Here is a 57,671-nt window from a genome sequence, read left to right as displayed (position 1 = left end):
GGCGCAGCATTGTCACCAGTCCGCCGACCAGCAGCCCGGCAACAATGCCACCGAGGTAGGACACCACGAACCGGCCGGCCAGGGCGGCCGGTCCAAGCTGGGCGGAGCCCTCGGCGACCGCGACGGTCACGGCGAACAGGACTAGCGCGGTCCCGTCATTGATGAGGCTCTCGCCGCGTAACACGGTCAGGGCCCGGCGCGGCAGTCGTTTGGCCAGACCGGCCACGGCGGCGGCATCGGTGGGGGAGAGCACCGCACCGAGGACCGCGGCGGCGTGGGACTCCATGCCGAGCGCCCGCGCCGTCCACGACACGGCCACCGCGGTCGCGATCACCAGGCCGATGCTGAACATGATGACGATGCGCAGATTCCAGCGAAGTTCGCGGAAACTGGTGTTCAGGCTCTCCCAGTACAGGATCGCGGGCAAGAACAGCAGCAGGACGATCTCGCCGTCGATCTGGACATCTCCGAAACGAGGGACCAGGCCCAGCAGCGCGCCCAGCAGAATGAGCAGCACCGGGGGGCCTACGCGATAGCGGCGTCCCAGGACGGTGCCAATGACCACGGTGGCCACCAGCGCGACGATGACGACAAGCTCAAACACCAGACCATCCTCGCGTACGCACCAGGTGCTCGCTCAGGCGCCGGGCGGGTGATCGCTGTCGGCGCAGCGGTCAGGCGGATTGGCGGGTGGTCGCGCTATGAGCAGTCGCAGCAGTCTCCGCAGTCACAACAGTCTCCGCAGTCGCAGCAATCACCGCAATCACCGCAATCGCAGCAACAGTCGTCGTCGCAGCAGCCCTCGCAGCAATCACAGGTGCAGTCACAGCAGCGGTCTTCGGTGCAGGTGTTCCAGCACCCCCGCTTGGGGCTTTGGTCGGGGTTGGGTGCAGGCTCGCCTGGTAGTCCGGGGTAGGGGCCGGCGCTCATCGGCTGGGCGCCGAAGTTGATCGGTTCCTGCCGACCGTGCGGCGTCGCTTTGTACCCCGGGTATCCGAGCTGGCTGAACGTGCGCGATACGCTGTGGCGCACCTCCCGGGTCAACAGCCGCCGGGCCAGCCTTCCGTCGGTGAAGTCCACGTCGGCCAGCGCGAGTTCGATACCCAGCAGCGCGTCGTCACAAAGGGGGCGGACCGCTGCGATGGATGTTGCGGTCGCGGTCAGCGGATTCCACTTTCCCCGCGCCAGGTCGTCGTGGTAGTCGGCGACGGCGTCCAGCAGGTGTGCGATCCGTCCGAAGAGGCGGCCGATCTCGCGCAGCGGAGCTTGGTTGGCGGGGCGCTGCGCCAACACCGCGGTGTGCTCGAATGCCGCGGCGACCGCCGTCTCGGTGGGCTCGGTCACCAGTAACAGTGAGCTGCCCGCAACGGCGTTGGCCTCCAGATCGGCCTGTCGGTCCATCGCGGCGACCAGCACGTTGGTGTCGAAGCCCAGCGCGTTCCCGGCATCCGTGCCCTGGCGGACCCATCGCTGCGCGATGCGCCGCGCCGTGGGTCGTATCGGTGCCGCACCAACAACGCCGTCTCGGTCCTCGATGTGGTCGCGCACTCGCGCTGCGGCCAGCGCCAACGAGACCACGGCGGCCAGTCGCGCACATTCGCCGGTCGCGACGTCGGCCCGGCGCATCCCGCGCAACGGGCAAGGTCCGGCCGTTCGCCGGGTCGCAGGCGTCATGGACTGCGCTTCGACCAGTACGGATACCACCAACCCGTCGTAGTTGGTGGCGATCCGTGCGGCCTGACCGTAGTCGTCACGCAGCGCCAGGCATAGCCCGCACAACTGGGCGCGCCAGGCGGCCGTGAGTTCTCGGCCTAGCCGATGGCGGCAGGGCCGGATGATGCCAAACACGGATCGAAACTACCGGAGCAGGGGCCGTGCGTCCGGGTAAACGTAGCGCCCGCCGCGCCGGAGTTGGCCGCCCTGGGAAACGGCTGCCGGCCAGCACGAACTCCATCGTGAGAACGCGGGGTGCGATTGGCGGCGCCGGCTGGTGTGCGGTGTTTTCGCCTTGCTGTGAAAGTTGTTTGTGGCCAGTGCAATACACCAAGCAATGTCTGAAACCCCGCTAGCCCAGGTGCCGGTGTCTGTGCCGGAGCCAAAGGGTGGGATCGTGGGCCGATCCTGACTGGCGGCGAAATCGATTCCGGGCGTTGATAGTCCCGCGGTTGATCTTGGAGCACGCCGTTGCCCGCCTCGGCCGATACAAACACTGCGGCGGCGCACGCAGCGTGCTTTCGCCGCACCGGGAGCACCGGGGGACTAAGCTGCGAACCCGGATCGAAGGGTGGTGTAGATGAACTTCAAGCTCATGGTGACCGTTGCGATGCTCATTCTCTCGGTGGTGATGGGCAGCACCGGCTGCTCGCATCGCGGTCGGTCGCCGGCTACCAAGACCATCGACGTTTCGATGGATGAGGTGTTGAAGCAGAGCAGCATCGAGCGTGACATCACGCTCTCGGTCGGCGACACACTCCTGGTGACCCTGGGATCCAACTACACCACGCCCTACCGCTGGACCGAAGACGCGACGATCGGAGATCCCACCGTGCTGAATCAGATCAGTCATCGGTATGTCCGGCCGGATACCGACGTGATCGGAGCGCCTGGAACCGAAGTGTGGACATTCACGGCGCTCAAGCCCGGCACAACCACGATCACCACCGGCTATGCCAGTTTCGTAGGCAGCGACAACACTCCGACGTGTACCTTCACCGCGAAGGTGACCGTGAAGTAGTCGCCGCCGCGGCGCTGCGTTGGTGCGTGCGCGCCTACCCGCACCAATGTGTCCTCGCTAAGCTGGGCAGCAGCGTCGAGTCGCGAACCGCAACCGGTGGCAGGACCCATGGTCGCGAGTTTCCCGCTGGAAAGGTCAAGCGTGATGAACACCGTTGTGGATTTCCACTTTGACCCGATGTGTCCGTTCGCCTACCAGACTTCGGTCTGGATTCGCGATGTCCGGGCGCAGTTGGGAATCACCATCAATTGGCGGTTCTTCAGCTTGGAAGAGATCAACCGGGCAGAAGGCAAGAAGCACCCCTGGGAGCGGGACTGGTCCTACGGCTGGTCGCTGATGCGGATCGGCGCACTGCTGCGCCGATCGGACATGTCGTTGCTGGACCAGTGGTATGAGGCGATCGGGCACGAATTGCACGTGCTCGGTGGTAAGCCACACGATCCCGCGGTGGCGCGACGCCTGCTTGGTGACATCGGCGTGGAGGCGGCGGTTGTCGATGCAGCGCTTGATGATCCGAGCACCCACGACGAGATCCGTGCCGAGCATCAGCGAGTGGTCGACGCCAATGGATACGGCGTGCCGACGCTCTTCATGGACGGGCAATGCTTGTTTGGGCCGGTGCTGGTAGACCCTCCGACCGGCGCTGACGCCCTGAAACTGTGGAATGTGGTCAGCGGGATGGCCGAGCTGCCGCACGTCTACGAACTGCAGCGGCCGAAGTCGGCGGCCGATGCCGAGCTCATCGGGCAGAGTCTGCGCCCGTACCTTGATGGGCGCGATTGGGTCAGCATCAACCGCGGCAAAGTCATCGATGTCGATCGCCTGGCCGGACGCTAGGCCACTCACACCATAGCGACGGGGGAGATCTTGCGCCCGATCGCCAAGGCGCCGGCCAGTTCTCGGCTGACGTCGTAGTCGAAGACGACGTGTCCGCTGATCACGTCAACGTCGCGTTTGGCTCGCTGCAGAGGGTTGTTCAGGAAATGTGCGCTGGCACCCGACGCTTCAAGTAACTCGCCGATCACCGCACGTGATTCGTGCACGATGTGGGCGGCCGCCAGGCGGGCATCGGCGCGGACCGGACGCGGTACCCGGTCTCCGGTCGCGAGGATGTCTTCGATTCGCCCGACGGTGTCGGCCAGCAGACCGTGCAATGCCCGCAGCCGGACCCGGGCTTCGCCCACTCGGACTTGCGCGGCGGGTTTGTCCTGTTGTTTGGCGCCTTCGTAGGCCAGGATCCGCTCGCCCAGCCGCGCGGTGAAGACGTCCGCGACGTGCTCGGCCGCGCCCAGCGCGGGCATGGCAGCGACCAGAGCGAGGGCGGGCACCAACGGCCAACGGTATGCCGGCGCTTCGTGCACCTTCGAGCCTGGCGTGGTGCCAGCGTAGATATCAGTGACCTTGATCAGCCGGTAGGTGGGTACGAAGACGTCCTCGATGACGACGTCGTTGGACCCGGTGGCCCGCATCCCGTCGGTGTGCCACACGTCGATGATCCGAATGTCGTTGGCGGGCAACAGTGCCAGGGCGGGATAGATCGCATCGTCGGAACCGCACAACGTGCCGACGATGATCCAATTGCCGTCCATCACGCCGGTTGCCCATGACCAGCGTCCGCTCAACCGGACGCCCCCGTCGGCGGGTAGGCCGCGGCCGGTGGGCGCCAACGGCGCCGGGGCAAGAAATGGTGTCGTGGTGAAGCCCTCACTTTGTGCCCGCTCGTCGAAGAGGGCCAGCATCCAGTTGTGCAAGGCGTAAAACGCCGCGGTCCAGGCAGTTGAGGCACACCCGTGCGCCATCCGGCGCACCGGGTCGAAAATTGCGCTGAACTCGGCCTGCTGCCCGCCGTAGCGGGCCGGTTTGAGCAAGTCGGGGAACCCGGACGCGGTCAGTTCGGTGACGGTGGCCGCGGGCAAGCGCCGAAGTTTTTCGGCCTCGTGTGCACGCTGTGCGAGGCTGTGCACAAATGTGTCGGTAATGCCGGCCGTCATGAGTCCACCATACCGTTCTATATGGCAATCCAAGGTCGGGGACGGCAATGTCGCGCTGGCAGGAGCTTTCGGGTATCCGGCTAGGCGGTGGTTGTTGCGGTCTCGAGTTCGTCGAACGCCTCGCCGGTGTAGCGCGCCAGTCGTTGCAGATGCGGCAGGGTGTCGCGGCAACCGAGGAATCCGAGCACGACCTTGTCGGTATAGCCGACCAGCGTCACATTGAGGCCGTAGCCATCGCACAGGAACGACATGGGAACGATGACGTCCAGCTTGGCGCCGGAAAGGTACAACGGCTCCTTGGACAGCACCACGTTGGAGACGGTGAAGTTGAACAGGGGCGGGATGATGCCCAGCGCTCCGCTCTTTTGTCCCACCGCGATCGGCAGCAGGCCGAACACGGAGTAGTGCTGCAGGGCGTTGGGTGACAACGCCAGCAGTTCGGCTTTGCCCCGGCTGGTCGATGCCGAAATCGTGGTCAGCCGCTCGATCGGGTCTTCGATCGAGGTGCCTAGCTGGGTGACGAAACCTGACGCGGCATTGACCGTGTCGGCGTCACGTTCGAAGCCCACCGGCGCTGACACCGTGAGGTTGCTCTTCGGCAAGGCGCTCTGATCCCGCAGTTAGTGTCGGCACGCACCGCCGATCGAAGCCAAAACCACGTCGTTGATGGTGGTACCGGTCGCGCTGGACACCGCCTTGAGCCGGGGCAGGCTGAGCACCTGGACCGCCAGCCGGCGATGCCGGTTGATCCGGGTGTTAAACGGTGTGCCCGGGGTACCGAGCTGTTGGCGCCGCGTGCCATGCTGATGATCTTTCCGATCAGCTCGCTGACCGCCGAAACGCCCTCGACCGCACGCTTGGCCGTGGTGGCGGCGAACACGGTGGCCAGATCGTAATCATCGCCGAGCGGTTCCGGCTTGCCCGAACCCGGGGGGCGGTGGGATCGGTGGTTAGCCAGCTCTTGATCAGGTTGACCCCGCCCATGCCGTCGACCGCGCAGTGGTGGGCCTTGAAATAGATGGCGAACTGCTTGCCTTCCAGACCCTCGATGACGTGCAGCTCCCACAGCGGCTTGGTCATGTCCAGTGGCGTCGAGTGCAGTCGCTCCACCAGGGCGCCAAGATCGCGTGCGGTTCCGGGTTGGGGGAGTGCGGACATCCGGACGTGGTAACTCGGGTCGGGCTGCACCTGCTTCCAATAGGCCATGGAGGGGCCGCCGGCGATCACGCTGTCGAACGGAAAGGGGAGAAATGCCAGCTGTGAGACCGCCTCATAGAGGTCACGGATGAAGCCCCGCGGTGCATTCTTGGGCATGTCGAAGATTGCAAACGCCCCGATGTGCATCGGGGTGCGGGGCGCCTCCATCCGTGCGAACATCTGGTCCAGCGGGCTGAGTAGTTTCACGTGGCCCACCCTAGCGATTTCGGCTGCCAGTGGTTCGTGGTTGGCGCGATCGGATTACTGGCTTCGGGAGCTGCCGAAATGGCCGTTGGCCAGGCATCCCGTCCGCCGCGCAGTGGCTGTTCCGTGGTGCCGAATGAGTGAATGAATCCGCTTTTGCACCAGCCGTTTTGCCACGCAGCGTGCGGCTGTTAGCTCGGGCGGCTGCCGACCTCCAAACCTGCCAGCCCGCAGGTGCCGTCGAACACCACCCGGCCGAATTTGCGCACGACGCAATGGAGTCGCCCGGCAAGGTGCTCAAAGTCGGTGTCGACGTTGTGGCGTTGGGCCGGCACTGGCACGGGCAGCGTATGCGGACCGCTGCCGGCGCCTTCGCCCTCCAGCTCGATCTGGTAATGCAGTGAGAAGGCGCGCACCCGCCAGTGTCCGTCGGTGATCTGGGAACGCACTACCGCGGGGGGCGTCACGCGAATCACCTCGTCGCCGAGTCGCACCACCACTCCGGTGACATCCTGGCGGATTGGACCGAACTGAAGAAGGCCCCCAGAGAATGCGACCGAGGCGTCGGCGTTGTCGAAATCGTGCGCTTGACCCCACCACCAGTGTTCGGGAAAGCCGGTGCCCCAATTGCGTTCGCAGTAGAGCCGGGCCGAGTCGAATGACCAGGTTTCGCCATTGAACCCCACTGTGCCACTGGCATTCCCGCCGAGGCGGTAGGGATGCCAGTACTGGTTGAGGAACGGAATGGAAGAAAACAGTCCACCGCCCCCGAACGGCTTGGGCCATTCGACCGGATCACTGAAGTGTAGGTCTAGATGAACGTCGTCAATGTCGATGCGGAGTCGATCGGTGCCGGCCACCACCCGGGCCGTGTCGTCATCGCCGGCATGTACCGAGAACGGGGATGAGTCCGCGTTGGCGTCGTCCAAGGCGACGCTGCGCACAACATCACCGGGGTGCAGCGCCACCGCGACCGTGGCCCAGTCCCCGTCCGGGTGCTGGTTCACGCTGCACAGGGCGACAACCACGCGGCCAGAGGCGCGATCGGTGAGGCGCCAGAACCAGCCCTCCATTTCGCGCCCATGTGATGGCAACGGGTCACCGAAAGGCAGATCGGCGCCGGTGCTCCGATATGCGTCGACCAGTCGCTTGACGGCGCCTTCGGCCACCCAGCGCAGATATGTAGCCGTCATCGTTGTTGGCGTACGTAGGTCTCGGCCAGGAACTGCTCAACCGCAATGGCGGCATGCGCCGCGCGCGGGCCAAAGATGTCGAATGCGTGCTGGGTGAAGGGTAATTCGGCGTAGGCCACCGGCTGGGTGCTGACACCTTGCAGTGCGGTGACGAACGCGCGGGCCTGCTCGACCGGAACCAGTGAGTCGTTGCGGCCGTGCAGCACAAAAAACGGGGGTGCGTCGGCGCTCACATGATTGACCGGCGACGCTGTGATGAATGGCTGCAGGTTGGCCGATGGGCGCTGCTTGACCACCGATCGCACCAGCAGCCCGGGCATCATCGGATGCATCGCGTCGTCGAAACGGGTGAAGTCATAGACGCCGTAGAACGGCACGGCCGCCTGTACTCGGGTGTCGGCTTCCTCGAAGCCGGGCTGGAACTGCGGGTCGTTGGGGGTCAGTGCGGCCAGCGATGACAGATGGCCGCCGGCAGAACCGCCGGTGATGGCGATGAAGTCGGGGTCGCCCCCGTATTCGGCGATGTGCGCCTTGACCCAGGCCAGGGCGCGTTTGACGTCGATGATGTGGTCGGGCCAGGTATTGCGCGGGCTGTGCCGATAGTTGATCGCCACGCAGACCCAGCCCAGCTCGGCGAGATGGCTCATCAACGGATGGGCCTGCCCGCGCTTGTTTCCTGTCGTCCAGGCGCCGCCGGGGATTTGAAAAAGCACTGGCGCCTTGGCGCTGAGATCGAGGTCGGGACGCCGCCAGATGTCGAGATGGTTGGCGCTGCCGTATTCGCCGTAGGAGATGTTGGAGTCGTGCGCGTAGTCGCGATAGATGCGCAACATGCGCAGTGGCCCCGGGGCCTTGGCGGTGCCGGGACCGGCCGGACGGTGCCACAGTCCGGCCGAGCCGGCACGGCGATCGGTCCCCAGGCCACTGTCGAGGGCGTCCTTGAGCGTGATGTCGGCCCGGTGGCCTGCCCGATTGAAGTTCAACAACCCCAATGCCGAGATCCCTGCCACCAGCCACGAGATTGCCCGCACCGGGCGAGTGAGGCGTTGGGCAGTCAACAACAGCCCGCCGACCTGACTGGCCATAGTCTGCAACGGAAACTCCGTGACGACCAGGCCGAACATCCACGACCAAATCGACAGGAATCCCTTGCGTGCCAAGGGTTTATACGCGTTCAGCGTGGACACCGCGGTGACTGCGGCTACTCCCAACGCTCCGAATTGGCGGATGATGTGGATGATCTGTGCGCGCCCCATGTTCCCACAATACTTAGTTCGGCTTCCCACTATCTTGTCAGGCGCTTCCCACTACCTGACGACGTATCGTGTAAGGAAGTTCCTGACGGAGTGGGAGTGTTGTGTTGAGTGCTCACCCAACGCCGGTTGCGCAGATCTGGTGTTCATTCTGCGCAAAGCCCGACACCGAGATCGACATGCTGGTGGCCGGGGCCGGGGTGCAGATCTGCAACGAGTGCGTGGCGACCGCCGCGGCGATCATGGACACGTATCGCGACAGACCGCATGAGGTTCGGCTGCCGATGTGGGAGTCGATGGATGATCAGCAGATGCTCAGTCACATCCCGCGAATTGCGGTGGTAGCTGGTCAGGTCGAGGCGGATTTGCGGGCCTGGGTCGCCGAGCTGCGTCGCCGTGGCGTGACGTGGTCGAGAGTTGGTGAAGCCCTTGGCGTCACCCGGCAGTCCGCGTGGGAGCGATTCTCGGTGCAGCGGTAGCAATACTGTGGGCGGACCGGCCGGCGCGTTGGGGTGTGGCTCGGTGCGACACCCGCGATATCCACGTCCGCGGAGTTCGTCGACGAAGCGCATCGCGCGTTCGGTGGTGGTGCGAACATGCCTTCGAGTACGGTGGCTCTCGGTCGCCGGGCGTTGTCCGTGGCCGACCCTCCGGGGGCTCGCAATGCTCGTCCCGGCCGGGCGGAAATCTCGTCGCGACGATGGAAAAAGTTGGAAAGAAACGGTTTTCACGGTCTTCTTGGTGACTATATGCAATGTCGGCCACGAAGTGCCCGGCCGTTGACCACCCGAGACGTTTCCCAAATCCAGGACAGCGGGTGCGAGGCCGCCCTAGGCTCTGTGATCTACACCGCATCGATTGCCCAGGGTTGTTGGGCTTTGCTCAAGTGTCGGTCGCTGAGAAGGGGTGCAAACGGTGGCGTTCTTGGTTGCGGAGCCGCAGGTCATGGCGACGGCTGCCGGGCAGGTCGAGGAAATCGGGTCGGCGATCGGGGTGGCCAACGAGTTTGCCGCCGGCTCCATCTCGGGCGTTGCGGCCGCTGCCGGTGACGAGGTATCCGCCGCGATAGCCAGCTTCTTTGCGGCCCATGGTCAGGCCTATCAGACGATGGCCGGTCAGGTTGCGGCGTTCCATACCGAGTTCCAGCAGGCCTTGGCTCAAGCCGGAAATGCCTATGTGCAGGCGGAGGCGGCCGGGGCGGCAGCGCTTGCGGGTGCGCTGGGCGTCCCGGTGACATCGGCCGCGGCGCCCACTGCCACGATCCCGCCATTCCCGGCAAATCTTACGACGCTGGTTATGGGGGGCACCGGAATTCCGATACCGGGTCCAGGGTTTATCAATCTCGCCAATGAACTCTACGTGCGTTCGGCCAATGCCCTGTTGGGGCTGAACACGCCCGAGGAACTGTATCCGCTGACCGGTACCAAGAGTCTTACTCTCGACGCCTCGGTAAGCGAGGGGTTGACCATTCTGGATAACGCGATCATGGAGCAGCTTGCGATTCCCGGTAATACCGTCACGGTGTTCGGGGTTTCGCAGAGTGCGGTGATCGCTTCTTTGGAAATGCAGAAACTGGCGGCTCTGGGACCGGCCGCGCCAACCGCGTCTCAGCTGAACTTCGTGCTGTTGGGCAACGAGATGAACCCGAACGGCGGATTGCTGGCCCGGTTCCCGGACCTGTCGATCCCGAGCCTGGGGCTGACCTTCTACGGCGGAACGCCGTCGGACACTATTTACCCGACCGCGAATTACACGCTGGAATACGATGGCTTTGCCGACTTCCCGCGTTATCCGCTAAATTTTATTTCCGATCTCAATGCGGTCATGGACATTGTGTATGTGCATCCAACTTATTTGGATCTCACCCAAGCTCAGGTCGATAATGCGATTCCATTGGCGACCTCCCCAGGCTACTCGGGCGTCACCAGTTACTGCATTCTTCCGACGGAAAACTTGCCACTTCTGGAGCCGCTACGTGCGATCCCGGTCATCGGGAACCCCTTGGCGAACTTGATCCAGCCGGACCTGAAAGTGCTCGTCAACCTCGGCTATGGCGACCCCGCCTACGGTTATTCCACGAGCCCCGCCGACATTACGACGCCGTTCGGCTTGTTCCCCGATGTGCCGCCACACGTCATCGCCGACGCGCTGGTGGCGGGAACGAAGCAGGGCATTAGCGACTTCTCGGCCGATATTCAGCAAATGTTCTCGCAGCCGGCCACGCTGCCATCACCGCCGATGCTGCAAGCGCCGGACCTCATGGCCGCGCTCGCGGCGGCCCCCACTCCGGTAGAGGTCGTCAACACGCTGACCAAGATTGTCTCCGACGACTACGCAACTCTGCTTCCGTTGGCAGACATCGGCACGGCCTTCGTCATCACGATGCCCACTTATGACGCCACCCTCTTTGTCGATCAACTCCTGCAGGGCAACCTCATCAATGCGTTCGGATATCCCATCGCGGCCGACGTGGGACTGACCGCGATCTCGGGTGGAGTAGTCGCCCTGGTCGCCATCGGAACTCTCCAAAGCAACATCAGAGATCTGCAGAGTCTCTTTCCCTAGCTCGATCGGTCTGGCTGGGTGATCGGCGAGGGCGATCGATCTGGAAGTCAGTCGATGACGAGCGGATCCGCAGCCGCGTCCCGTGCGTTGCAATGGTGACCGGCCGGGCCGAGACGTACTTACGGGTCTGGGCTTTGGGAACTCCGCCAGGTGCGTGATGTGGTCGAGAGCTGTTGAGGCGCTTGTCATCACCTGGAATTCCGAGGGCCGCTGATTTCGCTGCAACACAGCGCTACGGTGCCCCTGGGGCGGCGTAGCATCAAAGCCGGCACCCGTGAGCTAGGCATGACATGAGCAAAACCCGGAGCAATACCACCGACATCGACAAGTGGGATCGCGCCCTCATCGCGCATGTCATCGCCCTGACCAGGCCGATTGTCAAGCGCTATTTCCGTTCCGAGGTGCGTGGCCTGGACAACATCCCGCCCGGTGCGTCCCTGCTGGTGTCGAACCATTCCGGTGGCCTGGTTTCGTTTGATCTGTCGGTTTTTGCCGTCGGCTACTACGACCAGTACGGCTACGAGCGCCCGTTGTTCGCGCTTGGCTTTGACACCTTGTTCGCCGGGCCCGCCGCGGAGTTCTTCAACCGCACCGGGGTGATCCGCGCGACGCGGGCCAACGCGGCCGCGGCGTTGGCGTCGGGTGCGGTAGTGCTGGTCTTTCCGGGCGGAGACCTTGACGTGTATCGACCGACCTTGCGCGAGAACGTCATTGACTTCGGCGGTCGGACCGGTTACGCGGCCACCGCTATCGAGGCAAAGGTGCCGATCGTTCCCGCGGTGTCCATCGGCGGGCAGGAAGGCCAGTTGTTCTTGACCCGGGGCAGGCGCGTCGCGCGTGCGCTGCGGCTCACCAGGCTGGAACGCAAGCTGTTTCGCACCAACATCCTGCCGGTCACTTTCGGTATTCCGTTCGGGTTCAGCGTCGTGGCGCCGGTCAACGTGCCGCTGCCCACCAAGATCGTCACCGAGGTGTTGCCGCCGATCGACATCGTCACCGAGTTCGGCGATCACCCCGATGCCTCAGACGTCGACGCGCGGGTGCGTCAAGTTATGCAGCGCGGGCTGGACGCGTCGGCGTCCCAGCGTCACTTCCCGATTCTGGGCTAATGGCTGCGTCAGCGTCGGCGACGTAGCTGCGCCGGGTCCACCAACCCCGACTGAACCAGCGCGGCGTCGACGAACCGTTGAACCGGCTGGGAGCCAAAGAAGCCGGTGTGGCCGCCCTGATACCAATGAATCTCGGGCTTGCCCCAGTGCTCCCAGAGCCGGGCGACCTGGTCGCGAGGGTGAACCAACCGGTCGGCGACACCGGCGTAGATGAACCGGCCCGATTGCGGGGTACGTGGAGTCAGCGCCAACGGTGAGATCATCCGGCCGATGGGCTTGGCCGTGTTCATCGTCTGACGGAGCCGGCGATGCCCACTGATTCCGGCATGACCGCCAATCAGATCAACCACATCGACGGCCGGCACTCCCAGGATCGCGCACGTGAGCCCGTCGTCGAGGCTGGCGACCAGCGCGCTGAGCAGACCTCCGAGGGAAATCCCATTGAGCCCGATCATCGGGCCGGCCTGCTGTGAGCGAATCCAGGACAGCAGACGCCGCAAGTCCCACACGGCTTGGGCGGCGCCATGGACTGCATCGAGCACGTTCTCACTTGGGAACGCGGCGCCCTTGGGCCGACCCCGCGCCCGGGGGCCATGCAGCGGCAGCACCGGCAACACGACGTTAAGACCCAGATCCGAGTACAGGTGCCAGGCGTGAAACAGCATCAGATCGAGCGCGGCACGCCCCATCTCTGCGCCGTGCACGCAGATCAGCCAGGGACGGGGCCGACGGTGTTGCAGCATCAGGCCGTACACCCGCCGGTTTCCCGGGTAGCTGAGCCATCGCTCGCGGCCCGGTTCGCCGGGGTGGGGCTGGTACTCGCTGTCGAACGAGATGCGCTGGTAGGTGCGTCCCATGCTATGCACGCGTTTGACGGTGACATCGGCGAGCGGCGGGGGAGCCGCGAAGAATGCTTCGGGCCGGTCAAGCCAGCCGTGTTGGCGGTACATCTGCAGCGCCGCGAGCACCTCGCGATCGGTCTGTTCCAGCGTCGTTGTCGTGGGTGTGGGCCGCAGCATGCCGAAGCCGGCCAGCACGATCTCGTCTCGGAATGCCTGGGCGGCCAGTGCGAGTGTGGGTCTTGCCACCGGAAGTTCGCCAGGCTGGCGATCCAGGTACGTGCCCCAAGTTCGGGCGTAGAACCCACCGGTACGGGTGAGTGGGCCCAGCATCTGCTGCAGGGGACTGGCGTTGCCGCGGCTCGGGCGCGGCGAGGCGGCCGTTTGGTCGATGTCCTGCATCTGGCCTCTACTTCGTTGAACACGGCAGGGTACGGGAGTGGATATGGCCAGCCTAGCTGCGTTGACTCGAGTCGGCGCACGGCACAAGCCATGATCGCGCTCGCGCGTCACTTGCACATCGCCCGGGCAGTGCCCGGTCGCAGACATCATTTCCCAGTAACATTCTAGATTGTACGGTGCGTACCGCGCTGTCCGCCTATCCGGTATTCGCACGGCAGGAGGAACTTTGGCTCCGAGGGATGGGCAGTGGATGAGTGGACAACGATTCCCTTGGAGGATTTGCGATGCGATCTGTCGCGGTGGCGCCCCAGGCTCTGATGTCGGCGGCAATGGAACTACAACGAATCGGGTCTGTGCTGGTCGAAGCGAACACGGCGGCGGCGCCCACCACCGGTGTGCTGGGGGCTGGTGCCGATGAGGTGTCGTCGGCGATCGCGGCGTTGCTGGCCGGCCATGCCCAGGCGTATCAACGGCTAGGTGCTCAGGTCGCGATGTTTCATCAGCAGTTTATCCAGTCTTTGAACGTAGGCGCGGAGCTCTACGCGGCCGCTGAAGCGGCCAACGTTGCGCCTTTGCGGCAACTGGAGCAAGGCGTGCTCAACGTGATTAACACGCCCACCCAATCACTACTGGGGCGGCCATTGATCGGCAATGGCAGCAACGCGACGGCCCCAGGGGGTAGCGGCGGTGACGGCGGGTTGTTGTGGGGCAACGGAGGAAGCGGTGCGGCCGGCGATGCCGCACACCTTGCCGGTGGTGCGGGCGGGGCCGCTGGACTTTTCGGCAATGGCGGTAATGGCGGCTCGGGTGTCGATGGAACCAGCGGCTCGGCTGGCGGGGCCGGCGGGTTGGGGGGCAACGGCGGGCTGCTGTACGGCAACGGAGGGGCAGGGGGTGATGGCGGTACCGCGGGTGCCAATCCCGCCAGCTTTGTGAGTGGGGGTGCCGGCGGGAATGGCGGCGCGGCTGGGATATTCGGCGGGATGGGTGGGCACGGCGGCAATGGCGGAAGAGGTGGGGTTGATCCCGTCGGGGCTTTTGGGGGTGCCGGCGGGAATGGCGGTAATGGCGGTTCCGCCATGTTGTTCGGCGATGGCGGTTTTGGCGGGCACGGGGGCGGCGGTGCCACCAACAACCTCGGCAATGGCGAGTTCGGGGGATTCGGTGGATCTGGTGGCGATGGGGGCAATGGGGGCCTGCTCTGGGGTGGCGGCGGATCCGGGGGCGACGCAGGCAACGCCGGAGATGATGCCAGCTTGAAGGCATTCGGCGGTGCTGGCGGACTCGGTGGAAACGGCGGCGCGCCCGGGCTGTTCGGTGACGGCGGCGCCGGTGGGGCCGGCGGGACTGGTGGAAGTGGCGCCGATGGGGGCGATGCGGGCACCGGTGGCGCCGGAGGTCGTGGGGGGTGGCTGATCGGCAACGGTGCTGGTGGTGGCACTGGGGGGAGCGGAGGGGATGGGACAACAGAGGCTGGCCGCGGTGGAGATGGCGGAAACGGTGGTAGCGCCGGGCTGATCGGGAATGGTGGTGCCGGCGCCGTCGCCGGTGGTGGTGGAACTGGTCCAATCAGCCGGGGCCCCGGTGACCCCGGCGCCGGTGGTAGCGGCGGGCTGCTATTTGGCCGGCCCGGACCGAGCGGGTAACCGGCGCTTTGCCGGGTGCCGACTTGGTCGGGGCCAACCTTGTCGGCGACCATGACGCGCCGGCGGGGCCGGGCCGTTGGCCTGCCGAAATCACTCGAGGCCCACATCTGGCCGACTGGTGGGATGCTTGCCCTGTTGGGCACCTCACAGCAAGAGCAGTGCCAACAGTACGTAGGCTCGAATTCATGGCAGGGCGTAGCACGTCGGGAAATCGCAGGCTTGGGGTAGACGACTGGGTGCAGGCTGGGTTCGAAATATTGGCCGAGGAAGGACTCAGTTCGCTCAAGCTGGATCAGCTTTGCGCCCGCCTAGGCGTAACGAAGGGCAGTTTCTACTGGCATTTCGCCGACATGGAAGGCTACCGGCACGCGCTCGTTGAGGCGTGGGCGCAGTTCCGCGACGAAGATCGCGACGAAATCGAAGGTCTGAGTGAGGTCGAGCCGCGGGAACGGTTGGCGCTGATGATGGCCCTGCTGGCTAGGCCTCGACTGTGGAAGCTCGAACGTGCCATGCGCGAGTGGGCCCGGTCCGACAAGACCGTTGCGGCCGCGGTCCTTTCGGCCGACCGCCGGATGGTGCGAGCCGTGCAGCAGGCGTTCTGCGACTACGGATTTGATGCCGACGAGGCCGAAATGCGTGCCAACACAGCCTTTGCCGCCGGGCTGGGGCTGCTGCACATGTCCGGTTCGGCGCTTAAGGGCTTATTCGGTTCGGCGCTGAAGAAGCAGACGGCGGCGCCGGAACGCAATTGGTTTCTGGAATTCTTGTTGCGGGAGTAGCCGGGCCGTCCTGTCCCTCAGTGTGGCAGTGATTCTCGGCTCTCGGCGCGGGCGGAACGAAAAACTGCCCGGGCGGGTCATACGCGCCGCCCGGGCAGGGCCTGGTGGGTTTGATCCGGGTTGGTGTTACTGGGCCTCCGCCCGGATTTCCAGGCTCTTGACGGCGTCCGGATCGTTCTCGGTGAGACCGACTTTCGCGGCGCCGCCGGGCGAGCCGAGCTCGCTGAAGAAGTCGACGTTGATTTGTGTGTAGCCGCCGTATTCGGCGGGCAGATCGTCTTCGTAGTAGATCGACTCAACCGGGCACACCGGTTCGCAGGCACCACAGTCGACGCACTCATCGGGGTGGATGTAGAGCATCCGGGCGCCTTCGTAAATGCAGTCGACGGGGCATTCCTCGATGCACGCCTTGTCTTTGATGTCGACGCAGGGTTCGGCAATAACATATGTCATAGCGGTTTCCTTCCAGGAGATGTCAGCCGTGGCCAATGCGAAGCAGTTCGGGCAGACTCGCGACCTTGACGCGGGGACGCTGCTGGGACTGGCCGGCTTCGCGCTCAAAGTTGTCGATAGCCTCCCAGTGCGCAGCGGCAATCAGTTGCGGCTGGCAGGAGATCAACCATTGGGCGAGCGCGTCGCCGCGGTTCTGGTCGGCGGCCGGGGTGGCGGGTTGGTGCGCCAGGTCCTCGAGCAGGGTGTCGACGGTGTCCTGGGAGTCTTTCTTGTTCGTTCCGATTACGCCGGTCGGTCCACGCTTGATCCAGCCAACGACGTATTCGTTGCTGCTGCCCGCGACTCGACCGCCACTGTGGGGGATGGTGGCGCTATTGGTGTCAAACGGCAAGCCAGGGGTGGGGATACCGCGATAGCCGACGGCGCGCACCACCAGTTGGGCGGGCAGTTCCTCACGTGCGCCGGTGTCCTTGGCCATCATTCGTCCGCTGGCGTCGCTCACCAAGTCATTTCTGCCGACCACGATGCTTTCCACCTTGCCGTCTCCCTTGATCTCGATGGGAGACGTCAAGAAACGCAGCACGATCCGACGGTGCCCCGGTCGGGCCGGGCGACTGGCGTAATCGCGCAGCACCTTGAGGTTTTGTTTGGCGACTTTGCCTATCGCGGCCGCATCGTCATCGCTGATGCCGTCAAGCTGGGCTGGGTCGACTACGACGTCGACGCCGTCGAGCTCGCCGAGTTCACGCAACTCCAGTGTGGTAAACGCGCTCTGCAAGGGGCCGCGCCGACCGATGATCACCACTTCCTCAACCGTGCGGGCGCGCAACGATTCCAGCGCGTGATCGGCGATGTCGGTGGCGGCCAGTACATCTGGATCGGTCACCAGGATGCGCGCGACGTCGACGGCAACGTTGCCGTTGCCTATGACGACGGCGCGGGCGCCGGACAGATCCGGTGCCATCTGCTCAAAGTGCGGGTGCGCGTTGTACCAGCCGACGAAATCAACCGCGGCAACACTGCCCGGCAGCTGCTCGCCGGCAATGTCGAGTGCACGGTCAGACTGCGCACCGACGGCGTAGATCACCGCGTCGTAGCGCAGGGCCAGGTCGGCCGCTTCGACATGCTCGCCCACCTTGATGTTGCCGAAAAAGCGAAAACGGGGGTCCTGCGCGGTCTTCTCGAACTGCTGGCTTACCGATTTGATCTTGGGGTGATCGGGCGCGACACCGGAACGGACCAGGCCCCAGGGCGTCGGCAACATCTCCAGCATGTCGACCGCGACATCGATCTGATCCGACGCATTGGCGGCTTTGAGCAGGGCCGCCGTCGCAAAAAACCCGGACGGGCCGGAACCCACAATCGCTACGTGGTAGAGACGGGTCATGTCTCTCATGCTCGTCATCCCCCACGCGACCGGGTAGAGGTGTCGATGTTGTGGAGTCACAAGCATTGGTTGTGATTTGATCAAGCATGCCGCTCAGCCCCCGCATGCCCGAACTTGCCTCTTTTGAAATCTTTCTGGCAATCGCCCAGACCGGAAGCCTGGGGGCAGCCGCCCGCGAGCTTGGGCTGACCCAACAAGCGGTGTCCAAGCGGCTCGCGGCCATGGAGGCCCACACCGGCGTGACGTTGGCCGTCCGCACGACGCGCGGCTCACAACTTACCCCAGCCGGCCTGATCGTATCCGAATGGGCAGCCCGCCTGCTTGAAGTGGCACAGGAGATAGATGCGGGCCTTGGATCGCTGCGTAAGGAGGGACGCGAACGGATCCGGGTGGCGGCCAGCCAGACGATTGGCGAACAGCTGATGCCGCATTGGCTGCTGGCATTGCAGGACGCGGCCAAGCGGCGCGGCACCACCGCCCCGCAAGTGATCTTGACCGCCACCAACAGTGACCACGCGATCGCCGCGGTTCGTGACGGCACCGCCGATCTCGGATTCGTCGAGAATCCCGGTCCGCCGACCGGACTGGGCAGTCGTGTGGTGGGCCACGACGACTTGGTGGTGGTCGTCCCGCCCGGGCACAAGTGGACTCGGCGGCCCAGCCCGGTGACCGCCCGCGAGCTGGCCGAGACGCCACTGGTTACCCGCGAACCCCGCTCTGGCATCCGCGATTCGCTGACCGTGGCGCTGCGTCAGGTGCTGGGTGAGGACATGGTTCAAGCATCGCCGGTTCTTGAACTCTCGTCGGCGGCGGCGATGCGCGCCGCGGTCTTGGCCGGTGCGGGGCCCGCGGCGATGAGCCGGTTGGCCATCGCCGATGACCTGGCGGTCGGCCGGTTACGGGCCATCAGCATCCCTGGCCTGGACCTGCGCCGCCAGCTTCGAGCCATCTGGGTCGGTGGGCGTGTTCCGCCCGCCGGGGCAATACGAGAATTGCTGAGCCACATCACGTCCGGCGGTGAGTAGCCGGCGCCCGGCGGACAGGTTCAGGCCGCGGCGTCACCGGCGGCCAGCGCCTGGTCGTAACGTTCGAGCACGGTTTGCGCTACCAGCGGGTGGGCGCCCATCGGACGCGCCATCGCAATGTCGTTGTCGCATGCGTACTTCCACACCCGGTCGGTGATGAGCCCCGGTGCCAGAAACCATGGGGCGATGACGAGACGGCGGGCACCGCTGGCGCGCAACTGTGCGGCGGCGTCGGCCACCGACGGCTTGGGGCCGTTGGCGAACGCCATTGTGGTGCCGGCCCAACGGGTGCCTGCACCGAGCTTGGCCGCCACCCGTGTCGTGCGCGCGTTCACCGGGGCGTGCGATGAACCGACCGCGACCACCAGCACGCCGATGTTGCGATCCCGCGGGGAAACCCCGCGCTCGGCAAGGCGGTCGCGTAACACCGACACCAGCCGATCGTCCTCGCCGAGCACGGCGGCCTCGCGGACACCGAGCGCGCCGGAGCGCGCAATCTGTTCCGGGATGTCGGTGCGGGCGTGGTAGGCGCTCGCCAGTAGCAGAGGAGTGACCACGGCCCGCTGGCTGTCGGGCAGTTCGGCGAGTACGTCGACGAAGTTTGGTGCACAGAGTTCCAGGAAGGCCAGCCGCACATCGAGATTCGGCCGCATGCGGCGTAGCGCAGCGGCGACGGCCCGGGCGTTGTCCGCCGACCGGGGGTCTCTACTGCCGTGCGCGGTGAGCACGAGCGTGCTCATGAGGCGTGCAGCCCGCATTCGGTCTTGGTCCGGCCCCGCCAACGCCCGCTGCGCGGGTCCTCACCGACTGCCGGTTTGGCGGTGCACGGTGCACAACCGATCGACGGGTAGCCCTCGTCGACCAGCGGGTTGACCAGCACGTTGTTGCTCTGGATGTAGTCCTGCACATCCTGGTCGGTCCACACCACCAATGGGTTGATCTTGACCAGCTTGAAGGCCTCATCAAAGCTGATCACCGGGGCGTTGGCGCGAGTGGGGGACTCCACCCGGCGCAGGCCGGTGATCCACGCCGCATACCCACGCAGCGCATTGGTCAGCGGGACGACCTTGCGCAGTCGGCAACACTCGTTGGGGTCGCGCGCGAAGAGGTCCTTGCCCAGCAGCTTGTCCTGTTCTGCCACGGTGTGCTCGGGGCTGATGTTGAGCACTCTGATGTCGTAGACGGCCTCGATTGCGTCGCGGGTACCGATGGTTTCGGCGAAGTGATAGCCGGTGTCGAGGAAGATCACCGGCACCCCGGGCGCACCTTCGATGCCAGGTCGATCAAGACGGCGTCTTGCATATTGGAGGCAACCACGTAATTACACGTCGCCCAGCCGCGGGGTCCGTTGATCCCGCCAAAGTGTTCGTCGGCCCAGCGCAGCAGATCGGTCGCGCTGGCACCCTCCATCTCCGCGGCACCGCGTGCGGCCAGCTCACGCAGCTGCGTCTCGTTGGGCTGATCGCTCATCGTGTTGTCCTCAGCTCGTCGGGAAGCGCTCAGCGCAAGTCGGCTTCGTCGGCGCGCAGCGCCCAATTCGCAAAGCGTTCGCCTTCCTCGCGTTGATCCAGGAACTTTCGGGTCACCTGGTCGATGTAGTCGCCGAGCTCGTCACTGGTCACCTTGTGCTGGCGCAGCTTGCGGCCGAACCCGCTTTGTTCGCCCAGGCCGCCACCGAGGTGGACCTGGAATCCTTCGACCGAGTTGCCCTCACCGTCATCGATCCACTGACCCTTGAACCCGATGTCGGCGACCTGGATGCGGGCGCACGAGTTGGGGCAGCCGTTGATGTGCAGGGTGATCGGCACGTTGATCTTGGATTCGACGTCGGCCATGCGCTCTTCCAGCTCGGGCACCAAAGACTGGGCACGGACCCGGGTTTCGGCGAACGACAGCTTGCAGAACTCGATGCCGGTGCAGGCCATTGTGTTCTTGCGCCACCCGGACGGCTTGGACGGCAGGCCCAGCTTGTCCAGACCGGTGACCAGTTCGTCCACCTTGTCGTCGGGCACATCGAGGATGATCAGCTTCTGGAAGGGGCTGAACCGGGCCCGGTCGGAGCCGACCTTCTCCATCAGGTCGGCCACCGCCTGCAGGGTGGTGCCCGTGACGCGTCCCGCGATAGTGGCGACGCCGACGGCGTTGAGCCCGTTTTTGATCTTCTGCACTCCGACGTGGTCGATCGGGTGCTTGATCGGCTCGGGAGCCGGGCCGTCGATCATCTTGCGCTTGAGGTACTCGGTTTCCATGACCTCACGGAATTTTTCTACGCCCCAGTCCTTGACCAAGAACTTGATCCGGGCCTTGGCACGCAGCCGTCGGTAGCCGTAGTCGCGGAACACCTGGGTGACCGCCTCCCAAACGTCGGGCACCTCGTCCAGCGGGACCCACACGCCGACGCGTTGCGCCATCATCGGGTTGGTCGAAAGGCCGCCACCGACCCACAAGTCCATCCCGGGACCGTGCTCGGGGTGATTGACTCCGACGAACGCGACGTCGTGGGTCTCGTGGGAGACGTCCTGCAGGCCCGAGATCGCGCTCTTGTACTTGCGGGGCAGGTTCGCGTAGTCGGGGTTGCCCAGGAAGCGCCGGATGATCTCGTCGCTCGCCGGCGAGGGATCGAGCACCTCATCGAGCGAGTCGCCGGCCAGTGGTGAACCGTGAATGCCGCGTGGGCAGTCACCGCAGGCCTCCATGCTGGACAGGCCGACGGATTCGAGCCGGCGCCAGATCTCGGGAACGTCCTCGATCCGCAGCCAGTGGAACTGCACGTTCTCCCGGTCGCCGATGTCGGCGGTGTCACGGCCGAATTCGCTGGAAATCTGGCCCAGCACGCGCACTGTCTGCGCCGACATTGGTTTGCCGTCGGAGCGCACCCGCATCATGAAGTACTTGGCTTCGAGCTTGTCGATGTTCTCGTCGCCGGTCCAGCTGCCGTCGTAACCCTGCTCGCGCTGGGTGTACAGACCCATCCATTTGAAGCGCAGCCGCAGATCGGTCTTCTCGATGCTGTCGAAGCCTTCTTTGGCGTACTTGTTGAGGATCCGGTCGCGCACGTTCAGCGGGCCGTCATCGTGCTTGATCTGCTCGGTGTCATTGAGCGGATCAAGCTGTCCCAATGCCCATTGGCCTTCGTTGCGAGTCTTGGCGGGACGGGCTGTCGTCATGCGGCCTACTCCTCTGTCGACAATGCTGACCGGGATTGGCTGCCTGGACCGCACGCTCCGCCGGTTGATGGCCAACCGGCGGACCCCTCGTGTGCGGACATGTGGCTGGCCTGCGACATCGACGGTGATGTTGGTCAGCGGGAGATACCCGAAAGGCGCTTCATCGGACCCCGCGGGTCATGACCCCGATGTTTCGCCGCCCCGGTAGGCGCCGGTAGAGGCCAACACGTTGTGAGATCACAACTACTGGTTGTGATTACGTTTGACGGGTTGTGCCCGTGGCCGGCACCCGTGGTCGCCGTGTCCGCCCGAAGATAGCAAGCGGGATAACTGATTTGGCAATCTCAGACAGCCGAGGTCGGATTCCGGGGCGGAGTCCATGCGCGGACTCGAGATGTCACATGCTCGGGAAATCTCGGTCAGAAAATCGCGCGCAGCGTGACCAGGCCGACCGCGCTCAGGATAGCCGCCGAGGGCAGCGTGATGGCCCACGCCAACGCGATTGGCTTCATCAGTGCCCAGTTGGTGGCCCGGTTGACGATGCCGACGCCGAGGACGGCGCCGATCAGGATGTGAGTGCTGGAGACCGGAAGACCCAGCACGGTTGCGCCCATGACCACTCCCGCCGCCGACAATTCGGCGGCAAAGCCCGAGGCCGGATGCATCGTGGTCAGATTGTGTCCCACGGTTGCGATGACCCGCCGTCCGATGAACCACAGCCCGGCGCACAACGCGACCCCGAACGTGATCATGGCGGCGGCGGGTACCGCCGCCTTGCCTTCAATCGAACCCGAGCGCAGTACATCCAGCACTGCGGCGAATGGGCCGATGGCGTTTGCGATGTCATTGCTGCCGTGGCTGAATGCGAAACCGGAGGCGGTGAATACCTGCATCCAGCTGAACATCAGATAGGTCGAGCGCGAAAGTGATTCACCCCGAAGCGTTTTAGCCAGAATGAAGGTGGCCATTCACACCGCCGCACCCACCATCCCCATGATGAAGAAGTTGTTCATGGTGGTCAGGCCCAAGTGCATGTGCTTGAAGCCCTTGAACAACAGCATGGCGGAAATGATCATCGATCCGGCCGCGGCGACCAGCGGGACCCAGTTCTGCAGCGCCCGGAATGCGTCAACCGACGATCTCTTGGTATCGATCTCGTGGAGTTCGCGGTAGTAGTCGGACTCCAGCTCGTCGGGATCGAAATCCCTGCGGTTGGCCGCGACGGCGTCGCGTGCGATCGCACCGGTGTAGGCGATCTGCTGGATTTCGCTGAGACGCTCGAATGCCGCCTTGTGACGCTCGCGGTGCGCGATGCGTTCCTTCTTGATTTCCAGGAGCTTTCGTTCGGCTTCCTCGTTGTACAACAGGATGTGGCGTTTGATCGCGCCGTAGAGCGCGTAGGACACCAGTTCGCCCAGCAGCGGTGAAAGCACCCATGAGATTGCGATTTGGCCGATCTCGTCCCACTGGACCATCTGGAGAGCGGAGAGGCCCTTTCCGTCAACGATGCCCAGCGTGACCGCGGCGCCGACGATGCCGCCCACGATCGAGTGTGTGCTCGACACCGGGTATCCCATCCGGTTGGCAAACAGCAGCCACAGCGCTGCCGCCAGCAACGCGGCCAGCATGATGTTCATGAAGTCGTTGGGAGCGACCGACACTCCGGACAGGTCGACGATTCAGCTGCGAATTGTCTCGGTGACATCGCCCCGGCAATCACCGCGCCGCTGACCTCAAAAATGGCTGCCACCAGAAGCGCCTGTTTCATGCTCAGCGTGCCCGCACCGACGCTGGTGCCAAAGGAGTTGGCGACGTCATTGCCGCCGACGTTGAAGGCCATGAACATGCCGACAACGGTGGCCAGGACCAAGATGAGCTTGTTGGCGCCGGGGCCGGCGTAGTCGAACGCCCAGAACGAGAACAGCACGAACGATCCGGCCAGCAGCAGGCCGAACGAGAGGTGCCACGCGCGATCTTGGCCGAACAAGCCCCCGTACTGCGGCGTCGGCGTTATGGGATCCTGTAGTCCGCTTGCCACCAGTGCCCGTCCCTGTGTGCTCTCTGTCGCGGCTCACGCCGGCTCGTACCTGGTGATCGAGCGTCAGCAGGTTACGACACGGCAGCGAGCGCCCGGTAAACGTCGAGTGAACAAAGGCCATACGGTCGGGGCGCACCCCGCGCCCAGCTTGATCGAACTCCCGATGGTGGGCGATGGAGGCGCCGCGAGTGACTGCTGGTTCGTCGTGCGGTGGGCATCAGAGTGGTTGCGGCCGTTTGCCCAACGGTTCGCCGACGAGCCCCGGGCCCGAGCATGACGGCTCGGCCGAGATCGGCCAGACGGGGGCGGATCCTCGAGGCGACGGACCATCAAATGACGTCAGACACGAGGCGCTAGCGCGACTGGGAACTCGCCCCGCGGCGGTCAGAGGTGGCATAGCTGTTGGCCGCCACGCGCAGCAATTCCGCATACGCCCGGAGCTGGGCGGAACAAGCATGTCCCAATGCGGCCAGCGCCTCTGTCATGGCAGCGGACTGCCGAAAAAATGACGCCGATGCCGCATCACTGCACACGTTTGTTGGCACCCACGGAAGCACTTCTTGATCGAGGTGTCCTGCCCGTTCGACAAACTCCGGTGCAACTGTGATCAGGACGCTAGGGGCAACGCTCATCGCTAAGTTAATCGGATTAATCGGATGCATGAATTGTTGCTCCTTACGACACGTGCTTTTACAGCGGTATTCACGGTCAATTCGACCGGGTGCATCGATAGTGTTAGCAACCGATACGGTATTTGTCAACGGCGGAAGCCGTTGAGGGCGTGCAAATAATTCACCGTTTGGAGAATATCTGTCTCGTGGTGAATTGCGATGAATTAAACGGACGATTTACTCTTGTTGGCGCGAGAGATTCGGATATTGACGCCAGTAATCGTTTCTGTAAATAATCGGCTTCTGTAAATCCAACGTCGGAGGTGATTAAACCATGGTCAGGACGATCGGCAGACCGGTTGGGGAATACGCTGAACTGATGCTCGACCCCGGTGGGTGGCCTGGATTCGCGCCCACGGAACTTCGCGGATATTCGGTCGAGACCGGCTTTCGCATTTTGGGGGTCGGCGGCACGTTGGCCGGGGTGCACGGTCTGAGCCAAGACCTTTTCGAGACCTGGGCCGGCCCCGCGGCCAGCGCCGCCACCGCCAGGCTCGCCGAGATTATTGCGCACTGCGAGACGCTGGTTGCGTTCCTACAGTCGATCCAGAGATGGTTTCTAACCGTGGCTGCCGATGTTAGGACAATGCAGCTGCTGATTGCTGCCAGCGTCGCTTCTGCCGAGGCTCAGATCCATGCCTTGGAGGCCGCGGGGCCGGAAAACGAAGCGGCCATCCAAGCCAGGGCTCCGGCGTTGTTGATTAGCAGGCTTGTGAGCTGGGTTGATGATCTTTGGTGCCGCGCTATTGGGGCCGGAGTGTAAGCACCAGGGCTCCGGCGTTGTTGATTAGCAGGCTTGTGAGCTGGGTTGATGATCTTTGGTGCCGCGCTATTGGGGCCGGAGTGTAGGCACGGGCTATCTGGAGAACGATCGAGTTGGTTACTGTTCGTCGTTGGTCTGGAGTTGCCCGTGCCTACCGTTTCAGTATTGCGTGTGTCGTCGGTTCCAGAGGTGTTCGACCGCTGGAGTCCTGGTGAGCGCAGCGAGCTCATCGGATCGGAGTTTCTCGATGTGTTGGCCTCGGTGCCAGACCCGAGGGGCCCACGCGGTCGGAGGTATTCGCTGATGGCTTTGTTGGCGATCGCGGTTCTGGCCACTGCCGCGGGGATGCGCGGCTATGCTGGTTTTGCCACATGGGCGGCCACCGCTCCCGATGATGTGTTGGCCCAATTAGGGGTCCGGTTCCGGCGGCCCAGTGAGAAGACCTTCCGCGCTGTTTTGTCTCGGCTAGACCCCGCCGACCTCAACGCCAGGATGGGCAGTTACTTCACTGCACACGTGGCCAGCAGCGACCCCAGTGGATTGGTGCCGATCGCGTTGGACGGCAAGATGCTGCGTGGTGCTTTACGCGCCAAAGCGACAGCCACGCATCTCGTGTCGGTGTTCGCCCACCGTGCCCGATTGGTGCTCGGTCAACTCGCTGTCGCCGAGAAAAGCAATGAAATTCCCTGCGTACGCGCCCTGCTCACGCTGCTGCCGGGTAGCTTGCGGTGGCTGGTCACCGTGGATGCGATGCATACCCAGGTCGTCACCGCGAAGTTGATCTGCGCCACCTTGAAGTCGCACTACCTGATGATCGTCAAGTCCAACCAAGCCAAAATATTTGCGCGTATCACCGCGCTGCCCTGGGCCGAGGTGCCCGCAGCCGCTACCGACGACTCCCGCGGCCACGGCCGTGTCGAGACCCGCACCCTGCAAATCATCACCGCTGCACGAGGAATCGGCTTCCCCTACGCAAAACAAATCATCCGGATCACTCGTGAACGCTTGATCACCGCCACCGACCAGCGCAGCGTGGAGGTGGTCTATGCCATCTGCAGCCTGCCGTTCGAGCACGCCCGCCCTACCGCGATCATGGCCTGGATGCGTCAACACTGGGGAATCGAGAACAGCCTGCACTGGATACGCGACGTCACCTTCGACGAAGACCGTCAAAGGGCACATACCGGAAACGGCGCACAGGTCCTAGCAGCGCTACGCAACACCGCGATCAATCTGCACCGCCTCAACGGCGCCGACAACATCGCCGAAGCCTGCCGGATCACCGCTTTGACCGCCAACCGCCGCCTAGACCTCCTCAATCCACAATTCCCCAGCTCACAAGCCTGCTAATCAACAACGCCGGAGCCCTAGTGTAGGCACGGGCTATCTGGAGAACGATCGAGTTGGTTACTGTTCGTCGTTGGTCTGGAGTTGCCCGTGCCTACCGTTTCAGTATTGCCTGTGTCGTCGGTTCCAGAGGTGTTCGACCGCTGGAGTCCTGGTGAGCGCAGCGAGTTCATCGGATCGGAGTTTCTCGATGTGTTGGCCTCGGTGCCAGACCCGAGGGGCCCACGCGGTCGGAGGTATTCGCTGGTGGCTTTGTTGGCGATCGCGGTTCTGGCCACTGCCGCGGGGATGCGCGGCTATGCTGGTTTTGCCACATGGGCGGCCACCGCTCCCGATGATGTGTTGGCCCAATTAGGGGTCCGGTTCCGGCGGCCCAGTGAGAAGACCTTCCGCGCTGTTTTGTCTCGGCTAGACCCCGCCGACCTCAACGCCAGGATGGGCAGTTACTTCACTGCACACGTGGCCAGCAGCGACCCCAGTGGATTGGTGCCGATCGCGTTGGACGGCAAGATGCTGCGTGGTGCTTTACGCGCCAAAGCGACAGCCACGCATCTCGTGCCGGTGTTCGCCCACCGTGCCCGATTGGTGCTCGGTCAACTCGCTGTCGCCGAGAAAAGCAATGAAATTCCCTGCGTACGTGCCCTGCTCACGCTGCTGCCGGGTAGCTTGCGGTGGCTGGTCACCGTGGATGCGATGCATACCCAGGTCGTCACCGCGAAGTTGATCTGCGCCACCTTGAAGTCGCACTACCTGATGATCGTCAAGTCCAACCAAGCCAAAATATTTGCGCGTATCACCGCGCTGCCCTGGGCCGAGGTGCCCGCAGCCGCTACCGACGACTCCCGCGGCCACGGCCGTGTCGAGACCCGCACCCTGCAAATCATCACCGCTGCACGAGGAATCGGCTTCCCCTACGCAAAACAAATCATCCGGATCACTCGTGAACGCTTGATCACCGCCACCGACCAGCGCAGCGTGGAGGTGGTCTATGCCATCTGCAGCCTGCCGTTCGAGCACGCCCGCCCTACCGCGATCATGACCTGGATGCGTCAACACTGGGGAATCGAGAACAGCCTGCACTGGATACGCGACGTCACCTTCGACGAAGACCGTCAAAGGGCACATACCGGAAACGGCGCACAGGTCCTAGCAACGCTACGCAACACCGCGATCAATCTGCACCGCCTCAACGGCGCCGACAACATCGCCGAAGCCTGCCGGATCACCGCTTTGACCGCCAACCGCCGCCTAGACCTCCTCAATCCACAATTCCCCAGCTCACAAGCCTGCTAATCAACAACGCCGGAGCCCTGCCATCCAAGCAATAGTTGTCCAGCGACACGCCATCCACCTGCAGATGGTTGAATCGCTCGCGGCGCGAATTAATGCCTCAGCCGCGGGAGTATTGGCGGCCGCGCCGGTGTAGTCGTCGGGCCTCCGATGGTGCGTCGCTGATGTGCCCAAGGTGTGTGCCCTGTGGCATCCGGCTCAAGACTGGATGGTTGTGAACAACACGTCGGGGTTGAGGATCCCCGCCGGGTCGAAGCTCTGTTTGATCCGCGACATCAAGGCGATCTTGGCCGGGTCTTCGAGCTCGAGAAAGTATGGGGTTTTCGCGCGGCCAACGCCGTGTTCGCCGGAGATGGCGCCACCTAGTTCCATGGCCAACGCAAAGATGTCGGTCATCAGTTGCTTCTTTTTTGCCGGGTCTTTGCAAATGATGGCCAGGTGCACGTTGCCGTCTCCGGCATGCCCACAACCGATCGCGGTACCGCCGGCAGCGGACGCCAGCCCTTTAGCGGTGCTGAGGAACTTCGGCATCGACGCGCGCGGGACGACGGTAGCGATGAGGTCGTCGGCGCCGGCGGCCTTGGCCGCCCAAAACGCCTTCTCGCGCGCCTCGATCAGCTTGCGCGCCGAGGCGCCTTCGAGCACGGAGGCATCCATCGCTCCCAGTTCGGCCAGCAGCTCACCAGTGGCCTCGACATCCTCGAGCAGTCGATCGGCGGTTCGGTCTTCCAGGGCCACAAGCAGATACGCTTGGCAGTTGTCACGAACCTGATCTGGGATGCCCAGCTCGAGGTTCTGGGTGTAAACCAGCGCGGCCATGGTCATGTTGTCGATGTATTCCAGGATGTAGGGCGCCAGTCCGGTCGCCAGGATCTTGGGCACCGCCGCCATGATTTGATCGAAGTCGGCGAAGGGGGCCAGCACGCTGGCGTTGTGAGTCAGCTGCGGGTGCAGATTGACGATCACCTCGGTGGCCAGGGCCAGGGTGCCTTCGGAGCCGACGATGAGCTGGGTGAGGTCGTAGCCCGTGGAGACCTTGGCGATCTTGCCGCCGGTGCGGATGATCTCGCCGGTGGGCAGCACCGCCTGCAGCCCGAGCACGTTATTGCGCGCTATCCTGTACTTGACGGCTCTCATCCCGCCGGCGTTCGTTCCGACGTTCCCGCCGACGCTGGAGGACAGTTCTCCGGGGTGCACCATGTAGCCCAGTCCGCGATCGTGAGTCGCCTCGTCCAGCTGGCTCAATGTGACGCCGGGCTGGACCACGGCGACCTGGTTGTCGGTGTCGACCTCCAGGACTTGATTCATTCGTTCGAAGGAGATCAGCAATCCGCCCTCGCGGGGGCACGCGGCACCCGACAGGCCACACCCCGAACCGCGCGCTGTCACCGGGACGCGGTATTCGGAGGCCGCCGACAGCAGCCGGGAAACCTCCTCGGCGGTGGCCGGCTTGACGACGTACGCCGGCCGCTGGGGCACCTGAGTCAGCTCTTCGTCGTGGGAATAGTCTTCGGGAATCGCGTCGCCGGTGAGCACATTGTTGTTGCCGACGATTTCCACTAACCGCGCTGTTATGTCGATCATCGAAGGGCCTCACATTTCTGCCGTGAGCGGGACAGCGACTCACTTTATAAGCAGTGTCGGTCGAATTGACATAGCCGCCGGGTCGGGGTGAAACGGCGTGAGTGCCGGTATCGGCGGTACAGTTCATCGAGAAGCGGCCAGTGCTGGCGGGCGGCGAGCGCGAAGGTTTTGTGATGTGAAGTAGCGGAACGGTTTTCAACCACGTCGGACTGTGCGTCACTGACCGGGGCCGGTCCCGGCGCTTCTACCAGGAGTTGTTGGGGTTTGGATTCTGGTGGGAAGCCGACGTGCCCGACGCTGGCGCCGACCAATTGTTGCAGCTGGAACGGCCGGTCGGGCTGCATGTGACCTATCTGATTCGTGATGGGCTGGTGCTGGAGCTGCTCGACTACTCGCAACGCTCCGTTGCCGCCGGGGGTAGGCGTGTCATGGATCAGGTTGGGCTTACTCATATCTCGTTTTCGGTATCTGATCTGGCCGCAGTGCGGGACAACGTGGAGGCTCTCGGCGGATCGGTGCTCGAGCGCACGGTGTCGAGGCATTCGGCGATGATCCGTGATCCCCACGGGCAGCTGCTCGAACTGCTGTCAGACGGCTGGCTGGCGGCGGCACCGCCACATCCCTGACGAAGCGCCGACTTGTCATGCGAATTGGATAGGCACATAACACGCTTCACCGGCGCGAACGGCTGCGCTCGAGGCACACACTAGACTTGCGAGTCGTGAATTCCCCGATAAAGCGAGTCGCGATCAGCACCGGTGGCGGGGACGCGCCGGGACTCAATGCGGTGATCCACGCGGCCACTCTTGCCGCGCGAAACCGCGGCTGGGACGTGGTCGGGATCCGAGACGGCCTCAATGGGCTGTTGCTGCCCGAGGACTATCCCGAGGGCGGCCTGATCGAGCTCACCCGCGACCGGGTTCGCGGGATCATCCACCAGGGCGGCACGATCATCGGCACGACCAATCGGGGCAACCCGACCGCCTACCCGGTGCGGCAGAGCGACGGTAGCTGGGCCGAAGTGGACCGCACCGAAGAGCTACTGGGCCGATTCGCGCAGCACCAGATCGATGCGCTGATCCTGGTGGGCGGCGACGGGTCGATGTCGATCGGCCAGCATCTGCACCAGTCGGGGTTACCGCTGGTCGGCGTACCCAAGACCATCGACAATGACCTGGACAAGACGACGTCCACATTCGGCTTCGACAGCGCGGTCGACTTCGCCTCCGAGTGCATCGACCGGCTCTTCACCACCGCGACCTCCCATGGCCGGATCATCGTGGTGGAGGTGATGGGCCGGTACGCGGGATGGATCGCCCTGAACGCCGGCATGGCCTCGGGGGTGCACGCGATCCTCATCCCCGAGATCCCGTTCAGTCTGGAGCTGGTGGCAGCTGTGATCACCGATCGCGAACAGCGCGGCGCGAAATTCTCGATAGTCTGCGTCGCCGAGGGGGCCAAGCCGATCGGCGGCGAGGTCACCATCCTGGGCAAGTCGGTGGGGCAGGCCGAACGCCTCGGTGGCATCGGCGCCAAGGTGGCCGCCGAGCTGGAACGCATGACCGGCCGCGAAGCACGCACGGTGGTATTGGGTCACCTGCTGCGGGGCGGCTCGCCTACCTCGTTCGACCGGCTACTGGGACTGCGCTTCGGCGCCGCCGCCGTGCGGGCTCTCGATGAGGGGCACTACGGCGTCATGGTGGCGCTGAACCCGCCGACGGTGGACTACGTACCGCTTGCCGACGCCACTCATCGGCAGAAGGTCGTTCCGCTCGATTGCGACTCGATCCTGACCGCGCGCGACATGGGGATCAACTTCGGCGACGAGATGCCCACCCACAGCACCATCGATTAGGCGCTCGCGCCTACTGCAGTGGCACCACCTGCTGCTCGAGGTCGAGGATCTGCCGGGTGGTCTTGACCACCACGTCGGGGTTGAGGCTGACCGAGTCGATGCCGGCGCGGACCAGGAACTCGGCCATGTCCGGATAGTCCGACGGCGCCTGGCCGCACAACCCGGAGTGAATGCCGTTGCGGCGGCAGCCCTCCACCGCCAGGCGAATCATCTCCTTGACGCCGTCGTCGCGTTCGTCGTAGTCGAAGCCCACGATTTCGCTGTCGCGGTCGACTCCCAGGGTCAGCTGAGTCAGGTCATTGGAGCCGATCGAGAAGCCGTCGAAGCGCTTGGCGAACTGGTCGATGAGGATGACGTTGTTGGGGATCTCGCACATCGCATACACCTTGAGTCCGTTCTCGCCCCGCCGGAGGCCGTGTTCGGCCATCGTCTCGAGCACCAGGTCCGCTTCGGCGACCCGGCGCACGAATGGCAGCATGATGACCACGTTGGTGAGCCCCATCTGATCGCGGACCCGCTGCATCGCACGGCATTCCAGCGCGAAGCCCTCGGCGTAGGCGGGGTGGGCGTAGCGCGAGGCGCCGCGAAAGCCGATCATCGGGTTGCTCTCGGTCGGCTCGAAGCCGCTGCCGCCGATCAGGCTGGCGTACTCGTTGCTCTTGAAGTCCGACATCCGCACCACCACGGGTTTGGGCCAGAACGCCGCCGCGATGGTGCCGATGCCTTCGGAGAGTCGCTGCACAAAGAACTCGGCACCATCGGAATAGCCGCGGGTGAGCCGTTCGATGGTGCGGCGTGCCTCGGGGTCGTCCACCTTGTCGGGGTGCAGCAGGGCCAGCGGGTGGACCTTGATGTATTCGCCGACAATAAATTCCATCCGGGCCAGTCCCACCCCATCGTTGGGCAGGAACGAGGTCTTGAACGCGAGGTCGGGGTTGCCGAGGTTGACCATGACCTCGGTGCGCGGCCTCGCCAGGTCGGCCACCTCGGTGCGATCCACGTGGAAGCCCACCTCCCCGCGGTACACCCGCCCGGTGTCGCCCTCCACACACGACACCGTGACAAGTTGGCCGTCCGGCACATTGGTGGTGGCATCCCCGGCGCCGACCACCGCAGGGATACCGAGTTCGCGCGTAATGATCGCGGCGTGGCAGGTGCGGCCACCGCGGTTGGTGACGATCGCGGCGGCGATCTTCATGACCGGCTCCCAGTCCGGCATTGTGGTGTCGGCGACCAGCACCTGGCCGGGCTTGAAGTCCGATAGCCGCTCGAGGTCATCGATGCGTTTGACCACGCCCGAGGCGACCTTTTCGCCGACCGAGCGGCCCTCGGTCAGTATCTCGCGCTGTTCGCCGGAGCCTTCCAGCACATAGGTTTCCACCGTGGTCATGCTGCGCTGCGAGGCGGCCGTCTCCGGGCGGGCCTGGACGATGTAGAGCTTGCCGTCCAAACCGTCCTTGGCCCACTCGATATCCATCGGTCGCCCGTAGTGCTGCTCGATTGCCAGCGCATAGCCCGCCAATTCGAGCACGTCCTCGTCGGTGATGCAGAAATGAGCACGGTCGGCCTTCGGCGTCGGAATGTTGCGCGTCGTCTGCTTGGTTCCGCCCTCGACAAAGACCATCTTCACCGCCTTGTCGCCGATCAGCCGGCGCAGCACGGCGCGGTGACCGGCCTGGTAGGTCGGCTTGTGGACGTAGAACTCGTCGGGGTCGACCGCGCCCTGTACCACGTTCTCGCCCAGGCCGTAGGCGCCCGTCACGAACACGACGTCATTGAAGCCGGACTCGGTGTCGAGGGTGAACATCACGCCCGAGGAGGCGAGGTCGGAACGGACCATCTTCATGATGCCGATCGACAGCGCCACCTTGAAATGGTCGAAGCCCTGATCGACGCGATAGTGGATGGCCCGGTCGGTGAACAGGCTGGCGAAACAGCGGCGGCACGCATCGAGCAGGCTTTCCTCACCCTTGATGTTGAGAAACGTTTCCTGCTGGCCGGCGAAGCTGGCGGTCGGCAGGTCCTCGGCGGTGGCCGAGCTGCGCACCGCCAGGCTGACGTCCTCGCCGTACTCTTCCTGCATTATCCGGTAGGCGGCCACGATCTCGCTGGCCAGGTCCTCGGGCAGCCCTGCGCCATAGACGATTTCACGGGCGCGTTTGCCTTTGCGGGCCAGCGCGGTGACATCGTCGGCGTCCAGATCGTCCAGCTCGGCGTGCAGCGCGTCCCACGCGCCGGCCCGGTCCAGCATGTGCTTGTAGGCATCGGCGGTGGTGGCAAATCCGTGCGGTACGCGCACACCCTGCTGCGACAGCTTCTGGAACATCTCGCCCAGCGAAGCGTTCTTGCCGCCCACCAGTGGCACGTCCTCGATGCCGAACTCTTCGAAGAAGCGAACGTAGGAAAAGCTGCTCATGACCCAATCCTCCATATAGTTACTGCGTCAATACGCGTCGTAGAAGCCGCTGTTAGCCTTGCGCAGCGCCCAAACGTAGTCCGCACGCTCGTGCGCCTCCGACCCTTTGGTGTCCGGAGCCGCCAGCAGCCCGCGCACCTGGTTGAGATCCTGAAATCCTTTGCGGCTCAGCCAGTCCTGCAACTCCCGGAGCAACACGGCCGCATACTCGGGTCCGTGGCGCAGCAGGGCTGACGCGGTTTGCACGACGTCCGCCCCGGCGAGCAGATACTTGGCGACGTCGCTGGCGTGCTCTACTCCGGTGGTCGCGGCCAGCGAGGCTCGCGTCCGGCCGTGCAGCAACGAGATCCAGGTCAGCCCCAGGCGCGTGTCTCCCGGGGTGGACAGCGTGATACCGCGAACCAGGCTGAGGGTCTCGGGGTCGATGTCAGGCTGCAGAAACCGGTTGAACAGCACCAGTCCGTCAGCGCCGGCAGCATCGAGGCGATGTGCCATGTCGGCGGTGGCGCTGAAGTACGGGCTGAGTTTGACCGCGACGGGAACCGTTGTCGCGGTTTTGACCTCATCGAGCACCTCGAGGTGGCGCTGCTCGACGGCATGGGCGTTGAGGCCGGTATCACCGGGAAGGTAGTAGATGTTGAGCTCAATCGCGGCCGCGCCGGCCTCTTGCATGGAATGGGCGTAGCGCGCCCAGTTGCCGGGTGTGGACGCGTTGAGGCTGCCGATGATCGGGATGTCCACCGATGCAGACGCACGTTCGATCAGGCGCAGGTATCGCTGGGCCTGGCTGGCCACGTCGACGGCAGGAGGAAAGTAGCTCAGCGACTCGGGCGAGCTTTCGCTGCCCTGGGCGGCCATCAGTTCGTTCTGCTCGGCTTCGCGACGCAGTTGTTCCTCGAACAGCGAATACAGGACCACCGCGCCGACGCCGGCGTCGGCGAGCGCACGGACGCCGTGCAACGTCTGGCTCAGCGGCGATGCCGAGGCCAGCAGCGGACTGCGCAGGCTGAGTCCGAGGTAGGTAGTCGACAGGTCCATTAGCTCTCCCTCCGGGAATCGGACGGAAACTCTTGTGGCGCGCGAGAGGCCATGTCTTCGTAGACTTCCCAGCGCTGGTCGATTGACTCTTCGGCCAGCACGAGCAGGCGGTCAGCCTCGTCGGGGTCAGAGTTGGCCAGGCTGCGGAAGCGTAGCTCGCGGTCGCGATAGTCAGCAAGCGCCAGCCGGGGACGGTGGGAATCCAGCAGGAATGGCGGGCGGCCGGTGGAGCGCAGCACCGGGTTGTAGCGAATCAGTGGCCAGTGCCCGCTGGCGACCGCGCGGTACTGTTGGTCCAGGCCGTAGCGCAGCTCGAAGCCGTGCGCGATGCAGTGGCTGTAAGCGATCACCAGCGAAGGGCCGTCGTAGGCCTCGGCCTCCCGGAAGGCCAGCAAGGTCTGCTGCGGATCGGCGCCCATAGCGACCCGCGCCACGTAGACGTTGCCATACGAAATAGCCTGCAGCGCTAAGTCTTTCCGTGGAACCGTCTTGCCCCCGGCGGCGAACTTGGCCACCGCGCCCAGCGGTGTGCTCTTCGACATCTGCCCGCCGGTGTTGGAATACACCTCGGTGTCGAGCACCAGCACGTTGACGTTGTGCCCGCTGGCCAGCACGTGGTCCAGCCCGCCGGCGCCGATGTCGTAGGCCCACCCGTCGCCGCCGACGATCCAGACGCTGCGGCGGATCAAGTGATCGATGACGCTGCGCAGCTCGTCGGCTTGCGCCGGCGCCAGACCGTCCAGTTCATCGAGGCGGGCGCGCAATTCGGCGACCCTTTCGCGCTGGGCGCGCAACTCCGACTCACGCTCTTGCGGGGCGGCCAGGATGGCATCGACCAGATCCGCGCCCAGCACGTCGCGCAGTTCGGTCAGCCGGTGCCGGGCCTGGCGCACGTGGGTGTCGGCGGCCAGCCGCATACCCAGGCCGAACTCCGCGTTGTCTTCGAACAGTGAGTTAGACCATGCTGGACCGCGTCCCTCGGCGTTGGTCGCCCACGGTGTGGTGGGTAGGTTGCCGCCATAGATCGACGAGCAGCCGGTGGCATTGGCGACCATTAGCCGGTCACCGAACAACTGGGAAAGCAGTTTGAGGTAGGGGGTCTCCCCACAGCCGGCACACGCGCCGGAAAACTCGAACAGCGGCTGCAGGAACTGGGTGCCGCGCACCGTCCCGAAGTCCACCCTGGATCGGTTGGCCACCGGCAGGGTTTCGAAGAACGCGATGTTCTCGCGGGAGGCGGCGACGAGTGGTTCGCGCGGGGCAAGATTGATCGCCTTGGTCACCGGTTTGCCGGGAACGACAGCGGGGCAGGCCTCCACGCACAGATTGCAGCCGGTGCAATCTTCGGCATAGACCTGCAGGGTGTAGCGGGTGTCGGGGAGACCGACCGCGTCCAGCGGTGCCGAGGCGAAGGTGGCCGGTGCGGCATCGAGCCGGTCGCGCGGGTAGAGCGTGGTGCGAATGACACTGTGCGGGCAGACAAACGAGCAGTTGCCGCACTGGATGCAGGTGTCGGGGTCCCACACCGCAACCAGATCCGAGATATTGCGCTTTTCGTAGGCGGCGGTGCCGCTGGGGTAGCTGCCGTCGGCCGGTAGTGCGCTGACCGGCAGCTCATCTCCGCGCCCGGCGATCATCTCCGCGGTAACCGTGCGCACGAACTCCGGGGCGTGTTGGGGAACCGGTGGTTCCAACTGTCTGGTGGAGCTGACGGTGTCGGGCACTTGGACCGGGTGCAGGCCGGCGAGCGCGTGATCGACGGCGTTGACTTCACGGGCCACCACGTCGGCGCCGTGGGCGGCATAGGTCTTGGCAACGCTGGCCTTGATCTTGGCGATCGCCTGATCCACCGGCAGCACACCGGCGATCGCGAAAAAACAGGTCTGCAGGACGATGTTGATCCGGCCGGCCAGACCGACCTCGCGCGCGATCTTGCCCGCGTCGACCACGTAGAGCCGGATGCGCTTGTCGATGATCTGTTGCTGCACCGGGGCGGGCAGGCTGTCCCACACCCGCTCGGGTGGGCGCGCGCTGTTGAGTAACAGTGCGGCACCGTGGGCGGCCCGGCCCAGCACGTCCACCTTGTTCAGGAACCGCTGGTGGTGGCAGCCGACGAAGCTCGCCTGTTGCACCAGGTACGGCGCCCGAATCGGTTGCGGGCCAAACCGCAGATGCGAGACGGTTTGTGAGCCGGATTTCTTGGAGTCGTAGACGAAATACCCTTGGGCGTAAATATCTTCCTCGCCACCGAGAATTTTGATGGTGTTCTTGTTGGCGCCCACCGTGCCGTCGGAACCCATGCCGAAAAACACGGCTTTGGTGGTCGCCGGCGTCTCGATGTCGAAGTCCGGATCGTAGCTGATGCTGGTGCCGCTGACGTCGTCGTCGATGCCCACGGTGAAGCGAGTGCGCGGACGCTGGCCGGCCAACTCGGCGAAGACACCGGCGACCATTCCGGGGGTGAATTCCTTGGACGACAGGCCGTAGCGTCCCCCGCAGACCACCGGCAGCGATGATCTCTGCCCGCTGCTATAGGCCTCGGCCAGGGCGGCGGTGACATCCAAATACAGTGGCTCGCCTTGGGATCCGGGTTCCTTGGTGCGGTCCAGGACCGCGATCGCGCGGACCGTCGGGGGCAGGGCCGCCAGCAGGGCCTCGGCCGGAAATGGACGGTAGAGGCGGATTTGGGCCACCCCGACGCGCTCACCGCGCTCGGTGAGGGCGGTCACGGTTTCGGCCGCGGTCTGACCGCCGGATCCCATCAGCACCATCACCCGCTCGGCCTCGGGGTGACCGGTGTAGTCCACGATGTGCATCGGGCGCCCGGTGCGCTCGCCGAGCTCGCGCAGCAGCCCCTCGACCACCTCGGGTACCCGGGCATAGAACGGGTTCACCGTTTCGCGGGCCTGGAAGTAAGTGTCGGGATTCTGGGCGGTGCCGCGGATGGACGGCCGATCCGGCGACAGCGCCCGGTCGCGGTGGGCCAGGACCAACTCCTGGGGGACCAGCGCGCGCAAGTCGTCGTCGGTGAGCACCTCGATGGTGTTGAGCTCATGGGAGGTGCGGAAACCGTCGAAGAAATGCACGAACGGTACTCGGGTGCGCAGGGTGGCGGCCTGGGCGATCAGGGCCAGGTCGTGGGCCTCCTGCACCGAGGCCGATGCCAGCAGCGCAAATCCGGTCTGGCGCACCGCCATGACATCCTGATGATCGCCGAATATCGAAAGTGCCTGTGCCGCAATCGATCGAGCCGCGACATGCATCACCGCCGAGGTCAGTTCGCCGGCGATCTTGTACATGTTGGGGATCATCAGCAGCAGGCCTTGGGAGGCGGTGAACGTCGTCGTCAACGCCCCGCCTTGCAGGGAGCCGTGCAGCGCACCGGCCGCCCCGCCTTCGCTTTGCATCTCCACCACCGTCGGCACCGTGCCGTAGATGTTGGGCCGGTTCTGGTTTGACCAGGCGTCGGCGAGCTCGGCCATCGGGGAGGAGGGAGTGATCGGGTAGATACAGCAGACTTCGTTGAGCCGGTAGGCCACCGATGCCGTCGCTTCGTTGCCATCCACCGTGGTGCGCGTCATCGTGGCTCCGCAATCATCTCGATGGCGTGCACCGGGCATTGGTCATAACAGGTCGCACAACCCGTGCAGCGGTCGTAGTCGAAGCGGTAACGGTGGCCGCGCCCGAGCTTGATCACCGCGTCCTCCGGGCAGGCGCCCAAGCAACCGTCGCACTCGAAGCAGTTGCCGCACGACAGGCAGCGCCCGGCCTCGAACGTCGCTGCCTCCGCGGACAGGCCGCCCATCACTTCGTCGAATCCGCTGATCCGGTCCTCGGGGGAGAGTTCGGGTTGCTGGCGCCGGCGGGCGTCGCCGAAATACCACAGGTGCAGCCGGTCGAAATCGGCGACGGGATGCTTGGGTGGGCGTTGGGTGGGGTCTCCCCGTAGCCACGCGTCGATGTAGTGGGCGGCCTTCTTGCCGTGCCCGACCCCGACGGTGACGGTGCGTTCGCAGGGCACCATGTCGCCGCCGGCGAACACCCCGAGACAGCCGGTCATCAGCGTCGGGGAGACCCGCACGCCGCCGTCACGGTCGAATTCCACCCCGGGCAATGTGCGCATGAACGCCGATTCGGTTTCCTGTCCCAGTGCCATGATGACCGTGTCGGCGGCCAGCGTCTCAAACCGCCCGGTCGGCCGGGGGTGCCCGGTGTCGTCGAGTTCCATTTGCTCGACCCGGATTTCGTGATCGTCGAACGCGGTGATGGTGCGCAGCCAGTTGATCTGCACCCCTTCGCGCTGCGCGTCTTGGCGCTCCTCTTCGTGCGCGGGCATCTGAGCTTCGGTGCGCCGGTAGATGATCACGGTGTCCTGCGCGCCGAGCCGGCGCGCGACGCGGGCGGCGTCCATGGCGGTGTTGCCGCCGCCGTAGACCGCGACGTGGCTTCCGAGTTCGGGCTTTTCGCCCGCGGCCACCTGATGCAGGAATGACACGGCGTCGATCAGCGATCTTGCGTCACGAGAGGGGATGTTGACCCGCTTGGCCAGGTGGGCACCGACGGCGACGAACACCGCGTCGAAGTTTCCGGTCTCGCGTTCTTCGGCGAGGTCTTCGACACGGTGTCCGGTTGTGAGCTGCACGCCCAGGGCGGCGATGCGTTCGATTTCGGCGTCCAGCACATCGCGGGGGAGCCGGTAGCTCGGGATGCCGTAGCGCATCATTCCGCCCGGCTCGGCGCCGGCGTCGCGAACCTCGACGTGATGCCCAAGCCGGGCCAGGTGATAGGCCGCCGAGAGTCCACTGGGGCCGGCGCCGACAACGAGCACTCGTTTGCCGGTGGGCTGCGGTGCGGGCTGGAAGCGCCACTGTTTCTCGCGTGCGGTGTCGCCGAGAAAGCGCTCGACCGCGTGGATGGACACCGATGCATCGAGATCTGCTCTGTTGCAGACGGATTCGCATGGGTAATAGCACACCCGGCCGTGGATGGCGGCGAACGGATTGTCAGCGGTCAGCTGACGCCAGGCCCGCTCGTGCTCGCCGACGCGGGCGTGGGCGAGCCAGGCCTGGATGTTTTCGCCGGCCGGGCAACCGGCGTTGCAGGGCGGCAACAGGTCGACGTACACCGGGCGACGTTCGCGGTCCGGCCCCGCGCGGTGCCGTCCGTGTAGCAGGTCGGGCAGGGGCGTGACATCTTCGGGTGCTGGTTCGGGTGCTGGCGCCGCTACCTCGGGCACATCACCGGGGGACTGCTCGGGCACCATGGTGGCAACGATATGACCCGGGCATGGTGGTGTGCAGCTTTCGTTTGGCCTTCAAGGTAGGGACTTCTGACCCTGATCGTGGACTGAGGTGGGGGTGAATGGTAAAGGGATGGAGCATCTAACCCCCCTCGATGCGACTTTCCTGGAGGTTGAGGACAGCGATCCGCATGTGAGCCTGGCGATCGGCGGTGTGTCGATTGTGGAAGGGCCGGCTCGGGCTTTCGGGGAGTTCGTCGACTCCTTCGCGGAGCGGGCGTCGGCGATTCCGCGCTTCAAACAGATCCTGCGGACCCATCCGCTCGATCTCGGTTCACCCGAATGGGTCGCGGACCCGCACTTCGACGTTTCCCGACATGTACACCACCTTGCGCTGCCGCAACCGGGCGGCGACGCCGAACTTTTCGAGATGATCGCGACGGTGATGGAGCGACGGCTCGATCGGGACCGTCCGCTCTGGGAGTGCTATCTCATCGAGGGGCTCAGCGATGACCGGTGGGCGGTGCTGACCAAATTGCATCACTGCATCGCCGATGGCATCGCGACAACGCAGATGTTGGCCAAGTTCGGTGACGAAAGCGGCGGTGGCGGGTCCTTTGCCACCGAGATTCGTGCGGCCAAAGAGCCGGCTCCGCACGGGCCGGGGCTTCCGGTGAAGGTCAGTCTGAACCCGCTGAACTGGGTGACCGGGATTGTGCGGGGCGCTCTGGGTGCGGTCTCCGTTGTCGAGCATGTCGCGTTAGGGGCCGCCGAACTGACCGGCAGTCTGCTCAGTCCCGCGCCGGAAACGTCACTGAGCGGGCCTGTCACCACGCTGCGGCGCTTCAGCGTGGCGCGGGTGCGCTTGTCCGATCTGCACACGGTTGCGCGAGCATTCGACGTGACGCTCAATGACGTGGCGTTGGCGGCGATCACCAGCAGCTACCGGTCGATTCTGCTGGAGCGGGGGAAAAGCCCGGCCACACCTCGCTGCGCACGCTGGTACCGGTGTCGGTGCGCGGGATGAGCCACTTCAACATGACTGACAATCAGGTCTCGGCGATGCTGCCCTTGTTGCCCGTCGATGAGGAAGACCCGGTCAAACAGCTTGAGCTGGTACACCGTCGGTTGGTCGAAGCCAAAGCCAGCGGCCAGCGTGAAGGCGGCACCGCGTTGGTTGCCGCGGCGAAAAGCGCGCCATTTGCGTTCTCGGCGTGGGCGGTACGGTTGCTGAGCCGGTTGCCGCAACGCGCGGTGGTGGCGTTGGCGACCAATGTGCCCGGGCCGCGGGACGAGCAGAAGCTGATGGGTCGGCGCGTGCTGGAGATGTTGCCGATTCCACCGATCGCGCTGAACCTGCGTACCGGGGTCGCGATGGTCAGCTACGGCGACAACTTCGTCTTCGGGATCACCGCCGACTACGACACCGCACCGGATATCGAGGTGCTGGCCGCCGGGATCGAGGATGGGGTGGCGCGATTGGTGAAGGAGAGCCGCGGCAAGCGGGGGAGCGCGGCGGGCTGAACCCCGACATCGCCTGTTCGGCTATGGTGTTGGCTCCTATGATCGCACTGGCCGCTACGAGAAGCTCCGGCGCCCAATGCCTTACGTGGTCTTTTCGGTCTTTCGGCATTTTGTGACCATCCGGCCCTCGGTGCCGGCAATGCTGCAGGTGAGATCGAGGTTGAACAGGCTTCATCGCCGACTACACGATCACCAACTCGAGCTCGATGCGGCTAAACGACTGGCGACTCGAATTCGACTTGCCAGTGCGAGAATTCCTCTCGGACTCGTGGAACGACTACCGTGGGACGGGCAAGTTGGGGCAGAGGGCAATGTAGTCGACATCGGGCGATATCCATTCGCGCCAATCATGGCGGCTGATGTTGGATGTGAGTTTTGAACACAGAACCGTGACGGTGGCATCCAGCGGCGTGGGCCAGACCCGCACCGTAGCGTCGGCGCTGCTGGACACCAAGGTGTGCCCGTCGGGGCTGAACGCCACACCAAGGACGCTGTCGGTGTGCCCCCGCAGGGGTTGGCCCAGCCCGGCAGGGGTCAGATTGGTGAGGTCCCAGAGCTGCACGGTGTGGTCAGAACTGCCCGACGCTAGCGTATGACCGTCGGGGCTGAACGCCACACCAAGGACGCTGTCGGTGTGCCCCCGCAGGGGTTGGCCCAGCCCGGCAGGGGTCAGATTGGTGAGGTCCCAGAGCTGCACGGTGTGGTCAGAACTGCCCGACGCTAGCGTATGACCGTCGGGGCTGAACGCCACCCGATTCACGTATCCGCTATGTCCGTGCAGGGGGTGCCCAAGCGGGCTCGGGTGCGCCGGGTCGGTGAGGTTCCACAGCACGACGGTGTCGTCGCCGCTGCCGGAAGCGAGCAAGCGGCCGTCAGGGCTGAAGGCCACGCCAAGCACGGCGCTGCTATAGCCATACAGGGGTTTGCCGAGCTGTCGCGCGTGGGCTGGGTCGGTCAGATCCCATAGCGCGATGGTGGTGTCGTCGCTGCCGGAGGCCAGGGTGTGTCCGTCGGGGCTGAAGGCGAGGCTTTGCACGGTGCGAGTGTGGCCGCGCAGGGGTTTGCCGAGCTGTCGCGGGTGTCCTGGATTGGTCAGATCCCATAGCGCGATGGTGGTGTCGTCGCTGCCGGAGGCCAGGGTGTGTCCGTCGGGGCTGAAGGCGAGGCTTTGCACGGTGCGAGTGTGGCCGCGCAGGGGTTTGCCGAGCTGTCGCGGGTGTCCTGGATTGGTCAGATCCCATAGCGCGATGGTGGCGTCGTCGCCGCCGGAGGCCAGCGTCTGCACGTCAGGGCTGAACACCGCACTGCGCACGGGGCCGGTATGTCCCCGAACGGGCAGCACAGTATTGAGGTTCCACAACCGGATGGTGCCGTCGTGGCTTCCGGTGGTCAGGGTGTGTCCGTCGGGCCCGAACGCGATGCTCCATACGGTTCCGTGGTGGCCGGTCAGAGGTTGACCCAACGGACCGGGCTGCGCTGGATCTGTGACGTCCCATAGTCGCACCGTGTCGTCGACGCTGCCGGAGGCCAGGGTGTTTCCGTCGGGACCGAACGCCACGCTGGCTACACCGGCGCTGTGGCCCTGCAGGGGTGGGCCCAGGGGGCCCGGGTGTGCGGGGTCGGTGAGGTTCCACAGTCGGATGGTGCCGTCGTCGCTGCCGGAGGCCAGGGTGTGTCCGTCGGGGCTGAACGCGACGCCGGCGACACTGGCGCTGTGGCCTTCCAGGGGTGGGCCTAGGGGGCCTGGGTGTGCGGGGTCGGTGAGGTTCCATAGCTGGATGGTGCCGTCGTGGCTGCCGGAGGCCAGGGTGTGTCCGTCGGGGCTGAACGCGACGCCGGCGACACTGGCGCTGTGGCCCTGCAGGGGTGGGCCTAGGGGGCCTGGGTGTGCGGGGTCGGTGAGGTTCCACAGCTGGATGTTGCCGTTCTCGCCGCCGGAAGCCAGGGTGTGCCTGTCGGGACTTATCGCAACGGTGTTAACGGGTGCTTGCGTGGGGATGATGATGCGAGTGGTGTTCAGCGCCGCGGTGGCCGTGTAGAACGCGCCGCGGCTGGCGGCTGGGTTGGAACGCAACTGTCGTGCCGCCAGGGTGGCGGCGAGCGCGCGAATATCGCTCTCCGCGATGGTCCCGGAGAACACCAACGAGGCCTGCGCATCGAGTTGGGCGGCCAGTGCGTCGCGGGCTTGACGGGTGGCGCGGTTGAACATGATCACCGCGGTGGCGGCGCCTACTACGGCGATAACGGCGATGACGGACGTTGCGGCGATTACCGCGCGCAGGACGCGAGACCGCTGTCGTAGGGCGGCGGCGCTCTCTTGAGCCTGCTCGCGCGCTTGGGTTTCGGCGGCCGCGAGTTTCTTGGCGGCCTCGAGTTCGGCCCGCTGGCGTTGCTTCTCGAGCTCGGCTCGTTCGTTTTCGCAGTGCCGGGAGGCCAGCAGGTAGTCGTGGGTTTGGTTGAGGCGTTCGCGGAATCCGGTTTTGGCGGCTAGGTTTTCGGCTGCGGCCAGCTGGGATCCGCGCAGCAGCCAGGCTTCGTCGCGCCGCTTTTTCTCCCACTCGGCGGCGCTGCGTTCCAGCGCGTCGGCCGCCTTGAGGTCTTCGACCTCGTCCGCCAGCCAGCCCGAGAGATCGCCCCATTGGCGCAGCAGACTCTCCAAGGCGACCTCGACGATGACCTCTCCGTCGCGTAGGTCTTTGATCAGCAACCGGCGGGCCAGGAACCGCTCTAGCAGCGGGCGGCTGTCATCGGGCAGGTCGGCCCAGCGTGCCAAGCGGCGCATCGGCTGGTCGTTGTCGGGATTGATGGTGGCCAGCCACGGGATGAACGCCGCGCGCAGCAATTTGAGTTGCTGGGCCCGCTCGTCGGGATCCGAGGACAGAATCTCGTGGATCTCGGCTTGCACGACGCCATCGATTCCGCCCCGCTTGGCGTAAGGCTCGAGAGTGAGCCGGCCCGTCGACCCGTAGTCGCGGTACAGCCATGCCAGCGTCAGTGACAGCAGCGGCAGCGTGTCTGCGCCGCCGGTGGCGTCGGCGAGCAGGTGGCGCACCAGTTCCTCGTCGAGGTACAGCGGGCGTCCGCCGTCCGTCGAACGCTGCGAAGGTCCGGTGATCACCCTGTTGAACTGGGTTGCGTCCATCGGCCGAAGGTCGAACTGCTTGGTCTGCAGCCCGGCAAGCTGTGGAGCGGTCTGCATCAGCTCGTAGCGGTCGGTGCGGATCGTCGCTGCCACAATCAATGGCAGCCTGTCCTGGCCGTTCGTGCCGAGAGCCAGATCCCGGATGAGCGCCAACAACCCGGCGGCCTCCACGCCGGCGTCGCTGGTGAACAGCTCTTCGGCCCGATCCAGCGGCAACACCAGGGTCACCGGGGTGTCATCGGTAGCCCCGGTTGCCGGTTGCCGGTTGGCGGCCTTACGGCACTCCAGCAGCCACGTCCGCAGCCGGGCCACGTCGCCGCTCGCGCACGCTTCCTTGATGTCGCCCAGCGGCGGCTGTGCCAGGCCGAGGCGTTGCCGCGTGGTGCAGATCGCCTGTGCCAGCCCGCAGGCGCCGGTGAGCGCCTTGAGCTCGGGGCGGACAATGTCGAGGACGAGATACTTGCTTGCCTGTCTTTGCAGCCGGGGCACGATTCCCGCACGCAGAAAACACGACTTGCCGGCTCCGGACGCGCCCAGCACCACGAACAGGGTCTCGTCGCTCGCACGCATTCCGCGCAGGGCGTCCATCGCCCGCGCCACCTCGGCGTCCCGACCGAAAAAGACGCCCGCGTCGACCGGCTGGAAGGGTTCCCATCCGAGGTATGGCGGTCGGTCCGGTTGCGGCGGTGGTGGCCAGGGGAACGACGCGGCCCCCATGCCGGCGCGCGGGATGTCCTCGAGTCCAAGGGGCGCGGTGTCTCTAGGCGATGGCGAGTCGACGAGCTTGGGGGTCTGCGTAGCAACCTGGATGTGGTGTCCGGCCGTGGTGGTCTGCCCGCCCGGCGGCGTCGCCAGTGCGGCAGCTGCCGCCATCGCGAGTTCACCAGCGCTGGGGTAGCGATCGTCAGGTTGTTTCGCCATGCCACGGGCAATGACATCGTCGAATCCCGCGGGCACGGCGGACCGGCGCTCACTCGGCTTCGGCGGGGGCGTGGCGAGATGCGCCGTCATTTGCAGCGCTACCCGGTCACCAGGGAATGGCATTTCGCCGGTAAGGCATTCATAGAGCAAACATGTCAGCGAATAGACGTCGGCGCGGGCATCGATGACGTCGCTCATCATTCGTTCGGGGGCCATGTATGCCCACGTTCCGGCGGTGCGGCTCTCGGCGGTCAATTTGGCGCCGGTACCGTCCTGGGCCAGGCCGAAATCGATCAGGTACACGAATCCTTGATCGGTCATCAAGGCGTTGGATGGTTTAACATCCCGGTGCACCAGCCCATGGGCGTGGGCGGCATCCAGAGCGGCTGCGATCTGTTCGACCATTCGAACGGCTCGCGCCGGAGTCATGGGACCGTCGCGCTGGAGCGCGACCTCGAGGTCAACCCCGTTGATGATCGGCATTACCAGGTACAACTGGCCGTCAATTTCGCCGGTGTCGTGGACGGGGATGATGTGCGGGTCGGTCAACCGAGCCGCGATGAGAGCTTCCCGGCTGAACCTCGCGCGAAAACCCGGCTCGTTGGCCCGATCGGCAGGCAAGATTTTGATCGCCACGTCGCGTCCCATAACGGTGTCGTGCGCCTTATATACCGTGCCTGCAGCACCCTGTCCGATGAGCTCGAACAACCGATATCGACCGAATTCCCTGGCGTCCAATTGATTACGCTCTCAACCTAACTGTTCTGCACATCACCCGACTCTTCTAACGTGCCGCGTACCGCCCAATTTGTAGCCCATAAGGCATGCTTCCGACACTCTTTTGGAGATTCCCCATCGCATTAGCGGGGTGATGTCGATGTCGTAGGTGGGGCGACGTGCATCGTAGAGCAACACGGTATAGGCGCCGCCGAGAAACACGAAGTCGACCCGGTGCGGATGTGGCCAACAGCACCCGCTCACCGAGAAGCGCGCTGTGACCTCCCCGCGGCTGTCTCCGCCGCGTCGCGCAACTCCTCGTAGGCTCGCAACGTCAGGTCTGCCAGTCGTGTCGGATCCTCGATGGCCGCGGCGTTGGCGATGAACCCGAAGTCCATATTGTCGTGGTAGGAGGCCAGCGTGGCGTTGAGCCCAATGGCGGCGGCGAGCGCGGAGACCGGGTAGATGCCGAGGAGTCGGGCTCCGTTGAGGTATCGGATGTCTGAGGCGCCTGCGACGTTGGAGATGACCAGGTTGCACGCCGGGTGCGCGATGCGATCGAGATGGGTGGAGGCGCCCACGCCGGCGAGCGCGACGAGTCCGACCGCGTAGGTCATGGCCGCTTCCTTCGACATGGCGCCGAGTTCTTTTTTGGCGGTGGCCACCGAGTTCATTACTTGCCCGATCCGTTCTGGCATGCTCGCCCGCGGCTGGCCGAGCCGCACGAAGATCGCCGACACCCGTGTTCCGATCGTGGTGTCGTCGTCGGCGCGCAGCGAGACCGGACACATCGCGATGAAAGGATGGGCGAACTCGCGCTCGGTCTCGCGTAGGTATGCGTGCAGTCCGCCGTCGATGACGCTGGCGGCGACGTCGTTGAGGGTGGCCCCGAAGTGATGGCCGATTTCGCGCATCTCGGCAAGCGGCAGCGACAGTGTTGCGAACCGTCGACCGATTTCCAGCGGTGCGTTGGTGGGGGCGTGCTGCGCGACGAACGGCAGACTGCCCTCGAGGTGGGATCCCAGCAGACCGGAAAGCACCTTGCGCGCCGCGCCGACAGCGACCTGGTTCAGCGCCGTGAACTCGGTGACCGCCCCGCGGATCGAGTGAGCGACCTTCTCGGCCAGCGGCGTGGGCGGGTGCGGTTCGGGGACGGGCGCATCGAGTGCGAATGCGGGCTTGGGGATGGTGTCGCGGTCGGAGGTGCTCAGTCCCTCGTAGAGCCGCTTGAGGCCGGATTCGCCATCGATGATCGAATGGTGCGTCTTCGTGTAGATCGCGAACATGTCGTCCGGCACACCATCGATCACCCAACACCGAAACAGCGGCCGGTGCCGGTCGAGTTGTGGTTCGTGTAGATCGGCAACCAGGCGCAGCAGATCGTCGTAGCCGGCGCCGGCCGGCAACGCCAGGTGCCCAACGTGGTAGTGCGGGTCCCAGTTCGCCACCTCCCGGAAATGGGGCGCGCCCCGGACCAGCAGTTCCGGGACATAGTTGAACGGCGGCGTGGGTGAGCACCCTCGGTAGGCGGCCACGATCTCGTCCACGGGATCTCGGCCGAACGGCTTCTTGAACAGCAACATCGCGCCGACGTGTGTGGTGCCGGCCGGCGACTCGAGCAGCAGCCAGGAAAGATCCAGTGGCGGAATCGGTTTGGTCATCGTCGAGCTCCCATCCGAGATCCGGGCCACCGTGTGATCGTCCATCGGGGCAGGGCGCTCAAGGGTCCGTACCCCGGATGCTCCCTCGCGACGACCGCGGTCGACGAGGGCCTAAGGGCCCTTGCTGTGCCAGCCGTAAGTCCCTGCGGCTAGGCGTGAGACCGGCCGGTTCGGCAGTCCCGGCGCCGGGGCCGCTCGGATAGTCGTTTCGAACCTGCTGTGGCAGCGTCGAATCGCGCCCTGAACAGGATCGGGGAAATCGCCGAACGCCTGTTCGTGCGTCTGCGATCGTTCTGACCACCCCGGACCGCCAACCCGGCTAACATTCTGTAGCGGTCCTGAGGTTGTCGGACTACCGGGTATGGGAGCCGCCGATGTCGACATACGTGATCGCAGCGCCCGATGCTTTTTCCGTAGCGTCGGGGGAGCTGGCCGGTATCGAGGCGGCGGTCAAGGGGGCGGCCGCGGCGGCGGCGCCCTCGACGACGGGGATCATCTCCGCGGCGGCAGACGAGGTGTCCACGGCCATCGCGCGGCTTTTCGGCAGCTACGCTGACGAGTTTCAGACGCTGAGTGCGCAAGCGACGCGGTTTCAGGCCCAGTTTGAGCGCGCGTTGAGCGAGGCCGGGGCCGCCTATGCGGCCGCCGAGGCCGCGAACGTGTCGCCGTTGCGGGCGTTGCTGCAAGAGGCGGAGAGCCTCGGGGTTTTCGCACCCATTGAGCGGCTCATCGGGCGTCCGCTGTTCGGCAACGGTTCCGTCGCGGCCGCGAGCACCGGGGCCACCGAGGCCAGCTCGCTGCTCACCTCGGGCACCAACCAGGCAGGCCTGGGCGGGGCGGTGAACTACGCCGCCGCCGAGGCGCTCGCCGCTCCGGCTACCGGGGCGACCGGGGTCAAGTCGGGGTTCTCGTTCCTGCAGATTCCGATCGGCCCGTCGGAATTCCTGGGCATCACGATTCCGCAATTCAACTTCCCCGCCCCCGCACACTGGTACTTCCCGACGCAGGCCGACGGTTCGGTCAACGCCAACGGCGTCATCTACCTACAGCACGGCTTCGGGGCGATCGGCTGGTTCTACCAGCCGCTGGCCATGCAGCTGGCGCAGCAGACCAACAGCATCGTGGTGGTTCCCACCGTGCCTTCGATTCCGTTGCCGTTCGGCATGTGGATCGGCGGTGCGCAGATGCAGCAGGGCGTGGGCTCGCTGTTCCTGGGCAGTCAGACGGCGCTGAACATCAGCGCGAACCAGGCCGGCTACCTGGGCACCCTGCCGCAGGACTTCATCTTGTCCGGGCACTCCGCCGGCGGTGGGCTGGCCTCGATCGCCGCCGGCAGCTACCTCGCGAACCTTGGGGCGGCCACCAACCACCTACAGGGTGTGGTGATGTTCGACGGGGTCGCGTCGAATGCCTCGGCCTTCGGGGCTGCGGTAGCCAACCTGCAGGCGGCGAATGTTCCCATCTATGTGGTGGCAGCACCACCGCAGCCATGGAACGCTTTTGGTGCCACCACGAATCAACTGGTCAATCTGTACCCAGGCCAGTTCACCGGGGTCGAGATTGTCAACGGCTCACACGTCGACTCGATGCTGGGCGGAAATCCCCTCATCGACTTCGCCGCCCAGCTGCTGACCGGGTTCTCCTCGCCCGGCGCCACCCAGGCCGTGTACACGTTGTCCTCGGGGTGGATCAACGACATCTGGGCCGGTGCCGACCCGCTAAACCCGATCTACGGCATCTACGGACCCACCGGTGGCTACGTCGCCCCCGGCGGCCAGGCGATCTTCCTCGGGCCGACCGCCGGGATCGTATTGCCGGCGTAGTCGAGTCGGCGCAGACGAACGGGACGCCGGTTCCGGCGGCGACCCGCCGCCGCGGTCCCGGGGATCAGCCCCGGAGCGCAGGTTGTTCACCCACTCGCGCCGCCGTCGAACAGGGCGCCCGCATCGGCGGCGACTGGCGCAACACCCAAGGACCGCAGTATCTTCCACGACGTCGCGGTTGCCGCCGAGATCACCGGCAAGCCCAGCATCGCCTCAGCGGCGGGAATCGCTGCCAGGGAGGGCATTTGGACGCATGCCGACAACACGACGGCGTCGGCGTCGTGGGTGTCGAGCCGAAGGGCGATGTGCGGCGGGCGCATCGGGTCCAGGCATCCCACCGCACGGTTGTCCTCTACCTCGAGGCTGATCACATCCATTACCTCGATGCCCTCGGCTTCGATGTAGTCGACCACCTGCGACGTAAGAGGTTTCATGTAGGGCGCAACCATCGCGATCTTCTTGGCGCCCAGTTCCCGGATGCCCTCGACCAGAGCGCCGGCGCTGGAGATCACCTCGACGGTCCCGCCGGATTGAGAGGCAACCTTTGTCAAGCGCTCTTCGATTGTGCGGTGTGCGTTGGGTCCGGCGGCCATCACGGCGACCAGACAGGCGTAGGCCATCACATCCACGGCAGCGTCGGCGAGCTCGGTCGTCGCGCGCTCCGCGCTGGCGTTCATCGCCATAAGCTCTTGTGGATCAACCTTTTTCATCCGCATGCGACTGGCATGGAAGGTAAAACGATCACCGGTTGTGCTGCCGTTGGCGCGCAGCACTTCAGGAACCTCGGCTTCCATTGTCGTGTTCGAACTGGGTACGAGTAAGCCGACGCGGTAGCTCGACATCTTTCCGCCCTCTGACACGGGGATACAGATTCGACTCATTCAGCCTGGCCCCGACATGTCCGGCGTGTCAACCAGTTACGTGGAGCTCGGCTCGCCGCGCTGACGCGGTCGTGCCTCTCAAGGGATAGCGGGCCCGCTCGTGCCGGCGCTGCCACCGTTCAGTCCGGCCTGGCCGGACTGGCCGTTGGCGCCGGTAGCGCCCGTGGCGCCGGGTTGGCCGGCGGTGCCGGAGGGCGGAACGGGATTGTCATCCATGTCGAACGAGGTGCCACCGTCGCCGCCGTCGCCACCGGCGCCGCCGCCACCGCCGTCGCCACCGGAGCCGGCGTCACCCCCTGCACCGACCATGCCCGACTGGCCATAGGTGCCGCCCGCGCCCGCGGCCCCACCGGTGCCGCCGTTGCCGCCGGTGCCACCGGTGCCGCCATTGCCGGGCGCATTGGGATTGTCGAAAGAGTCGCCGCCGTTGCCGCCGCTGCCGCCGGTGGCCCCGGTGCCGCCACTGCCGCCGCTGCCGCCCGTCCCGCCGTTGCCATACAGACCGCCGGTCCCACCAGCGCCGCCGGCGCCGCCGTTGCCGCCGATGCTGCCGATGGCCCCGGTGCCGCCGTTGCCACCGTTGCCGCCAGTGCCGGCGTTGGCGTTGTCGTTGATGGTGAGCTAGCCGCCATCGCCGCCGTTGCCGCCGGCCCCGCCGCCGGTACCGCCGTTGCCACCGTTGCCGCCGTTGCCGGCGGTGCCGAGAATGCCGCCGGAGCCACTCGAGTGCCCGCCGATGCCGCCGTTGCCGCCCCAGCCGCCGACCAGCGGACCAAATCCGCCTCTACCGCCGTCGCCGCCGAGGGTGCCCGGCCCGCCGGTCCCACCGTTGCCGCCATTGCCGCCATTGCCGCCGAAGGGATTGTCGTCGATGACCCCGCTGTTGAAGCCGTCGCCGCCGGTGCCTCCTTGCTCCCCGGCGGTGGTGCCGTTGCTGCCGGTTCCGCCGTTGCCGTCGCCGCCGTTGTCGGTGGTGCCGGCCGCACCGGGATCGGCGTGGCTGGCCACCGGGTTGGGGGTGGGGTTGACTCCGGGCGCGCCGGTAGCCCCGTTGCCGCCGGCCCCGCCATCGCCGCCGTTGCCGTAAAGGCCGCCGCTGCCACCCGTTCCGCCGGCGCCGCCGTCAGCGCCGGGTGTGGTGGGGGTGTAGCCGTTGCCGCCTTTGCCGCCATTGCCGGCAGCGGTGGTAGGTGTGGACCCGAAACTGCCGTTGGCGCCGGTGCTGGAGCCGTGGCCGCCGATCCCGCCGGCGCCGGGGTCACCGCCATCGCCGCCCACTCCGCCATCGGGGTGGCTGGCATCGCCAGCGCCGCCGGCCCCACCGGTGCCCGCTACACCGCCGTCACCGCCGTTGCCGCCGGCCCCGCCAGCCCCCTGGTCGCCAGATGCGCCGAACACTCCGCCGTGGCCGCCGGACCCGCCCCGACCACCGGCTCCGCCGACCCCGCCGACTCCACCGTTTCCGGCATCGCCGCCGCGACCACCGGCGCTGTCGGCGAGCGCACCATCACCACCGACCCCGCCGGTGCCGCCCGTCCCGCCTAGGCCGCCATCGCCGCCGCGACCGCCGTCGCCGTACACCAGTCCACCCCGGCCGCCCGCACCGCCGGTCCCACCTGCGCCGCCCGTCGCGCCGGTGGTGCCGTCTTGGCCGGCACCCCCGGTCGCTCCGACCGAGCCGGCCCCGCCATCGCCTCCCGCTCCGCCGGACCCGCCGTGGCCCCACATCAACCCGCCGGCCCCGCCCGCTCCGCCGGCCCCCCGGTGCCGCCAGCCGCGCCGGCGCCACCGCCGCCGCCGGTGCCGATCAAGCCGGCGGTGCCTCCGTGTCCGCCAGCGCCTGCGACGGTCGAGCCTGCGCCACCGTCGCCGCCGGTCCCGCCGGCGCCCCACAGCCATCCGCCGCTGCCACTGGCCCCGCCGGCCCCACCAGCTCCGCTTGTCGAGCTTCCGCCGGACCCGCCGGCCCCGCCGGTGCCGATCAGCCCGGCGTTACCGCCACGGCCGCCGGCGTGACCGGGTGCTCCGGACCCGCCCGCGCCGCCGTTGCCGTACAAGATGCCCCCCGCGCCGCCGTTGGCCCCGCTGCCCGAGGTTGCATCGGAGCCGTTGCCGATCAGTGGGCGACCCAATAACGCCTGCGTGGGTCTATTGACCACGTTGACCAGGTCCTGGCCCACTGTCTGCAACACCGAGGTGCTTGCGGCTTCAGCCCCGGCATATGACTCCGCGCTCGCGGTCAACGCTTGGACAAACCGGTCATGAAACGCCGCTGCCTGCGCGCTGACCGCCTGATAGGCCTGCGCGTGGTTACCAAACATCACCGCCACAGCCGCCGAGATCTCATCGGCGCCCAACGCGCCCACCAGCATTGCGGTCGGGCTCGCCGCGGTAGCACTGGCTGTACTGATACTCGAACCGATACCGGCCAGCTGCGCGGGCCGCAGCCTCCAACAGCTGCGGTGCCGTCACCACAAATGACATAGTCGATCACCCCATCCGGCCGGAAACCACACCACACCGCCCGCCGTTAGCCGGGGCGATCGTCAACGCCCCTGATGCTAGCGGTCTGGGTTCTAGCGTTTCCTGATTTGGGCAAAGGTGATGAGACACATCAAGGGCTGGCCACCGCCGGCGCACGAGTCCGCTCGCGAGGCCGACCACCGAAGCCGTGCGCCGACAACGATGTCTCGCTGGAATCGCCGCTCGAAGTGTTGGTAGCCGATAGGAGTTGTCCAGGCACCACCCCACCGCCAGCCGTGATCGGCGAAGGCAGGCACAGCCGGATCGCCCTTGTGTGGGAGTCCGGCGTCGCTGCGGCCGCGATCCGGACACGCCGGCTCGTTCTTCGGTTGGAATACTCCCGCCGCGTCGATGTAGGTCTTTGCGCGATTGCCGAAGGCGTGTGGAGACGATTGGCCGGGTCCCGTGATGGCCCGGCAATTGAGGGTTGACGCATTGTCCTGCGTCGATAGCTGATCATCGGCGGCCACGGATAGTGGTCGCCCCTGCGAATGTTCTCGATGGGAAAGCGCAGTCGGTAGAGCCACTCGAAGATCGTGATGACCTCCACCCCCAGATCTTGGTGCACGATCAGTTCGCGACGACGGAACGCGGCGTCAAAACCGAAGTGGTTGAACTCGATTCGGCGTAACCGCGTCGGTCCGATCGGCCAATCCGGGTGCCAGGTTGCGCCGAGGTCGGCGGCAGTCACCGGGGAGACACTCGCACCGAAGGGTGCGGGCGCCACGGTGCACTGCGCGAGCAGGACGGCAGCCGCGATCATTTCAACGAGTAAGGCAACAGGCTGCCCGAAAGCGTCGGCCGGTGATGAGCCATCTGCGTTGCCTGCACACTCGCCCGATGATCACACGCAGCCGACGATATCCGGGGTCAGCGGGCAACAATCGCGCGGTGGCACGATGATCGGTTCGGAGTCACTACGCTGACGCAGGTAAGCATCGACAGCGGCTCGCCTTCTCGCCGGACCCGCCCAGAACGTCCGGCCGGGCTGCCGCCTGCGCGAAAAGTGCTCAAGGCCATCGCCGTTGGAACTAGTTTGCTCACCCTCGTTGCGGCATGCGCGCCCCACCAGCCGACACCCCCAGCGCCATCGCAGGCCGCACCCGCACCGGTAAGGGAGGGACCGAGGCCCGCCATGCCCGCCGTGGATGCGGCTGGCCTGGCTGCCTTCGCACCCGTCTCTCGGCTGATCAACGACGCCATTGCGGCCGAGCGGCTACCGGGAGCCGTCGTCGTGGTCGGCCACGGCGGCAAGATTGTCTTCCACCAGGCCTATGGCTCCCGCAAACTCGCAGGTGGACAGGGGCTCGATGGGGTGTCGGCACCCGCGGAGCCGATGACCGAAGACACGATCTTCGACATCGCGTCGTTGACAAAATGCCTCGCGACGGCGACGGCAATCATGCAGCTATACGAACAGGGCAAGGTTGGGTTCGACGATCCGGTGCAGAACCATTTGCCCGGCTTCAACCCCGCGAGCGACCCACAGCGTGCTCAAGTGACGGTCCGCATGTTGCTGACACAGACCTCCGGCGAACCGGTAGATGTCGGTTTGCAAGATGCATGGGGACTGGACGGCACAGACCGAGCGGAAGGCATTCACCGTGCGCTGAGCACGCCGCTGCAGTCGCCGCCAGGGCGGGAGTTCCGATACTCCGACATCAACTACATTTTGTTGGGCGCGCTGCTCGAGAAAATCGCTGGTGAGGCCGAAGATGGCTACGTTGCGCAACATGTATTCGCCCCAATTGGCATGCAAGACAGCGACTTTCTTCCTGCGGCCAAAGCCTGCGGTCCACACAGCGTGAGAGGAGCCGCGATCGGGTGGGCTCCCGCGCCGGCAGGGCGCCCGCGGGCGCCCTGCCCTGCGGGTACCTGGGACACCGCCCTGCTGTCGCATATCGCGCCAACCGCACTCGATGAGGAGAGCGGTGCCGATCCAAGCCGGAACCCCAATTTCAACCGGCTGCTTCGGGGCACGGTGCATGACCCCACAGCGCGCCGCATGGGGGGAGTGGCCGGGCACGCCGGGGTGTTCTCCACGGCGCACGATGTCAGCAGCTTCGCGCAGGCCCTGCTCGATCGTCTTGCGGGCCGCCCCAGCACATTTCCACTGACGCAGGCGACGTGCGAGTTGATGACGACCCCGCAGCAGCCCGGACATCACATGGCGCAACTGGACGCCGCGAACGCCGCGGCGCGAGAAGCGCTTGCGCACCGGCCGAACTGAACAGATCCGATGCTGGCTCCGCGCTATCCGGCGATCAGCGGACAAACCCTGTTTGGGTTCGGCTGGGATATCGACACGCCATATTCCGCGCCGCGGGGCGTGGTCTTTCCCATCGGCAGCTTCGGTGGCACCGGCTTCACCGGAACTTCGCTGTGGATAGACCCGGGTTCCGACAGCTATGTGGTTCTGCTGTCGAACGCAATTCATCTGCGGGGCAGCACACCGATTTCGGACCTGCGTGGACAGGTGGCCACAGCGGCCGCCCTGGCGCTGGGCTTGTAGGAGGTGGCCGCCGGCACCGCGAGCAGACGCAGAATCGCACGCGCGGGGACGCGCAAGTGCGATTCTGCGTCTGCTCGCGGCGAAACGGGCCGCTACTTCTGGCGCAGCGCGACTATCTGGCTGCTGCGGCTACCGACATAAACGGTGCCCATGTTGTCAACAGCCAGACCCCACGGAAAATCGAGTCCGGTGAAGGGCAGCTCGATTTGCGTCGTGGAACCCGCCGGCAGTTTGAGCGTCCGATTGTTGCCGCTATCGGTGACATACACCGCGCCCTCGTTGTCGAGCGTGACGCCGCCGGGCTGGTTGAGGCGGGTAAAGGGCAGCGCTATTTGCCTTTTCGATCCTGCGGGCAGCGCGAGCACTCGGTTGTTGCCGCCGTCGGCCATGTAGACGGTGCCGCTGCCGTTGACCACCAGGCCGGTCGGACTATTAAGACCGGTAAAGGGCAGTTGGGTCTGCATGTTGGAGCCGGCCGGAAGCGCTACCACTCGGTTCTTGGCCGTGTCGGTGACATAGACGGTGCGGCTGCTGTCCACCGTAAGACCCGTCGGATTGCCCAGATCCGTGAAGGGAAGGGTGATTTGGGTTGATGTTCCGGCGCGAAGCACCAGGACCCGCCGATTGCCGGCGTCGTTCACATACACGGTGCCGCTGTTGTCTGCGGTCACCCCGGTCGGATAGCTGAGGCCTTCGAAAGGCAGCACGGCCGGGGTGGTTGAGCCGGCGGACAACGCCAGTATCCGATTGTGCAGAGTGTCACCGACGTAGACCGTGCCGCCATAATCCACCGACAAACCCTGCGGGTCACGCAATCCGGTGAATGGCAGCGTCACCTGGTGGAATCGCTGCTCTCCCGAATGCAACGTGGTCACGGTGATCACGGCGGCAACGGTCGCCGCGACGACAAGCAGGGCAGCGGCCGAGATAGCGACCGCCTTGCGGCGCCACCAGGGCCGTGACGGTGATCGTGGCTGCTCGGCTGGCCGCCCGGCGGTGGGTTCGCGCCGTGGCGACGGATGTCGCAGCCGTCGCGGGACGGTTGTTGCGGTGGAGGTATCCGGTTGACCCGGGCCGGCGACACCGTCGGGGCGGCCGTCGGCAACGCCGGCGTTCGGCGTCCGAGGGCGCATCGGCGGTCCCGATGGAGGCGCGGTGAGCGCCTCGCGGGCGGCGCGCGCCAACGCCACCGCAGTCTCGTAGCGATCGGCGGGATTCTTGGCCATGCCCTTGGCGATGACCGTATCCAGGCCGGCGGGCAGCCCGGGTTTGATGCGCGACGGCCGTGGCGGCGGAGCCTCGAGGTGACCGCTGATCTGTTGGTCCACGGTATTGCCGGGAAACGGATGCTGCGCGGTCAAACACTCGTAGAGCACGCAGGCTAGCGAGTAGATGTCGGCGCGGGCGTCGATCTGTGCCAGGTTGAATCGTTCCGTGGCTATGTAGTGGCAGGTGCCGATCACATCGCCGGCCGCGGTCAAGCCCAGTTCTCCTGGCGCACGTGCGATTCCAAAATCGATCAGATACGCGAAGTCGTCGTCATCGAGCAAAATGTTGGACGGCTTGACGTCCCGGTGCAGTAGCCCGTCCCGGTGGGCGGCGTGAAGTGCCTTAGCAACCTGCTCGATGATGTGCACGGCGCGGGCGGGGGGCAGCGGTCCGCGGCTCAGCGCCGATTGCAGGTCGTGGCCCTCGATCAACCGCATGTCCACGAACAGCCGTCCGTCGATTTCCCCATAGGTATGGATCGGGATCAGATGCGGGCTGGTCAATCGCGCGGCC

General features: G+C 65.5%; 36 protein-coding genes and 7 pseudogenes (2 of these 43 cut by a window edge). 17 read left to right on the top strand and 26 right to left on the bottom strand.

All coding sequences use genetic code 11. The features are described from left to right. Window positions 1–604, bottom strand: the 5' portion of a protein-coding gene (locus tag MPSD_RS17290) for a Na+/H+ antiporter (protein WP_020786952.1). The gene continues 989 nt to the left of window position 1, outside the view; 604 of the gene's 1,593 nt are visible here — the first part of the coding sequence; its start codon is at window positions 602–604; its stop codon lies off the left edge, out of view. 95 nt (window positions 605–699) lie between these two features. Next, window positions 700–1,848, bottom strand: a complete 1,149-nt coding sequence (locus MPSD_RS17285; RefSeq protein WP_086085503.1) for a DUF5685 family protein — start codon at window positions 1,846–1,848, stop codon at window positions 700–702. Window positions 1,849–2,293: 445 nt separating this feature from the next. Here MPSD_RS17285 and MPSD_RS17280 point away from each other — a divergent pair, with 445 nt between their 5' ends. Together MPSD_RS17280 and MPSD_RS17275 are read left to right on the top strand one after the other, a co-directional pair. Continuing rightward, window positions 2,294–2,734 carry a protease inhibitor I42 family protein gene (locus tag MPSD_RS17280; RefSeq protein ID WP_012395075.1) on the top strand — a complete coding sequence of 147 codons (441 nt, stop codon included), beginning with the start codon at window positions 2,294–2,296 and terminating at the stop codon, window positions 2,732–2,734. Between the two features lie 144 nt (window positions 2,735–2,878). After that, on the top strand, window positions 2,879–3,571 hold the full coding sequence (locus MPSD_RS17275; protein ID WP_012395074.1) for a mycothiol-dependent nitroreductase Rv2466c family protein: 693 nt from the start codon (window positions 2,879–2,881) through the stop codon (window positions 3,569–3,571). A gap of 5 nt (window positions 3,572–3,576) precedes the next feature. Here the strand turns inward: MPSD_RS17275 and MPSD_RS17270 are convergent, their stop codons facing one another. The 4 genes and pseudogenes from MPSD_RS17270 to MPSD_RS17255 form a co-directional block, all read right to left on the bottom strand. Beyond that, window positions 3,577–4,725 (bottom strand): acyl-CoA dehydrogenase family protein, encoded by a 1,149-nt coding sequence (locus tag MPSD_RS17270; protein ID WP_012395073.1) that lies wholly within the window; start codon window positions 4,723–4,725, stop codon window positions 3,577–3,579. A gap of 80 nt (window positions 4,726–4,805) precedes the next feature. Further along, window positions 4,806–6,129 (bottom strand): annotated as a pseudogene (locus MPSD_RS30275) (WS/DGAT/MGAT family O-acyltransferase). 188 nt (window positions 6,130–6,317) lie between these two features. After that, window positions 6,318–7,319 (bottom strand): tocopherol cyclase family protein, encoded by a 1,002-nt coding sequence (locus MPSD_RS17260; RefSeq protein WP_012395071.1) that lies wholly within the window; start codon window positions 7,317–7,319, stop codon window positions 6,318–6,320. After that, window positions 7,316–8,575: an alpha/beta hydrolase gene (locus tag MPSD_RS17255; protein WP_086085502.1), complete on the bottom strand. Its 1,260-nt coding sequence runs from the start codon at window positions 8,573–8,575 to the stop codon at window positions 7,316–7,318. Before MPSD_RS17255 ends, MPSD_RS17260 begins: the two co-directional genes overlap by 4 nt. A gap of 101 nt (window positions 8,576–8,676) precedes the next feature. Between MPSD_RS17255 and MPSD_RS17250 the strand changes: the two genes are divergently transcribed. The 3 genes from MPSD_RS17250 (at window position 8,677) to MPSD_RS17240 (ending at window position 12,246) form a co-directional block, all read left to right on the top strand. Beyond that, on the top strand, window positions 8,677–9,051 hold the full coding sequence (locus MPSD_RS17250) for a ClpX C4-type zinc finger protein (RefSeq protein ID WP_020725760.1): 375 nt from the start codon (window positions 8,677–8,679) through the stop codon (window positions 9,049–9,051). 436 nt (window positions 9,052–9,487) lie between these two features. Then, the gene (locus tag MPSD_RS17245; RefSeq protein WP_086085507.1) at window positions 9,488–11,137 is read left to right on the top strand and encodes a PE family protein; all 1,650 of its coding nucleotides are present in this window, start codon (window positions 9,488–9,490) and stop codon (window positions 11,135–11,137) included. Between the two features lie 290 nt (window positions 11,138–11,427). Then, on the top strand, window positions 11,428–12,246 hold the full coding sequence (locus MPSD_RS17240; RefSeq protein ID WP_020786961.1) for a 1-acyl-sn-glycerol-3-phosphate acyltransferase: 819 nt from the start codon (window positions 11,428–11,430) through the stop codon (window positions 12,244–12,246). Window positions 12,247–12,254: 8 nt separating this feature from the next. On the opposite strand, the gene MPSD_RS17235 is transcribed toward MPSD_RS17240, so the two are convergent. Further along, window positions 12,255–13,487 carry an alpha/beta hydrolase family protein gene (locus MPSD_RS17235; RefSeq protein ID WP_020786962.1) on the bottom strand — a complete coding sequence of 411 codons (1,233 nt, stop codon included), beginning with the start codon at window positions 13,485–13,487 and terminating at the stop codon, window positions 12,255–12,257. A gap of 284 nt (window positions 13,488–13,771) precedes the next feature. Between MPSD_RS17235 and MPSD_RS17230 the strand changes: the two genes are divergently transcribed. After that, window positions 13,772–15,133, top strand: a complete 1,362-nt coding sequence (locus MPSD_RS17230) for a PE family protein (RefSeq protein ID WP_086085506.1) — start codon at window positions 13,772–13,774, stop codon at window positions 15,131–15,133. Window positions 15,134–15,318: 185 nt separating this feature from the next. Beyond that, a complete protein-coding gene (locus MPSD_RS17225) occupies window positions 15,319–15,912 on the top strand; it encodes a TetR/AcrR family transcriptional regulator (RefSeq protein WP_036426481.1) in 594 nt (197 codons plus the stop codon). Between the two features lie 126 nt (window positions 15,913–16,038). On the opposite strand, the gene fdxA is transcribed toward MPSD_RS17225, so the two are convergent. Beyond that, window positions 16,039–16,365 carry a ferredoxin gene (gene fdxA / locus MPSD_RS17220; protein WP_020786965.1) on the bottom strand — a complete coding sequence of 109 codons (327 nt, stop codon included), beginning with the start codon at window positions 16,363–16,365 and terminating at the stop codon, window positions 16,039–16,041. A gap of 22 nt (window positions 16,366–16,387) precedes the next feature. Further along, a complete protein-coding gene (locus MPSD_RS17215; RefSeq protein WP_020786966.1) occupies window positions 16,388–17,761 on the bottom strand; it encodes an FAD-dependent oxidoreductase in 1,374 nt (457 codons plus the stop codon). Between the two features lie 77 nt (window positions 17,762–17,838). Here MPSD_RS17215 and MPSD_RS17210 point away from each other — a divergent pair, with 77 nt between their 5' ends. Then, the gene (locus MPSD_RS17210; protein ID WP_086085501.1) at window positions 17,839–18,777 is read left to right on the top strand and encodes a LysR family transcriptional regulator; all 939 of its coding nucleotides are present in this window, start codon (window positions 17,839–17,841) and stop codon (window positions 18,775–18,777) included. Between the two features lie 20 nt (window positions 18,778–18,797). Here MPSD_RS17210 and MPSD_RS17205 read toward each other — a convergent pair whose 3' ends face one another. The 5 genes and pseudogenes from MPSD_RS17205 to MPSD_RS28190 form a co-directional block, all read right to left on the bottom strand. Continuing rightward, window positions 18,798–19,517, bottom strand: a complete 720-nt coding sequence (locus MPSD_RS17205; protein ID WP_086085500.1) for a sirohydrochlorin chelatase — start codon at window positions 19,515–19,517, stop codon at window positions 18,798–18,800. Next, window positions 19,514–20,247, bottom strand: a pseudogene (locus MPSD_RS17200) (phosphoadenylyl-sulfate reductase). The gene MPSD_RS17205 and the pseudogene MPSD_RS17200 overlap by 4 nt, the downstream one beginning before the upstream one ends. 29 nt (window positions 20,248–20,276) lie before the next feature. After that, a complete protein-coding gene (locus MPSD_RS17195; protein WP_086085499.1) occupies window positions 20,277–21,944 on the bottom strand; it encodes a nitrite/sulfite reductase in 1,668 nt (555 codons plus the stop codon). Window positions 21,945–22,363: 419 nt separating this feature from the next. Continuing rightward, window positions 22,364–23,999: pseudogene (locus tag MPSD_RS17190) on the bottom strand (inorganic phosphate transporter); the annotation flags it as partial. 336 nt (window positions 24,000–24,335) lie between these two features. Beyond that, window positions 24,336–24,743 (bottom strand): hypothetical protein, encoded by a 408-nt coding sequence (locus MPSD_RS28190; RefSeq protein ID WP_161961016.1) that lies wholly within the window; start codon window positions 24,741–24,743, stop codon window positions 24,336–24,338. Window positions 24,744–25,077: 334 nt separating this feature from the next. On the opposite strand from MPSD_RS28190, the gene MPSD_RS29530 reads away from it, so the two are divergent. The 3 genes from MPSD_RS29530 (at window position 25,078) to MPSD_RS17165 (ending at window position 28,056) form a co-directional block, all read left to right on the top strand. Then, window positions 25,078–25,416, top strand: a complete 339-nt coding sequence (locus MPSD_RS29530) for a hypothetical protein (RefSeq protein WP_232022566.1) — start codon at window positions 25,078–25,080, stop codon at window positions 25,414–25,416. Between the two features lie 147 nt (window positions 25,417–25,563). Beyond that, window positions 25,564–26,766 carry an ISAs1-like element IS2404/ISMul1 family transposase gene (locus MPSD_RS17175; protein WP_420811936.1) on the top strand — a complete coding sequence of 401 codons (1,203 nt, stop codon included), beginning with the start codon at window positions 25,564–25,566 and terminating at the stop codon, window positions 26,764–26,766. 87 nt (window positions 26,767–26,853) lie between these two features. After that, window positions 26,854–28,056, top strand: coding sequence for an ISAs1-like element IS2404/ISMul1 family transposase (locus tag MPSD_RS17165; RefSeq protein WP_420811935.1), 1,203 nt, complete (start codon window positions 26,854–26,856; stop codon window positions 28,054–28,056). A gap of 195 nt (window positions 28,057–28,251) precedes the next feature. Here MPSD_RS17165 and MPSD_RS17160 read toward each other — a convergent pair whose 3' ends face one another. Continuing rightward, the gene (locus MPSD_RS17160; RefSeq protein WP_020786978.1) at window positions 28,252–29,637 is read right to left on the bottom strand and encodes an FAD-binding oxidoreductase; all 1,386 of its coding nucleotides are present in this window, start codon (window positions 29,635–29,637) and stop codon (window positions 28,252–28,254) included. Window positions 29,638–29,846: 209 nt separating this feature from the next. Here MPSD_RS17160 and MPSD_RS17155 point away from each other — a divergent pair, with 209 nt between their 5' ends. Both MPSD_RS17155 and MPSD_RS17150 read left to right on the top strand, forming a co-directional pair. Then, entirely contained in the window at window positions 29,847–30,263 is a 417-nt protein-coding gene (locus MPSD_RS17155) for a VOC family protein (protein ID WP_036426484.1), read from the top strand. Between the two features lie 95 nt (window positions 30,264–30,358). Next, window positions 30,359–31,492, top strand: a complete 1,134-nt coding sequence (locus MPSD_RS17150) for a 6-phosphofructokinase (protein ID WP_020786980.1) — start codon at window positions 30,359–30,361, stop codon at window positions 31,490–31,492. Between the two features lie 10 nt (window positions 31,493–31,502). Here the strand turns inward: MPSD_RS17150 and ppsA are convergent, their stop codons facing one another. The 4 genes from ppsA to MPSD_RS17130 are packed head-to-tail and all read right to left on the bottom strand — an operon-like array spanning window position 31,503 to window position 40,209. Further along, the gene (ppsA, locus tag MPSD_RS17145; protein WP_086085398.1) at window positions 31,503–33,908 is read right to left on the bottom strand and encodes a phosphoenolpyruvate synthase; all 2,406 of its coding nucleotides are present in this window, start codon (window positions 33,906–33,908) and stop codon (window positions 31,503–31,505) included. Window positions 33,909–33,935: 27 nt separating this feature from the next. Further along, on the bottom strand, window positions 33,936–34,946 hold the full coding sequence (locus tag MPSD_RS17140) for a dihydroorotate dehydrogenase-like protein (RefSeq protein ID WP_020786982.1): 1,011 nt from the start codon (window positions 34,944–34,946) through the stop codon (window positions 33,936–33,938). Further along, complete coding sequence (nifJ, locus tag MPSD_RS17135; protein WP_086085396.1) at window positions 34,946–38,527, bottom strand: pyruvate:ferredoxin (flavodoxin) oxidoreductase; 3,582 nt, start codon at window positions 38,525–38,527, stop codon at window positions 34,946–34,948. Before nifJ ends, MPSD_RS17140 begins: the two co-directional genes overlap by 1 nt. Then, entirely contained in the window at window positions 38,524–40,209 is a 1,686-nt protein-coding gene (locus MPSD_RS17130) for an NAD(P)-binding protein (protein WP_020786984.1), read from the bottom strand. Before MPSD_RS17130 ends, nifJ begins: the two co-directional genes overlap by 4 nt. 109 nt (window positions 40,210–40,318) lie before the next feature. Here MPSD_RS17130 and MPSD_RS17125 point away from each other — a divergent pair. Next, a pseudogene (locus tag MPSD_RS17125) lies at window positions 40,319–41,709 on the top strand (WS/DGAT/MGAT family O-acyltransferase). A 164-nt stretch (window positions 41,710–41,873) separates the two neighbouring features. Then, a pseudogene (locus MPSD_RS30570) lies at window positions 41,874–41,984 on the top strand (cellulose binding domain-containing protein); the annotation flags it as partial. A gap of 2 nt (window positions 41,985–41,986) precedes the next feature. On the opposite strand, the gene MPSD_RS17115 reads toward MPSD_RS30570, so the two are convergent. Together MPSD_RS17115 and MPSD_RS17110 are read right to left on the bottom strand one after the other, a co-directional pair. Further along, entirely contained in the window at window positions 41,987–46,480 is a 4,494-nt protein-coding gene (locus MPSD_RS17115) for a WD40 repeat domain-containing serine/threonine protein kinase (protein ID WP_232022885.1), read from the bottom strand. A 269-nt stretch (window positions 46,481–46,749) separates the two neighbouring features. Beyond that, window positions 46,750–48,150, bottom strand: coding sequence for a wax ester/triacylglycerol synthase family O-acyltransferase (locus tag MPSD_RS17110; RefSeq protein WP_036427252.1), 1,401 nt, complete (start codon window positions 48,148–48,150; stop codon window positions 46,750–46,752). Window positions 48,151–48,524: 374 nt separating this feature from the next. Here MPSD_RS17110 and MPSD_RS17105 point away from each other — a divergent pair, with 374 nt between their 5' ends. Beyond that, window positions 48,525–49,973, top strand: a complete 1,449-nt coding sequence (locus MPSD_RS17105) for a PE domain-containing protein (protein WP_020786992.1) — start codon at window positions 48,525–48,527, stop codon at window positions 49,971–49,973. A gap of 86 nt (window positions 49,974–50,059) precedes the next feature. On the opposite strand, the gene MPSD_RS17100 is transcribed toward MPSD_RS17105, so the two are convergent. From MPSD_RS17100 to MPSD_RS17090, 4 genes and pseudogenes are all read right to left on the bottom strand, one after another. Beyond that, complete coding sequence (locus MPSD_RS17100) at window positions 50,060–50,815, bottom strand: maleate cis-trans isomerase family protein (RefSeq protein ID WP_086085394.1); 756 nt, start codon at window positions 50,813–50,815, stop codon at window positions 50,060–50,062. 117 nt (window positions 50,816–50,932) lie between these two features. Further along, entirely contained in the window at window positions 50,933–51,163 is a 231-nt protein-coding gene (locus MPSD_RS30880; RefSeq protein ID WP_372509768.1) for a hypothetical protein, read from the bottom strand. A 717-nt stretch (window positions 51,164–51,880) separates the two neighbouring features. Continuing rightward, window positions 51,881–53,338 (bottom strand): annotated as a pseudogene (locus MPSD_RS30875) (PE family protein); the annotation flags it as partial. 92 nt (window positions 53,339–53,430) lie between these two features. After that, the gene (locus tag MPSD_RS17090; protein ID WP_020786996.1) at window positions 53,431–53,847 is read right to left on the bottom strand and encodes a M15 family metallopeptidase; all 417 of its coding nucleotides are present in this window, start codon (window positions 53,845–53,847) and stop codon (window positions 53,431–53,433) included. Window positions 53,848–54,512: 665 nt separating this feature from the next. Between MPSD_RS17090 and MPSD_RS17085 the strand changes: the two are divergent. Next, window positions 54,513–55,889, top strand: a pseudogene (locus tag MPSD_RS17085) (serine hydrolase domain-containing protein). A gap of 92 nt (window positions 55,890–55,981) precedes the next feature. Here the strand turns inward: MPSD_RS17085 and MPSD_RS17080 are convergent. Continuing rightward, a protein-coding gene (locus MPSD_RS17080) for a serine/threonine-protein kinase PknD (protein WP_020786999.1) crosses the window boundary here: on the bottom strand, window positions 55,982–57,671 show its 3' portion. It continues 179 nt past the right edge of the window; the window shows 1,690 of its 1,869 coding nt (coding positions 180–1,869); the start codon falls outside the window, past its right edge; it ends in the stop codon at window positions 55,982–55,984.

The sequence above is a fragment of the Mycobacterium pseudoshottsii JCM 15466 genome, from assembly GCF_003584745.1.
GTDB classification, from domain to species: domain Bacteria; phylum Actinomycetota; class Actinomycetes; order Mycobacteriales; family Mycobacteriaceae; genus Mycobacterium; species Mycobacterium marinum.
This window is presented reverse-complemented; position numbering and strand designations above follow the sequence as displayed.

Bases quoted from the DNA above. Each gene is read 5' to 3' on its own strand.
- MPSD_RS17255 (WP_086085502.1), bottom strand. From the start codon at position 8,575: ATGGGGCGCGCACAGATCATCCACATCATCCGCCAATTCGGAGCGTTG.
- MPSD_RS17140 (WP_020786982.1), bottom strand. From the start codon at position 34,946: ATGGACCTGTCGACTACCTACCTCGGACTCAGCCTGCGCAGTCCGCTG.
- MPSD_RS17240 (WP_020786961.1), top strand. From the start codon at position 11,428: ATGAGCAAAACCCGGAGCAATACCACCGACATCGACAAGTGGGATCGC.
- MPSD_RS30880 (WP_372509768.1), bottom strand. From the start codon at position 51,163: ATGGTCGGTGCAGGGGGTGACGCCGGCTCCGGTGGCGACGGCGGTGGC.
- MPSD_RS17205 (WP_086085500.1), bottom strand. From the start codon at position 19,517: ATGAGCACGCTCGTGCTCACCGCGCACGGCAGTAGAGACCCCCGGTCG.
- MPSD_RS17210 (WP_086085501.1), top strand. From the start codon at position 17,839: ATGCCGCTCAGCCCCCGCATGCCCGAACTTGCCTCTTTTGAAATCTTT.
- MPSD_RS17270 (WP_012395073.1), bottom strand. From the start codon at position 4,725: ATGACGGCCGGCATTACCGACACATTTGTGCACAGCCTCGCACAGCGT.
- MPSD_RS17100 (WP_086085394.1), bottom strand. From the start codon at position 50,815: ATGTCGAGCTACCGCGTCGGCTTACTCGTACCCAGTTCGAACACGACA.
- MPSD_RS17235 (WP_020786962.1), bottom strand. From the start codon at position 13,487: ATGCAGGACATCGACCAAACGGCCGCCTCGCCGCGCCCGAGCCGCGGC.
- nifJ (WP_086085396.1), bottom strand. From the start codon at position 38,527: ATGACGCGCACCACGGTGGATGGCAACGAAGCGACGGCATCGGTGGCC.
- MPSD_RS17275 (WP_012395074.1), top strand. From the start codon at position 2,879: ATGAACACCGTTGTGGATTTCCACTTTGACCCGATGTGTCCGTTCGCC.
- fdxA (WP_020786965.1), bottom strand. From the start codon at position 16,365: ATGACATATGTTATTGCCGAACCCTGCGTCGACATCAAAGACAAGGCG.
- MPSD_RS17215 (WP_020786966.1), bottom strand. From the start codon at position 17,761: ATGAGAGACATGACCCGTCTCTACCACGTAGCGATTGTGGGTTCCGGC.
- ppsA (WP_086085398.1), bottom strand. From the start codon at position 33,908: ATGAGCAGCTTTTCCTACGTTCGCTTCTTCGAAGAGTTCGGCATCGAG.
- MPSD_RS17105 (WP_020786992.1), top strand. From the start codon at position 48,525: ATGTCGACATACGTGATCGCAGCGCCCGATGCTTTTTCCGTAGCGTCG.
- MPSD_RS17230 (WP_086085506.1), top strand. From the start codon at position 13,772: ATGCGATCTGTCGCGGTGGCGCCCCAGGCTCTGATGTCGGCGGCAATG.
- MPSD_RS17160 (WP_020786978.1), bottom strand. From the start codon at position 29,637: ATGATCGACATAACAGCGCGGTTAGTGGAAATCGTCGGCAACAACAAT.
- MPSD_RS17260 (WP_012395071.1), bottom strand. From the start codon at position 7,319: ATGACGGCTACATATCTGCGCTGGGTGGCCGAAGGCGCCGTCAAGCGA.
- MPSD_RS17110 (WP_036427252.1), bottom strand. From the start codon at position 48,150: ATGACCAAACCGATTCCGCCACTGGATCTTTCCTGGCTGCTGCTCGAG.
- MPSD_RS17280 (WP_012395075.1), top strand. From the start codon at position 2,294: ATGAACTTCAAGCTCATGGTGACCGTTGCGATGCTCATTCTCTCGGTG.
- MPSD_RS17225 (WP_036426481.1), top strand. From the start codon at position 15,319: ATGGCAGGGCGTAGCACGTCGGGAAATCGCAGGCTTGGGGTAGACGAC.
- MPSD_RS17130 (WP_020786984.1), bottom strand. From the start codon at position 40,209: ATGGTGCCCGAGCAGTCCCCCGGTGATGTGCCCGAGGTAGCGGCGCCA.
- MPSD_RS17195 (WP_086085499.1), bottom strand. From the start codon at position 21,944: ATGACGACAGCCCGTCCCGCCAAGACTCGCAACGAAGGCCAATGGGCA.